Annotated in this window: 28 protein-coding genes and 1 tRNA gene; 18 read left to right on the plus strand and 11 right to left on the minus strand. The window is 72.5% G+C overall.

Annotation, left to right across the window (positions count from 1 at the left end; translation table 11 throughout):
• Positions 1 to 103: 103 nt before the first annotated feature.
• The gene (locus tag ABZX96_RS12260; protein ID WP_355542155.1) at positions 104 to 1,585 is read right to left on the minus strand and encodes a glycosyltransferase 87 family protein; all 1,482 of its coding nucleotides are present in this window, start codon (positions 1,583 to 1,585) and stop codon (positions 104 to 106) included.
• A 155-nt stretch (positions 1,586 to 1,740) separates the two neighbouring features.
• On the opposite strand from ABZX96_RS12260, the gene ABZX96_RS12265 reads away from it, so the two are divergent.
• Positions 1,741 to 1,813 (plus strand) — tRNA-Ala (locus ABZX96_RS12265).
• 413 nt (positions 1,814 to 2,226) lie between these two features.
• Here ABZX96_RS12265 and ABZX96_RS12270 read toward each other — a convergent pair.
• Both ABZX96_RS12270 and ABZX96_RS12275 read right to left on the minus strand, forming a co-directional pair.
• Positions 2,227 to 3,798: an NADH-ubiquinone oxidoreductase-F iron-sulfur binding region domain-containing protein gene (locus ABZX96_RS12270; RefSeq protein WP_355542071.1), complete on the minus strand. Its 1,572-nt coding sequence runs from the start codon at positions 3,796 to 3,798 to the stop codon at positions 2,227 to 2,229.
• Positions 3,795 to 4,889 carry a hypothetical protein gene (locus ABZX96_RS12275; RefSeq protein WP_355542074.1) on the minus strand — a complete coding sequence of 365 codons (1,095 nt, stop codon included), beginning with the start codon at positions 4,887 to 4,889 and terminating at the stop codon, positions 3,795 to 3,797. The genes ABZX96_RS12270 and ABZX96_RS12275 overlap by 4 nt, the downstream gene beginning before the upstream one ends.
• Positions 4,890 to 5,906: 1,017 nt before the next feature.
• On the opposite strand from ABZX96_RS12275, the gene leuS reads away from it, so the two are divergent.
• The 5 genes from leuS to ABZX96_RS12300 all read left to right on the plus strand — a co-directional run bounded on the left by leuS (position 5,907) and on the right by ABZX96_RS12300 (position 15,861).
• Positions 5,907 to 8,774, plus strand: a complete 2,868-nt coding sequence (leuS, locus tag ABZX96_RS12280) for a leucine--tRNA ligase (protein ID WP_355542077.1) — start codon at positions 5,907 to 5,909, stop codon at positions 8,772 to 8,774.
• A 377-nt stretch (positions 8,775 to 9,151) separates the two neighbouring features.
• Positions 9,152 to 9,922, plus strand: coding sequence for a hypothetical protein (locus tag ABZX96_RS12285; protein WP_355542079.1), 771 nt, complete (start codon positions 9,152 to 9,154; stop codon positions 9,920 to 9,922).
• Positions 9,923 to 10,216: 294 nt separating this feature from the next.
• Positions 10,217 to 11,062 carry a DegV family protein gene (locus tag ABZX96_RS12290; protein WP_355542082.1) on the plus strand — a complete coding sequence of 282 codons (846 nt, stop codon included), beginning with the start codon at positions 10,217 to 10,219 and terminating at the stop codon, positions 11,060 to 11,062.
• A 1,278-nt stretch (positions 11,063 to 12,340) separates the two neighbouring features.
• The gene (locus ABZX96_RS12295) at positions 12,341 to 12,997 is read left to right on the plus strand and encodes a ComEA family DNA-binding protein (RefSeq protein WP_355542084.1); all 657 of its coding nucleotides are present in this window, start codon (positions 12,341 to 12,343) and stop codon (positions 12,995 to 12,997) included.
• Positions 12,994 to 15,861 (plus strand): ComEC/Rec2 family competence protein, encoded by a 2,868-nt coding sequence (locus ABZX96_RS12300; protein WP_355542087.1) that lies wholly within the window; start codon positions 12,994 to 12,996, stop codon positions 15,859 to 15,861. Before ABZX96_RS12295 ends, ABZX96_RS12300 begins: the two co-directional genes overlap by 4 nt.
• Here the strand turns inward: ABZX96_RS12300 and ABZX96_RS12305 are convergent.
• Complete coding sequence (locus tag ABZX96_RS12305) at positions 15,764 to 17,314, minus strand: substrate-binding domain-containing protein (protein ID WP_355542090.1); 1,551 nt, start codon at positions 17,312 to 17,314, stop codon at positions 15,764 to 15,766. The genes ABZX96_RS12300 and ABZX96_RS12305 overlap by 98 nt on opposite strands.
• A 403-nt stretch (positions 17,315 to 17,717) precedes the next feature.
• Between ABZX96_RS12305 and ABZX96_RS12310 the strand changes: the two genes are divergently transcribed.
• On the plus strand, positions 17,718 to 18,203 hold the full coding sequence (locus ABZX96_RS12310) for an Rrf2 family transcriptional regulator (RefSeq protein ID WP_355542093.1): 486 nt from the start codon (positions 17,718 to 17,720) through the stop codon (positions 18,201 to 18,203).
• A gap of 326 nt (positions 18,204 to 18,529) precedes the next feature.
• Complete coding sequence (locus tag ABZX96_RS12315; protein ID WP_355542096.1) at positions 18,530 to 19,300, plus strand: arylamine N-acetyltransferase; 771 nt, start codon at positions 18,530 to 18,532, stop codon at positions 19,298 to 19,300.
• A gap of 103 nt (positions 19,301 to 19,403) precedes the next feature.
• On the opposite strand, the gene ABZX96_RS12320 is transcribed toward ABZX96_RS12315, so the two are convergent.
• On the minus strand, positions 19,404 to 19,649 hold the full coding sequence (locus ABZX96_RS12320; RefSeq protein WP_355542099.1) for a hypothetical protein: 246 nt from the start codon (positions 19,647 to 19,649) through the stop codon (positions 19,404 to 19,406).
• Positions 19,650 to 19,701: 52 nt separating this feature from the next.
• Between ABZX96_RS12320 and holA the strand changes: the two genes are divergently transcribed.
• The gene (gene holA / locus ABZX96_RS12325) at positions 19,702 to 20,685 is read left to right on the plus strand and encodes a DNA polymerase III subunit delta (RefSeq protein WP_355542102.1); all 984 of its coding nucleotides are present in this window, start codon (positions 19,702 to 19,704) and stop codon (positions 20,683 to 20,685) included.
• Between the two features lie 528 nt (positions 20,686 to 21,213).
• Here the strand turns inward: holA and rpsT are convergent.
• Positions 21,214 to 21,480 (minus strand): 30S ribosomal protein S20, encoded by a 267-nt coding sequence (gene rpsT, locus ABZX96_RS12330; protein ID WP_355542105.1) that lies wholly within the window; start codon positions 21,478 to 21,480, stop codon positions 21,214 to 21,216.
• A 189-nt stretch (positions 21,481 to 21,669) separates the two neighbouring features.
• Here rpsT and lepA point away from each other — a divergent pair, with 189 nt between their 5' ends.
• Together lepA and ABZX96_RS12340 are read left to right on the plus strand one after the other, a co-directional pair.
• A complete protein-coding gene (gene lepA / locus ABZX96_RS12335; protein ID WP_355542108.1) occupies positions 21,670 to 23,535 on the plus strand; it encodes a translation elongation factor 4 in 1,866 nt (621 codons plus the stop codon).
• Between the two features lie 325 nt (positions 23,536 to 23,860).
• On the plus strand, positions 23,861 to 25,750 hold the full coding sequence (locus ABZX96_RS12340) for a long-chain fatty acid--CoA ligase (protein WP_355542111.1): 1,890 nt from the start codon (positions 23,861 to 23,863) through the stop codon (positions 25,748 to 25,750).
• A 243-nt stretch (positions 25,751 to 25,993) separates the two neighbouring features.
• Here the strand turns inward: ABZX96_RS12340 and ABZX96_RS12345 are convergent, their stop codons facing one another.
• Both ABZX96_RS12345 and ABZX96_RS12350 read right to left on the minus strand, forming a co-directional pair.
• A complete protein-coding gene (locus ABZX96_RS12345; RefSeq protein ID WP_355542114.1) occupies positions 25,994 to 26,587 on the minus strand; it encodes a response regulator in 594 nt (197 codons plus the stop codon).
• A 26-nt stretch (positions 26,588 to 26,613) separates the two neighbouring features.
• The gene (locus ABZX96_RS12350) at positions 26,614 to 30,888 is read right to left on the minus strand and encodes a HAMP domain-containing protein (RefSeq protein ID WP_355542158.1); all 4,275 of its coding nucleotides are present in this window, start codon (positions 30,886 to 30,888) and stop codon (positions 26,614 to 26,616) included.
• A 1,004-nt stretch (positions 30,889 to 31,892) separates the two neighbouring features.
• Here ABZX96_RS12350 and ABZX96_RS12355 point away from each other — a divergent pair.
• The 3 genes from ABZX96_RS12355 to ABZX96_RS12365 all read left to right on the plus strand — a co-directional run bounded on the left by ABZX96_RS12355 (position 31,893) and on the right by ABZX96_RS12365 (position 35,842).
• The gene (locus tag ABZX96_RS12355; protein WP_355542161.1) at positions 31,893 to 33,734 is read left to right on the plus strand and encodes a SpoIIE family protein phosphatase; all 1,842 of its coding nucleotides are present in this window, start codon (positions 31,893 to 31,895) and stop codon (positions 33,732 to 33,734) included.
• Positions 33,735 to 33,913: 179 nt separating this feature from the next.
• Complete coding sequence (gene hemW / locus ABZX96_RS12360) at positions 33,914 to 35,155, plus strand: radical SAM family heme chaperone HemW (RefSeq protein WP_355542117.1); 1,242 nt, start codon at positions 33,914 to 33,916, stop codon at positions 35,153 to 35,155.
• A gap of 111 nt (positions 35,156 to 35,266) precedes the next feature.
• Positions 35,267 to 35,842 (plus strand): Uma2 family endonuclease, encoded by a 576-nt coding sequence (locus ABZX96_RS12365; protein ID WP_355542119.1) that lies wholly within the window; start codon positions 35,267 to 35,269, stop codon positions 35,840 to 35,842.
• A 7-nt stretch (positions 35,843 to 35,849) separates the two neighbouring features.
• Here the strand turns inward: ABZX96_RS12365 and ABZX96_RS12370 are convergent, their stop codons facing one another.
• Together ABZX96_RS12370 and ABZX96_RS12375 are read right to left on the minus strand one after the other, a co-directional pair.
• Entirely contained in the window at positions 35,850 to 36,683 is an 834-nt protein-coding gene (locus tag ABZX96_RS12370; protein WP_355542121.1) for a DUF3097 domain-containing protein, read from the minus strand.
• A gap of 29 nt (positions 36,684 to 36,712) precedes the next feature.
• The gene (locus ABZX96_RS12375; protein ID WP_355542123.1) at positions 36,713 to 37,447 is read right to left on the minus strand and encodes an MBL fold metallo-hydrolase; all 735 of its coding nucleotides are present in this window, start codon (positions 37,445 to 37,447) and stop codon (positions 36,713 to 36,715) included.
• 198 nt (positions 37,448 to 37,645) lie between these two features.
• Here ABZX96_RS12375 and hrcA point away from each other — a divergent pair, with 198 nt between their 5' ends.
• The 4 genes from hrcA (at position 37,646) to ABZX96_RS12395 (ending at position 41,993) form a co-directional block, all read left to right on the plus strand.
• Positions 37,646 to 38,662 (plus strand): heat-inducible transcriptional repressor HrcA, encoded by a 1,017-nt coding sequence (hrcA, locus tag ABZX96_RS12380; protein WP_355542163.1) that lies wholly within the window; start codon positions 37,646 to 37,648, stop codon positions 38,660 to 38,662.
• Positions 38,663 to 39,796 (plus strand): molecular chaperone DnaJ, encoded by a 1,134-nt coding sequence (gene dnaJ, locus ABZX96_RS12385; protein WP_355542125.1) that lies wholly within the window; start codon positions 38,663 to 38,665, stop codon positions 39,794 to 39,796.
• A 305-nt stretch (positions 39,797 to 40,101) separates the two neighbouring features.
• Positions 40,102 to 41,253, plus strand: a complete 1,152-nt coding sequence (locus ABZX96_RS12390; protein ID WP_355542128.1) for a nitronate monooxygenase — start codon at positions 40,102 to 40,104, stop codon at positions 41,251 to 41,253.
• Positions 41,250 to 41,993, plus strand: a complete 744-nt coding sequence (locus ABZX96_RS12395) for a 16S rRNA (uracil(1498)-N(3))-methyltransferase (protein ID WP_355542131.1) — start codon at positions 41,250 to 41,252, stop codon at positions 41,991 to 41,993. Before ABZX96_RS12390 ends, ABZX96_RS12395 begins: the two co-directional genes overlap by 4 nt.
• Before the next feature lie 540 nt (positions 41,994 to 42,533).
• On the opposite strand, the gene ABZX96_RS12400 is transcribed toward ABZX96_RS12395, so the two are convergent.
• Positions 42,534 to 45,095 (minus strand): hypothetical protein, encoded by a 2,562-nt coding sequence (locus ABZX96_RS12400; protein WP_355542134.1) that lies wholly within the window; start codon positions 45,093 to 45,095, stop codon positions 42,534 to 42,536.
• Between the last annotated feature and the right edge of the window lie 167 nt (positions 45,096 to 45,262).

Genomic DNA, 45,262 nt, shown 5'->3' on the forward strand with positions numbered 1-45,262 from the left:
GGTCGCGGGCCTGCGGCTTCCGGGGTGGGCCGGGGCCCCGGCCGGTGGGCGGGTTTTCCGTCCGGGCCGTGGCTCCGGTGGTCCCGGTCGTTCCCCGCGTCGGTCAGGCGCCGGTGCGGGGGGCGGTGGCCGGGGCTTCGTAGGACGTACCGGCCGCCCGCCGCACCTGTAGGGCGGCCAGCGCGAGGAAGGCGAGGCCGGCGATCGGATACACGCCGGACAGCAGCATCTGGCCCGCGTTCTGGGCCAGTTCCTCGCGCTGGTGCCAGCGGTGCGGCACCCACCACAGCGCGTACGAGCAGAACAGGAGGGCGATCCCGGCGGTCAGCGCCCACCAGCGCCGGCCGCCACCGGGTCCGGCGGCGCCCTCGGCGAGGCTGCCGGGCCCGCCGCGCCGCAGCGCCTCGGCCCCGAGCACGATCAGCATCGGCACGCCCCACACCCAGTGGTGCGACCAGGAGATGGGGCTGATCAGCAGGGCGGTGGCCGCGCAGGCGACGACCGCCCAGGCGCGCAGCCCGCGCAGCAGGGCGGCGACCGCGATCGCCATCCCCGCCACCGTGACGACCAGCGCGGCCACCAGCCACGCGGCGCCGGGATCCGGCGCGTGCAGCAGCCGGGCGAGCGCGCCGCGCAGCGACTGGTTGGCGGTGATCCACACGTCACCGACCCGGTCGGCGGCGAAGACGATCTCGGTCCAGAAGCGGCGGGCGTCGTCCGGCAGGGCGAGGGCGGGCAGCAGGGCGGTGGCCAGGAAGGTCACGGTGGCCACGAGGGACTGACGCAGCCAGGGGTTCCAGGCGGCGCGCAGCCGGGCGCGGAGGGGCGGGGTGCCGCCCGGTGCGCGCCCGGCCGTGGCGGCGGGCCTGTGCGGGCTCTCCGGCCCCGCGGCGGGCGTCCCGGCCGTACGGTCCGCCGCCCGCGCCCCGGGACGCGTACGCAGCCGCTGGACGGCCCGTACGAGCCCGGCCACCGCCAGGAAGACGGCGAAGAGCGCCGGAGTGAGCTTGATCCCGGCGGCGATGCCGATGCCGACGCCCGCCCAGCGGTTGGTGTCCTTACGGGTGAGGTCCCACAGCACCAGGACGGCGATGAAGAGGTTGATCTGCCCGTAGCGCAGCGTCGTCCACACCGGCTCGCACCACACCAGGAGCGCGGAGAGCGCGAACGTGGCCGCCCAGTGGGGTATCCGCCGGGGGCGCCCCACCAGGCGCAGGGAGAGGTGGACGACGGCCAGGAGCAGCACCAGGTTGCCGGCGGTGGCGAGCGTGCGCATCAAGGGCACGTCGAACAGCGTCAGCGGCGTGAAGAGGAGGGCCGCGAAGGGCGGGTAGGTGTTGGGCAGGTGCGCCGAGGTGGCGACCATGTCGTACAGCGGTTCGCCGTTGCGCGCGGTCCAGCCCTCGGCCCGGTAGACCATGAGGTCGATCATCGTCACGCCCGCCAGCCGCTGGACGACCCAGAAGGCGGCGAAGGAGACGAGGCAGGCGACGGCCGCGGGCAGGAGCGGGCGCCGCCGCAGAAGGCTTCTCACGCGGGAGACGCCGCGGGGTTCGGCGGACTGTTCCAGCTCCAGCGCGGTCACGGCGTACGGCTCCCAGGACGAATCGGGCACGGCTCGCCGACAGTACCCCGGACCCTCCTTGGAGTCCGCTCCCGGGCGATTTGGCAAAAGCCCGGGGAAGCCGTGTAATGTAGTCGACGTCGCCGCGGGGAACCGGGGCGAAGACAACAGGACACGGGGCTATAGCTCAGTTGGTAGAGCGCCTGCATGGCATGCAGGAGGTCAGGAGTTCAATTCTCCTTAGCTCCACAGAAATCGAAGCGGGTCGTCCAGGCGGACGGCCCGCTTTGTTGTGCTGTTCGGTTGTGCGGGGGCGCCGACCCGTACGCGGGCGGGTGGTTCGTTCGTTCCGCTTCGTGGCTGGGGGACGGGGCGAGGCGGGGGTGTTCCGGGAATTCGCGGTGGCTTTGCCCGGGTTGGCCGGGCCTTTCTTCTCGGTGTTCTCGTGATGTGATCGCTTTGTTCCGGTCCGGGGCCGGGCGGCGTCGTTGTTCCGGGATGGTCCGCGTGTCGATTCCGCTTTGTTGTGACGTACTCCACAAGACGGGTGCGGGATACGGCCGTCGCTTATGCCTTGTGCCTCATGCTGTGCCTCATGCGTAATGCCGCGCGGAGAGCGCTTTTGCCGTTCGCCGTTTCGGCGTGAATGCGCGCGTCGCGGCTCACCGGTCTTCCAGGCGCAGGGCGAGAGCCGGGCAGCGGCGCACGGCGCGCTGGGCGCGGGTCCGCAGCCGTCCGGGGAGCGGGGCGTCCGCGACCACCGGGTAGCCGTCCCCGTCCAGGCGTACGGCCTCGGGCAGCAGCCCGGCGCACAGTCCGTGCCCCTCGCACAGCGTCCAGTCCACCGCCAGCCGCCCGCCCGCGCCCTGGCCGTCCCGTGTGCCGTCCGCTTCCGGGGCGGACAACGGCAGCACCCCGATCGTCTCCCGGCCGCAGCCACCGCCCAGGACGTGCGCGGCCAGGTCGTCGGTGAACGCCGTCAGCGCGGACAGCACGAACCGCGCCGAACCGTCCGGGTGCTTGCACGCGCCGCGCCCGCGTACGCCCTGCGCGGCTTGGCGAACGGCTTCCAGCGCCTCCCGCCCGCCGGCCAGGGTGCCGGCCAGCGCGCCCGCCAGGGAGGGCAGTCCCAGGCGGCACGGTCCGCACTGGCCGGCGGACTCGGCCGCCAGCCAGTGGGCGACCCGCAGCGTCTCCCCCAGGGGACAGGCGTCGGCGGGGAGAGGCAGCACGGCGCCCGCCCCGAGCGCGCCCCCGCGCGCCGCGAGCGCGTCGCGGGTGACCACGGCCTCGTACGCGGAGGCGGCGTCCAGCCAGGCCCCGTGGTACCCGCCGACCAGCACACCCGTAGGGGACGGGTCGGCCGCGCACGACTGGAGGATGTAACCCAGCGGCACCCCGCTCGGCGCCTCGACGACGGTGGGGGAGGGCACCGCGCCGGAGACGGTCAGAAGCAGAGTGCCGGGCTCTTCGGCCGTCCCGGTGGCGGCGTAGTGGCGGGCACCGAGCCGGGCGGCGACGGCGAGTTGGGCGAACGTCTCGGTGTTGGAGACGAGGGTCGGGGCGCCGCCGAGCCCCGCCTCGGCGGCGCGCGTCCGCCGCCCCGGGGGCAGCGGCGGGCCGCCGTCCGCGGCCCGGATCAGCGCGGACGCCTCCCCGGAGACGAACCTCTCGGGGAGGCGGACGAGCCGTGCGCGCAGCGCCCGGCCGCGTCGGCGCTCCTTGAGGCCACGCTCGGCCATCGCGGCCCTTAATGACGCTTCGGCCGTGTCCTTGGTCACGCCGACGACCAGTGTGCGGGCCCCGAGCGCCTCGGCGGCGAGCAGCGCTCCGTCCAGCACCAGGTGCGGAGCACGGCACAGCAGGACGGTGTCCTTGCGGCAGGCGGGTTCGCCCTCGCACCCGTTGACGACCACCGCGGGCGGGGTGCCGGTACGCCGTACCTGCCGCGCGACGGCCTCCAGTTTCCGTACGAAGGGGAAACCGGCGCCGCCCCGGCCGCGCAGGGTGATGTCCTCGGCCAGGGTGGCGAGCCCGCTGTGCGTGAGGGCGGGCAGGGAGCCGTGGGCGAGCAGGTGCGCCGTGCGGCCGAGGCGTTCGGCGTCGTCGAAGCCCGCGGTCAGGCGGGGGAGGCCGAGCGCGCGCACGGGCGGGGTGTCGGGGAGGGAGGTGGCCGGGGCGCCTAGGGGGTGGGGCGGCGCGGGGGCGAGGGTGTCTCGGTGGGGGGTGGTCATGAGGGGGCCTTGGTTCGGCTGGGTGGGGGTGGGGGGTCGAGGAGGTGGGGGGTGGTGTGGAAGGTGGTGGGGGAGTTCTGGGGAGCGGTGTGCGGGGTGAGTGGGGTCCCGTAGGGGATCTGCGGGGTGGGGGGAGAGCCGTAGGGGGCGTGCGGGGTGTCGGGGGCGGGCGAGGTGGGTGGGGGCCCGTAGGGGGTGTCCGGGGTGAGTGGGGGCCCGTGTGGGGTGTGGGGTGTGTGTGGGTCGGCTGGGGAGAAGGCGGGTGGTGGGTCGAGGGCTGTGGGGGGCGGCCCGTACGGGGCGACGGGGGCGGGGTGGAGTTCCTGGGGGTGTGGGGGCGGGGCGGGGTGCGTGGATGGGGGAGGCCCGTAGGGGAGGCGTTCGACGAGGGTCGGGGCGTCCTCCGGTGGGGGTGGAAGGCCGGGAGCGAAGGCCGGCTCGGCCGGACCGCTGACCGGAGGCGCGGCGTCCGGGGCCGGCCGAGCGGTGAGGGCCCGGCGCAGGGCGCGGCGGGCGCGGTACCGAGGAAGCAGGGCACGGACCAGGAGGGCGCCCGCGACGGCCGCCAGACACAAGGCGTAGGCCGCGGTGACCCAGCCCGAAGGGCTGCGGCCGGACCGCAGGCCGTGCAGCACGGCCAGGCACCAGGCCGGATACGCGCAGCCGTGCAGGGCGCGCCAGCGGCCGGCGGCGCGCCCCCGGCCGGCGAACGCGCTGCGCAGCGCGCCGGTGGCCGCCGCCAGCACCAGGAGATGGCCGGCCAGCCCTCCGAGCCCGATCAGCCACGGCGCGCCGCCCGGTGCGAAGGGGAGCACCGCGTCGAGCAGCCGCGCATGGCCCTCGGCGATCTTGACGGTGATGTGCACGAGGAGGAAGCCGAGCGCGGCGGTGGCCAGCGCCCGGTGCACGGCCTGCGCGCAGATCCTGCCGCGCGGTACGAGCAGGCTGCGATCGGAGGCGATCAGACCCCAGACCACCGCGGTGGTGAGGGAGACCAGGGTCAGCACGCCGCCCGCGTAGTCCGAGAAGGCGCGCAGCGGCGAGGCGGCCAGGAAGGGGAGGGCGAGGACCGCCAGGCCCGTGACGAGCACCGCCGGACGCCGCGGGTTCCGGCGGAGGCGTAGGCGTAAGCCGGAGTGGCGGCGTAAGCCCGGGCGGCGCCGGGCACGGGCGCGGCGCGGTCGGGCCGCGCGGCGGCCCCTGCGATGCGGTTGCATGCCGGAAAGCTAGGCGGGGCGGCCCCGGCACGGGACCGGGTTGCCGGAAGCGGGGCGGGGCGGGCGGGGCGCTGCTAGCGTCGGTCCGTTCGAGTCCCGGGCGTGGGCGGTGACGCCGGGATGCGGACGGTGCCGACGGGACGCGGACGACGCCGACGAGGGCGGAGGACCCGGGACCTCGTCCTCGGCCTGGTCTCCCCCGGCCCGGCTCCCAGGCGCGGAAGAGGACGCCGGGGGCGGACGAGGACTTCGGGGGCGGACGGGGACGCAGGGAGCGGGTCGGACGCCTTTAGAAGGGCTGGCGCCACGCCTTCCGGATGCGGACGCCGCCGCCGGAAGGCGGTCCCGAGTGTCACCCCAGGTGTGGACCACGACGCACGCCCTTCCTCGTCCCCGTAAGTGGTCCCCGGCCTGTAAGGGGCCCTCGGCTCCTAAGGGGTCCCCCGGCCCGTAAGGGGGCCCCCGACCCGTGATGGATCACTCGCCCCGTAAGGGACCTCCCGCAAGGCCGTCCGCAGCGATCTTCCATAGGGGCCATCCCGTAAGGGCCCCCATAGGGCCCTCCCCCAAAGCACGCACGCGTCTCATAAAGCCGGGCGGACCCTTCGCCCCGGCCCTCATGGAAAGGAGCCGGAAACCGGCCGAAAACCGGTCGGAACCACCCGTAGGAGAATCCTTTGCGCGGCTCCCGGGGGCCCTGCGGTACCCTGACGCCATGCGTGCCGTACGCCTTCTGCTTAGCGGGCCGCGCTGATCAGTACCGACCGGCGAGAGAATCGGTCGGCATCGGCGCGGCGTCCCCTCCTGTGCGAGGGGTCTTTTTGTTTCCGCATCAATTCGCAGTGTTCGCCGTAGCCGCAGGCAGAGACGATCGATGGAGCTTTGAGGACGATGAGCGAGACGACTTCGGCCGCCGAGGTGGCGGCCCCGCACCGCTATACGGCCGTGCTGGCCGCCGACATCGAGGCACGCTGGCAGGACTTCTGGGAGGCCGAGGGGACGTACGAGGCCCCGAACCCCAGCGGTGAGCTGGCCGGGGACCCGGCGGTGGTCGCACGGCCGAAGAAGTTCATCATGGACATGTTCCCCTACCCCTCGGGCGCGGGCCTGCACGTCGGCCACCCCCTGGGCTTCATCGCCACCGACGTCTACGCCCGCCACCTGCGGATGACCGGGCACAACGTCCTGCACACCCTGGGCTTCGACGCCTTCGGCCTGCCCGCCGAGCAGTACGCGGTGCAGACCGGCACCCACCCCCGGGTCTCCACCGAGGCCAACATCGTGAACATGCGGCGCCAGCTGCGCCGCCTGGGCCTGGGCCACGACAAGCGCCGCTCGATCGAGACGATCGACCCGGCCTACTACAAGTGGACTCAGTGGATCTTCCTGCAGGTCTTCAACTCCTGGTACGACGAGCAGGCGGCGAAGGCGCGGCCGATCGACGAGCTGGTCGCGCAGTTCGAGGCCGGTGAGCGCGAGACTCCCGACGGGCGCCCCTGGGGCGAGCTGAGCGCCGTCGAGCGCGCCGACGTCCTGGGCGAGTACCGCCTGGCGTACGCCTCCGACGCGCCCGTCAACTGGTGCCCCGGTCTGGGCACCGTCCTGGCCAACGAGGAGGTCACCGCCGAGGGCCGCTCCGAGCGCGGGAACTACCCCGTCTTCAAGGCCAAGCTGCGCCAGTGGAACATGCGCATCACGGCCTACGCGGACCGGCTGCTGGCCGACCTGGACGGCCTGGACTGGCCCGAGGCCATCAAGCTGCAGCAGCGCAACTGGATCGGCCGCTCCGAGGGCGCGCGGGTCGACTTCGCGGTCGGCGACGACAAGATCACCGTCTTCACCACCCGTCAGGACACCCTGTTCGGCGCGACCTACATGGTGCTGGCGCCGGAGCACCCCCTGGTCGAGAAGATCACCCCGGAGGCCTGGCCCGAGGGCACCCACGAGGTGTGGACCGGCGGGCACGCCACCCCGGCCGAGGCGGTGGCCGCGTACCGCAAGCAGGCCGCGTCCAAGTCGGACGTCGAGCGGCAGGCCGACGCCAAGGAGAAGACCGGCGTCTTCACAGGTGCGTACGCGACGAACCCGGTCAGCGGCGAGCCGGTCCCGGTCTTCGTCGCCGACTACGTGCTGATGGGCTACGGCACCGGCGCGATCATGGCGGTGCCCGCGCACGACAGCCGCGACTTCGCCTTCGCGCGCGCCTTCGAGCTGCCCCTGCGGTGCGTCGTCCAGCCGTCCGACGACCGTGGCACGGACCCCTCCACCTGGGACGACGCCTTCTCCTCGTACGACGCGCCGCTCGTCAACTCCGCCAGCGAGGCGATCTCCCTGGACGGGCTGACCGTCGCCGACGCCAAGGCCAAGATCACCGAGTGGCTGGCCGCCGAGGGCATCGGCGAGGGCACCGTCAACTACCGGCTGCGCGACTGGCTGTTCAGCCGGCAGCGCTACTGGGGCGAGCCGTTCCCGATCGTGTACGACGAGGACGGCGTCGCGCACGCGCTGCCCGAGTCGATGCTGCCGCTGGAACTGCCCGAGGTCGACGACTACGCGCCGCGCACCTTCGACCCGGACGACGCCGACACCCAGCCGGAGACCCCGCTGTCCCGCAACGAGGACTGGGTCAACGTCGAGCTGGACCTGGGCGACGGCGTCAAGCGCTACCGCCGCGAGACCAACACCATGCCCAACTGGGCCGGCTCCTGCTGGTACGAGCTGCGCTACCTGGACCCGGACAACGGCGACGCGCTGGTCGACCCGGCCATCGAGCAGTACTGGATGGGCCCGCGCGAGGGCCAGCCGACCGGCGGCGTCGACCTGTACGTGGGCGGCCAGGAGCACGCCGTGCTGCACCTGCTGTACGCGCGCTTCTGGTCCAAGGTGCTGCACGACCTGGGGCACATCGCCTCCAGCGAGCCGTTCCACAAGCTGTTCAACCAGGGCATGATCCAGGCGTTCGTCTACCGGGACCAGCGCGGCATCGCCGTCCCGGCCGCCGAGGTCGAGGAGCGCGACGGCGCGTACTACTACCAGGGCGAGAAGGTCAGCCGCGTCCTGGGCAAGATGGGCAAGTCCCTGAAGAACGCCGTCACCCCGGACGAGATCTGCGCCGAGTACGGCGCGGACACGCTGCGCCTGTACGAGATGGCCATGGGTCCGCTGGACGTGTCGCGCCCCTGGGACACCCGGGCCGTCATCGGCCAGTACCGCCTGCTGCAGCGGCTGTGGCGCAACATCGTGGACGAGTCCACCGGTGAGGTCACGGTCTCCGACGAGGCCGAGCCGGACGAGGAGATGCTGCGCGCGCTGCACAAGGCGATCGACGGCGTCAACCAGGACATGGCCGGTCTGCGGTTCAACACCGCCATCGCCAAGGTGACGGAGCTGAACAACCACCTGACCAAGGTGGGCGGCCCGCTGCCGCGCTCGGTGGCCGAGTCGCTGGTCCTGCTGTTCGCGCCGCTGGCGCCGCACATCGCCGAGGAGCTGTGGCGCAAGCTGGGGCACACCGACTCGGTCGTCCACCAGGACTTCCCGGTCGCCGATCCCGCGTACGTGGTGGACGAGACCGTGACCTGCGTCGTCCAGATCAAGGGCAAGGTCAAGGCCCGTCTGGAGGTTCCGCCGGCCATCTCGGACGCGGACCTGGAGGCGACGGCGCTGGCCGACCCGGCCGTGGTCGCCGCCCTGGGCGGCGCGGGCATCCGCAAGGTGATCGTGCGGGCGCCGAAGCTGGTCAACATCGTCCCGGCGTGACGGGCGCGGTCCGAGAGACGGACGCACTCTGAGAAGCCGGCGCGGCGGGCATGGCCCTGAGGTATCGGCGTGACGGACCCGGCCTGAGGTGCCGACGTGAAGGGAGCGTCGGCATGACGGCGGGATCGGCTCGGCCGGTTTGACCTGAGGGACGGCCGGAGCCGGTCAGCGGCCGGGTGTGTGCGGCGTTCCGGTGTGGACGTCGTTCCGGTGCCGGTCCGCTCCATCGGCTTGGGGGTCATCCCTGGCGGCTAGGGGATATCCACTACGGGCAGGTTGGGGGTTCAAATGAACCCACCGACCTGCCCGTGCCGTTTACCGTGGAGGGGCGGGGGCGAACGACGTTGCCCGCGTCGTCGACACTTTGAGGAGAGTCCATGGAAGCCGTGATCGCGATCCTCGGGCTTCTGTTCGTGCTGTTCGTGGTCGCGGGCGTCCTTTTGACGGTCAAAGCCGTCAAAGCGGCCAAGCGGGGGGTCGACCGCACGGTCGCACAGGCCCGCAGGACGGTCGAGGACACCACTCTCAGGGCGCGGCAGTTCGCCCAGCCTGGCGTGCCGGCCGAGCTGGCCCAGCTCCGGCTGTCCCTGCGGACGTCCATGCGGGCCACGCAGGAGGCACTGCGCGCCGGAGCGGCCGAAGACCCGTCCCTCCAGGAGGCGCTGGCCCTGTTCGAACGCCTCAGCGCGCACGGCCACGAGCTGGACGACCAGCTCAAGCGCCTGGAGCGGGAGCCCGACAAGGTGAGTGTGGCGGCCCGGCTGCCGGAGCTGCGGGAGCGTACGGAGCGGATCACCGAGTCCGCGGAGTCGCTGCGCTGGGCGGCGCGGGACCGGGCGCGCAAGTTCGCGGACGACGACCTGACGACGCTGCGCGAACAGATCGACGTCGAGGCGGGGGCGCTCCGCCACTGGGTCGACGACCCGTTGGCGGGGTCGGGCAAGGGAGCGCCGGGGAGCGCGGCGCCGTCCGCCGGGGCAGGCGCGGCCCCGGGTTCCGCCACCGGTGCTTCCGGGACCTCGCCGGGTGCTGGGGCGATGAGGGACTGGGCCGCGGACGAACCGCCGGCCATCACCGCGAAGGACCCGCGCAGCCGCATCGCGTACCCCTGGGAGGAGAAGGCACGCCGCACGGAGGGGACGGCGTAAGGAAGGCACGGGGGCGGGTGGGGCCCGGCCTGTCCTGGCTTGTGGGCGGGTCGGCTCTGAGCGCGCGGACAAGGGGGCGGTTGGCTTCGTTCCAGCGTGAACCGGGGCGTGGTCGGCTTTGGGTTTGGCTTTGGGGCTGACCTCGGCTTGCGCTTCGGCTTGCGCTTCGGCTTTCGCCGAGGGGCCGGGACGCCCGGACACCTGTCTCATAGCCCTGCGCGGCAGGAGCCGGTGGATCTTCCAGAGGGTGCCCGCACTGTCGGGCACCGGCATCGCCCGGATAACCTCCCAGTCATGTCCCGCCATGTCGCGATCGTCACCGATTCAACGGCCTACCTGCCGCGGCCGGCACTGGAGCGCCACAGCATCACGGCGGTGCCGCTGACCGTCGTCCTGGGGGACGAGGCCCTGGAAGAGGGCACGGAGGTCTCCGCGCGGTCGGTGGCCCAGGCGCTGCAGAAACGGCGACCGGTGACGACATCCCGGCCGAGCCCGGAGACCTTCGCCGCCGCCTATCGGGCGGTCGCCGCCACGGGCGCCGAGGGCATCGTCTCCCTGCACCTGTCGTCCGAGTTCTCCGGCACCTACGACGCGGCGGTGCTGGCGGCCAAGGACGCGCCGGTACCCGTACGGGTCGTGGACACCGGCATGGTCGCCATGGCGCTGGGTTTCTGCGCGCTGGCCGCCGCGGAGACCACCGAAGGCGGCGGGGACATCGACGACGCGGTGGCCGCGGCCGAGAAGCGCGCCGAGCAGACCTCCGCCTACTTCTACGTCGACACACTGGACTACCTGCGCCGGGGCGGACGGATCGGAGCGGCGCAGGCGCTGCTCGGCTCCGCGCTGGCCGTCAAGCCGCTCCTGCAACTCGCGGACGGGCGGATCGAACTCCTCGAAAAGGTGCGGACGGCCTCGCGGGCCATCGCACGCCTGGAGGAGATCGTCGCCGAGCGGGCGGGCGAGGCGCGGGTGGACATCGCGGTGCATCACCTGGCGGCGGCCGAGCGGGCGGACACGCTGGCGCAGCGGCTGCGCGAGCGGTTGCCGGCACTGGCCGAGCTGCACGTGAGTGAGGTGGGAGCGGTGATCGGTGCCCACACGGGACCGGGGCTGCTGGGCGTGGTGGTGTCGCCGCGCTGACGTCGGCCGGCGAATGAGCTGATCGGTGAGTTGATCGGTGAGGTAGCCGGTTGGGTGGAGCCGTCGCTTGCGGACCGTGTTCGCCGTGGGTGTGCGAGACACGGTGGAAGTTCACGTTCCGGTGACGGGGTTATGCACAACCAGCCGGTAATCCAGGGTATTTGACGGTGGTCGACGCGATGTCCGTGCGAGGGTCTAGCGTCGGTCGACATGACGCAGACATCACTCTCCGTGAGTACGACTTCCGGCGCCGAGACCACCGCGACATCCCGACACCACCGGTCGAGCCGCACGCACCCGCGCAATGGCCTTCGTCTCGGCTCCGGGTTCCTCCGGGGGACGCGGGGATGGGCGCGGGGGCCGGGTGGCCGCAGAGCGGAGGCCGCCGCCGCCACCCGGGCACGGGCGGAGGCGATGTTCGCGGCGCCGGGTGAGCGGGCGTCCCCGGGGGCGGATGGCTTGGGCTTCACGGATACGGGCGGGCTGGTGGGGGTGCGTTCGCCGGACCCGGATCGGATGGCCGCGGTTGGCTCGGGTGGTCGTACAGAGCGTCCGGGGTCGCACCGAAACCAGCCGCTGCACCGGGACGGGCGGGCGGAAACCGGCTCGGGGAAGGGCGCGAGGGGCCCGCTGGCAGACGGCGATCTGCCGGTGGAGGGCGACGCGCGGGACGGGGACGGGGACACGGACGGGGATGGCCCGACAGGTCACGGCGGTTGGACGGACGGGGCTGACCTGCCGGGGTGGGACGACCCGAGAAGGGCGGACGAACCACCGGGCGGGAACAGCCCGCTGGATGGGGACGATCCGCCAGAGGGGCGCGGTTTCCGGCGTGGGGACGACCTGTCGGACAGGCGCGACTTCCGGGGCGGGAACGACCCGCAGGACGGGCGCGGTCCCCGGGATAAGGCCGACCCGCAGGACAGGCGCGGTTCCCGCGACGGGGACGGCCCGCCGGGCGGGGATGGCCCATCAGGCAGGGACGGCCCACCCGATCAAGGTCGTGGGCCGGACGGGAACGAGGTAGCCCGTAGCCGGTTCGAACCCGTGGGCAGGGCTGATCCGCCGGTCGGGCGGTTCGCTGCTCCTCAGGTGGCCGCGCGGACGGACAGGGCTGTGCCCTCCAAGGGATCCGGCTCCGGCACCGGCGCCGCGCACAGGCCCGGAGCGCCATCGCAGGTCGGTGATGCCGAGCCGGTTTCGCAAGGAGAGCGGTCCCTGACGAGGCGGAGCCGAGCGCGGCTGGCGGTGCGGGAGCGACTGCCCTTGTGGGTGCAGGTGAGGTGCGGGATCGAGTCCAAGACGCTCGCCGCCCTCGGCCTGGTGCTCGTGGTGGCGGTGATCCTCGCCGTTCAGCACTTCTGGGCCGCAGGGCCGCGCCCCGTGCGGGCACCGGCCGCCATCCCGGTCTCGGCATCTCCCGTGCCCCCGGGCGCGCCCACCTCCGCGAGGGTGAGCGCACCGCAGAGCTCCGCCGCGCGCCAACTGGTCGTGGACGTCGCGGGGAAGGTCCACCGCCCGGGTATCCACCGGCTGCCGGCCGGTTCGAGGGTCGCCGACGCGCTCCAGGCGGCGGGCGGCGCGCTGCGGGGCGTCAGTTTGCGCGGGGTGAATCGGGCGCGCCTCCTGACTGACGGCGAACAGGTCCTCGTCGGCATGACGGGCGCGGGTCCGGACCCGGGCGTCGGCGCGGAGGGCACGGGGGGCACTGCCGGTACGGCGGGCCAGGGAGGACCCGCCGGTAGGCCCGTCAGCCTGAACACGGCGACGGTGGAGCAGCTGGACGGCCTACCGGGAGTCGGGCCGGTCCTGGCCCAGCACATCATCGACTTCCGCAGCCGGCACGGCGGCTTCCTCTCCGTGGATCAGCTCAGGGAAGTGAACGGCATCGGTGACCGCCGCTTCGCCGACCTGCGGGCCCTGGTGCAGCCGTGACGTCCGTGTCGGGCAGGGCGGACGCGGCGGTGCCGTCACCGGCAGACGGCAACCGGCCGAAGGCGAGCCAACCGGCCGACCTGCGCCTCGTCGGGCCCGCCCTCGCCGCCTGGGGCGCGGCGGCGCTCGCCCTGGACGCCACGGGCACGGTGGTGGCGGTGGCCTGCGCGGTGGCCTCGGCTCTCGCGGCCGTTGCCCTCTTCCTCGCCGCGCGGCAGGCAGCCGTCCATCGGTCGCGCCCACGAGGTGCCACCCCCATGGGGGACGGCCCCACGAGGAACGCGCCTACGGGGGACGGCCCCACGAGGAACGCGCCTACGGGGGACGGCCCCACGGGGACCGTCCCCACGGGAACCGCGCCCACCCCGGGCGCGACGCTCGGTCCCCCCGCCGCAGCAGCTACCGCATGGGCGACCACCCTTGCCGGAGTGCTCCTGTGCGCGGTCGCCGGGGCGGCGTCCGCCGGTCTGCACGCCGCCGACCTGCGCCGCGGGCCGCTGCCGGCGCTGGCGGGCCGGTATGCCCAGGTGTCCGCCGATGTGAAGGTCACAGGTGATCCGCATCCGACCCGTCCGAAGGTGCGCGGATCTCAACGGGCGCCCGAAGCCGTCGTCTTCACCGCGGACGTCACCCATGTCACCGCGCCCGACGGCACGGTCACCGCCACCCGCACCCCGGTCCTGGTCGTCGTCCAACAGCGGCCCCGGCAACAAGAAGACGCACGAGGGCCGGAAACCGGACCGGCCAAGGCAGCCGCCCGGCCGCTGGCGAAGTGGCGGGAGTTGCTGCCGTCGACCCACATTCGGGTGCGGGCCCGGCCGGCGCCACCGCTTCCACCGTCCGGACCGATCGCCGCCGTCCTCCGGGTGACGGCCGACACCGGCCCCCACCGCCTCACGGGGCCCACCGTCCTGCAACGCGTGGCCGGAGACCTCCGGGCCGGGCTCCGTCGGGCGACCGACGGTCTGGACGCGGACGCCCGTGCCCTGCTGCCCGGGCTGGTCGTCGGCGACACCTCCCGCGTCCCGTCCGACCTGCAGGACGCTTTCGACGCCACCGACCTGACGCATCTGCTCGCCGTCTCCGGCAGCAATCTGATGATCATGCTCGCGCTGCTGATCGGTCCGCCGCACCTCGCCCTTCGGGCCGAACGCCGTGGCCTCGCGCCGCGCTTGGGGCTGTCACTGCGCCACACCGCGCTCATGGGTGGGGCGGTCACCCTGGCCTTCGTCATCGTCTGCCGTCCGGACCCGAGCGTGCTGCGTGCCGCCGCCTGCGGGGTGATCGTGCTGCTCGCCATCGGCACCGGCCGGCGCCGCGGCCTCCTTCCCGCCCTCGCCGCGGCCGTGCTGCTCCTGGTGCTCTACGACCCGTGGCTGGCGCGCAGTTACGGGTTCCTGCTCTCCGTCCTGGCGACCGGAGCGTTGCTCACCATCGCCCCGCGGTGGAGCGCGGCGCTCCGACGGCGCCGGGTACCGCCCCGCCTCGCCGAGGCGCTCGCCGCGTCGGCGGCGGCCCAGGTGGTGTGCGCACCGGTCGGCGCCGTCCTCGCCGCACGGGTGGGACTGGTCGGCGTGCCGTGCAACCTGCTCGCCGAGCCGGCCGTGGCCGCCGCGACCGTCCTCGGGTTCCTCGCCCTCGCCACCGCCCCGGTCATCCCGGTCCTCGCGCACCTGTTGGCCTGGTGCGCGGGGTGGCCCGCCCTGTGGATCGCCGGTCTGGCCCGTACGGGGGCGAGTTTGCCGGGTGCGGAGCTGGACTGGCCGGGCGGGTGGCCGGGTGGGCTGCTGCTGGGGGCCGTGATCGCGATCCTGCTGCCGTTCGGGCGCCGGGCCCTGCGCCGCCCCTGGCTGTGCGTACTCTGCGCGCTGCTGCTGCTCCTGGTCGTCTGCCGCCCCGTGCCGCTGGTCCGGGTGCTCACCGGCTGGCCGCCTCCCGACTGGCGCGCGGTGGCGTGTGACGTGGGCCAAGGAGACGGGTTGGTGCTGGCCGCCGGCGACGGCACGGCGGTGGTCGTGGACACCGGTCCGGAGCCGCGGGCCATCGACCGCTGCCTGTCCGACCTGGGCGTGCGGCGCGTCGCCCTCCTCGTCCTGACCCACTTCCACGCTGATCATGTGGACGGGCTGTCCGGCGTACTGCGGGGGCGCGCGGTCGGGGCCATCCAGACGACCCCTGTCGAAGAACCACCGGGTCAGGCGGCTTTCGTACGGCGCCAGGCCGCCGCCGCACACGTGCCGGTGATCCACGCCAGGGCGGGGGAGCGCCGCCGGCTCGGTCCGCTGTCCTGGACGGTCCTGTGGCCGATCACCCCCACGCCACCGGACACGTCCCCGACGGCCACGAGCCCGTACGAAGGGACGCCCCCACCACCGGACACCGCCGGAAGCGTCCCCCTGGAGCCCAACGACGCCAGCGTCACCCTCCTCGTCCGCTCGGCGGGACTGTCCCTGCTCCTCCTCGGCGATCTTGAACCGCACGCCCAGCAGGCCCTGTTGGCGGCGTACCCGGACCTGGGTCCCGTCGATGTCCTGAAGGTGGCGCACCACGGCTCCGGTTACCAGGACCCGGACCTCATACGCCGGCTGGCGCCGCGCCTGGCCCTGGTCTCCGTAGGCGCCGGCAACCCGTACGGGCATCCGGCGCCCCGCACCCTCGGCGCCCTGCGTTCCCACGGAACGACGGTGCTGCGCACGGACGCCGACGGCGCGGTCGCGGTGCTGGGGACCGCGCACCGGCCGAGCGCCGTGGTGCGGGGCCGGGGCTTCAGGAGGCGCAGACGGCCCCCGACGCGGTGGTGCGGTCGGCGCAGGGCACGTGCTTGTACATCCGCAGGACGTTCTTCGCGGTGTCGCTGCTCATGAAGGCGAGGAACTTCGCGGCCAGGGAATCCTGGGCCGGCAGCTCGTACGTGTAGAGGTACTCCACCGTCCAGAAGGGATAGTCGCGTTGTCTGCCCCACTCGATGTCGGGTTCGTGCCCGTCCAGCCGCACGGTGACGAGGTGCGGACGCTTGGCCGCGGCATAGACCTCGGAGTAACCGATCGCGCCCGGAACCCTGCTGATCGCGTCCAGGACGCCGCTGGTGCTCTCCGCCTCGCACCGGGTGATCCGCGCCTTCCGGTCGCGGTCCTTGCTGCTGCAGTCGTACGACGACACCACCGCCGGTTCGGGACCCTTCAGCACGGACGACTCGAACGCCACCCGGCTGCCGGAACTGGAGCCGCGGCTGACGAGGTGGATCGGCAGGTCGTTGCCGCCCACCTGGTTCCAGTTGGTGTAGGTGCCGTCGTAGATCTTGCGGACCTGGTCGGACGTGAGGTTGGTGACGCCGGTCTTCCCGTTCACGACCAGGCTGAGCAGGACCACCCCCACCCGTACGCCGCGCAGCCGCGTGTAGAGGGACGGCGCGGGGACGTCGGACGTGGCGAGGAAGCCCGGCGCGTCGGAGGTCGCGGCCTTCCCGCTCCGGTTCAGGTTCGCCAGTCCGGACAGGCTCCCGTTCCCCGACACCGTGATGTCGGCCCCCGGGCAGCGGGACTCGTACTGCTTCGCGATCTCCCGTACGGGCGGGGCGAAGGCCGTCGAGCCGTCGATGGTCAGCCGTCCGGTGCCGCACATGCTGAGGGCGGAGCTGCCGGTGCCGTTGAGCAGCAGGCCGCCCAGCAGCCCGATCAGGACGATGAAGGTTCCGCCCAGGGCGAGGTTGAGCTTGCGCGGCCCCCAGCGCTGCGCGTTGCGGCGGATCCGACCGCCGCTGATGAATCCGCCGACGACCACGTCACCCCGGCGTCCGACGCCATTGCCCTGGGCGCCGGAGCCGACCGGCTCGTCCTCCCCGCCGCCGATCTCGCTCCTCGACAACAGGACCAGCAGCTTGAAGTGATCGCGCTTGTTCAGCGGCACCTTGGGGACGAGCAGGCGGTTGCCGGTGTGCCGCAGTCCGCCGCCGTTGCGGGTCAGCATGCCCACCAGGTCCGGTGGGTTGGCGTCCGGCACCTCGACGCCGATGACCGTCCGGCCGCGGAACTCGACGGTCAGCGGTTCCTGGTAGTCCTGCCGCACGATGTCCTTGCCGCCGTCGTTCTCGAAGCGCACCAGGACCAGCGTCGCGTCGCGGATCTCCTGGTTCTGCCGGAGCAGGCGCAGTTGTACGAGGTTGTGGGCGTCACGGGGGTTCATGCCGATCGCGGCGTCCATCTGGACGCGATAGCCGATCCTCTTGCGGCCCGGGAGGAAGCGTTCCACGGCCCACAGGACGGCTGTCACCAGCAGACCGGCCACGGCCAGGATCGTCTCGGTGTCCGGAAGGGCCACGGCAACCTCGCACACATGATCGGGAGGGGAGTTGCCTGCAATGTAGGGACCGATGGGCGGTTCGGAGCGTGGTTCGGCATTCCGTCACCAGAGGTTCATCCTCTGTCGTCCGATGGCCAGGTGGGCGCCTCGTCCGGAGAGCCGGTGGACGGCGGGACGGGAGCGCGCGGGCCGGTCCGAAGCCCGGCTCCGAGGCGCGCCCTGGCCACCCGAAGGCCCGTTCCCGGTGGTGCCCCGGTCATGCGGAGACCCGGCCCGGGCAGAGCGCCCTCGCGTGGCCCCGGAGCCCGGCCCCCAGCTCCGAGGGCGGGCCCTGGCCACCCGGATACCCCGCCGGACGGCCGCCCCAGGGCACCTCCCGCAGCAGAACCGGACCGCAATCCGGACCGGTAAGCTCCAGAATATGAGGATGAGCGAGGGCGTCGAATGGGGCCTGCACTGCTGCGTGATCCTGGTCTGGCTCGGTGATGACCGGCCGGTTCCGACGGCCAAGCTGGCGGCGTCCTTCGACCTGCCTCCGGCCTACCTGAACAAGCGGCTCCAGGCCCTCGTCCGAGCGGGCATCCTGCACTCGACCCCCGGCGCCCGCGGCGGCTTCCAGCTCGCCCGGCCGCCGGAGAAGATCTCGCTCATGGACGTGGTCGCGGCGATCGAGGGCCCGGAGGAGGCGTTCCGGTGCGCGGAGATCCGCCGCCAAGGAGCCGGCGCGGAGGCCCCGGCCAGCACCTACCGGGCCCCGTGCGGGATCGCCACGGCCATGCGCAGGGCGGAGCTGGCCTGGCGCCGCGAGCTGGCGAAGCAGACGGTCGCCGGGATCGCGGCGAACACGCCGGAATCCGTGGTGGAGCGCACCCGGCGCTGGTTCGCCACCGAGAGGACGAGCCACTGATGAGCTCCCAGGCAGAGGAGACCCCGACGGTGATCGAGGCCGCGACGGTGATCGAGACCGCGACGGAAGCCACCGGCGAGGACCGGTCCGCCGCCTCCGGCACGCGGCCGGCGGCCGGGGAAGGAACACCGCCGCTCGCAGGCGACGGTGCGCCCGCAGGCGACGAGGCACCCGCAGATCACGGATCATCAGCACGGCCTTCCCACACTGCGTCACGGACCCCTTCCCCCACCACGCCACCGGCAAAGGCCCACCCCTCCTCGGACTCGTCACCGACAGGGACACCGCCCTCACCGGACTCGTCATCGGCGGAGGATGACGGCGCCATGGACCCCGAGCGCGTCGAGGCCTACCTGCGCCGCATCGGAGCCGATCGCCCCGCCGCCCCCGGTGCGGGAGAGCTGCGTGACCTCCAGCTGCGCCACCTGCGGACCGTCCCCTTCGAAAACCTCGCGATCCACCGAGGCGAGGACATCGTGCTGCGGGAAACGGCGCTGGTCGACAAGGTCCTGAGCGGCGGGCGCGGTGGCTTCTGCTACGAACTGAACGGTGCCTTCGCGGCGCTCCTCCGCGCCCTCGGCTACGACGTCGAACTCCTCGCCGCACGGGTGCACGGCCCGGACGGCGTCGGCATCCCGTACGACCACCTCGCGCTGCGGGTCCACACCCCCACGGGGCCGTGGCTCGCGGATGTCGGCTTCGGAAAGTTCAGCCACCACCCGTTGCGCCTGGACAGCCGTACGGACCAGCCCGACCCCGGCGGCGTCTTCCGGATCGAGGAGACACCGGACGGAGATCTGGACGTCCTCCAGGACGGCACGCCGCAGTACCGGCTCGAACAGCGTCCGCGCCGGCTGCGCGACTTCGAGGTGGGCTGCTGGTGGCACCGCACGTCGCCGAAGTCCCACTTCACCCGGTCGCTGGTCTGCTCGCGCCTGACGGAGACCGGCCGGATCACGCTGTCCGGCCGAACGCTCGTGATCACGGACTCCGACGGCGGACGAGAGCAGCACGAACTGTCGGACGCCGAGACGCTGCGTGCCTATCGGACGCACTTCGGCATCGCGCTGCAGAGCCTGCCGACCGTGCGCGGGTGAGGAGGGAGCGGGCGGGGGTGAGGAGGGAGCGGGCGCGGGGCCTGCGGGGCCGCCGTGCCCAGGGTTCCGGGCGACGGGCTCCCGCACCGATCCCCGGTGACCTCTACTCCCTCTCCAGCCACCCCTCGTAGCCGTCGGCCAGCTCGTCCAGCCGCACCGGATCGTGGCGGTTGTCGGGGTCCTCGACCACCACCAGCCACTGCGCGTCCTCCGCGTCGTCCTCGCCGGCCAGGGCGTCCCGTATGAGCTGGGGCTCCTCGGCCAGGTCGAACCGCTCGGTCAGGATCGTCGCCACCTCCTCGGCGGCGTCGCGGTCGGGCAGTACGAGTACATGTCGAACATCGCTCACTCGAACATTGTCCGACACGTGCTGTCAGTGGGCCGTGGGATGCTGGACCACGATGGCCAGGAAGACAGCAAACGACGACCCGCTCGCCCCCGTCACGCTCGCCGTGGGCCAGGAGGACCTGCTCCTCGACCGCGCCGTGCAGCAGGTGGTGGCAGCCGCCCGCGCCGCCGACGCGGACACCGACGTGCGCGACCTCACCCCGGATCAGCTCCAGCCCGGCACCCTCGCGCAGCTGACCAGCCCCTCGCTCTTCTCCGAGCGCAAGGTCGTGGTGGTCCGCAACGCACAGGACCTGTCCGCCGACACGATCAAGGACGTCAAGGGGTACCTCGGCGCGCCCGCCGAAGAGATCACCCTCGTCCTGCTGCATGCGGGTGGCGCGAAGGGCAAGGGGCTGCTGGACGCGGCCCGCAAGGCGGGAGCCCGCGAGGTCGCCTGCCCCAAGATGACCAAGCCCGCCGACCGGCTCTCGTTCGTCCGCTCGGAGTTCCGCACCGCGGGGCGTTCCGCGACGCCGGAGGCGTGCCAGGCGCTGGTGGACGCCATCGGCAGTGATCTGCGCGAGCTGGCCTCCGCCTGTTCGCAGCTCGCCGCCGATGTCGAGGGCACCATCGACGAGGCGGTGGTGGCCCGGTACTACACCGGCCGGGCCGAGGCGTCGAGCTTCACGGTCGCGGACCGGGCGGTGGAGGGGCGCGCCGCCGAGGCGCTGGAGGCGCTGCGGTGGGCCATGGCCACGGGCGTCGCCCCCGTCATGATCACGAGCGCGCTCGCCCAGGGGGTCCGGGCCATCGGCAAGCTGGCCTCCGCCCCGCGCGGCGCCCGTCCCGGCGATCTCGCCCGCGATCTGGGGATGCCGCCGTGGAAGATAGACCGGGTGCGGCAGCAGATGCGCGGCTGGTCGGCGGACGGCGTGGCGACGGCGTTGCGCGCCGTGGCCGAGGCCGACGCGGGGGTGAAGGGCGGCGGTGACGATCCCGAGTACGCGCTGGAAAAGGCCGTCGTCGCGATTGCCCGGGCGGCCCGTTCCCGCTGATGAGGCCGCCGTGCCGATCGCCCGGGCGGCCCGCCTCTCGCTGAGGCCGTCATCGCTTGAGGCTGCCGTCGCGATCGCCCGCGCTGCCCGTTCCCGCTGAGACCGCCGTCTCCATCGCCCGCGCCGCCCGCTCCCACCGAGGCCGCCGCGCCCGCGCAGCCCCCACGCCCACTGATCGACGCATGGGCGACGCATGGGCGACGCGCGGCCGGCACGGGTCAGGCGGCACGCCTCCACGCACCGCGCCCCCCGCACACCCCCCAACGCACCACACCCCCGGAGGCTGAGCCTCCGGGGGTGTTACGCAGTGCTGTGGCGAACAACACGGTATGTGTCGGCGTTCCCGTGGGGCGGGAAATGTGCCGATCTGTGGTGCTGCCGGGCGTGAGCCGCGGCGGCTGCCGTGAGGAGCGGAGAGAGGGGCCGCTGGTTCCTCGACGGCGAGGTGGTGCGGGGTCCTCAGCCCGCGGGCTGAGGCGCCGGAAGCCGGCGGACGGGCCGACGGGTCCCGGCGGGGACCGTCAGAGGTCAGGCCTTGAGGGCGTCGACCTTCTTGGCCAGCGCCGACTTCTTGTTGGCGGCGGCGTTCTTGTGGATGACGCCCTTGCTGACGGCCTTGTCGAGCTTCTTGCTCGCCTCGGCGACGGCGACGGTGGCCTTCTGCAGGTCACCGGCCTCGACGGCCTCACGGGTACGACGGATCGCGGTCTTCAGAGCGGACTTGACAGCCTTGTTGCGCTGACGAGCCTTCTCGTTCGTCTTGATCCGCTTCATCTGGGACTTGATGTTCGCCACGAAAAGAGCCTTTTCAGGTTCGTTGGAATTCGAGTCGCGCCTCGCACGTGAGAGGGCACAAAGCGCAGTTGACCAGGTTAGCAGCAGCCCCGGCACCCTCCCAAACCGGACGGCGCCCGCCGCTCATGGGACCATGGGGGAGACGTACAACCGAGTCCCGCCTACCCGCGTTCACTGAATGGACCCTGCGTGCCCGCGACCCCTACGAACGTGCCGGAGCCGAGCCGTACCGACCCGGCTCTCCTCCGTAACTTTTGCATCATCGCGCACATCGACCACGGCAAGTCCACGCTCGCCGACCGGATGCTCCAGCTGACCGGCGTCGTTGAGCAGCGGCAGATGCGCGCGCAGTATCTCGACCGGATGGACATCGAGCGCGAGCGCGGCATCACGATCAAGTCCCAGGCGGTCCGGCTGCCCTGGGCGCCGAGCCAGGACAGTGGGTCCACCCACATCCTGAACATGATCGACACGCCCGGCCACGTCGACTTCACCTATGAGGTCTCCCGCTCCCTCGCCGCGTGCGAGGGCTGCATCCTCCTGGTCGACGCCGCCCAGGGCATCGAGGCCCAGACCCTCGCCAACCTCTACCTGGCGATGGAGAACGACCTCACGATCATCCCGGTGCTGAACAAGATCGACCTGCCGGCCGCGCAGCCCGAGAAGTTCGCCGCCGAGCTGGCCAACCTGGTCGGCTGCGAGCCGGAGGACGTGCTGCGCGTCTCCGCCAAGACCGGCGTGGGCGTGCCCGAGCTGCTGGACCGGGTCGTCCGCGACGTGCCGCCGCCGGTCGGCGTCAAGGACGCGCCCGCCCGCGCGATGATCTTCGACTCGGTGTACGACGCCTACCGTGGCGTGGTCACGTACGTGAAGGTCGTCGACGGAACGCTCAGCAAGCGCGAGCGGATCAAGATGATGTCCACCGGCGCCGCCCACGAGCTGCTGGAGATCGGCACCAACTCGCCCGAGATGACCCCGGCCGACGGCCTGTCCGTCGGTGAGGTGGGCTACCTGATCACGGGTGTGAAGGACGTCCGCCAGTCCAAGGTCGGCGACACGATCACCCAGCTCAGCCACGGTGCCACCGAGGCCCTGGGCGGCTACAAGGACCCGAAGCCGATGGTCTTCTCGGGTCTGTATCCGCTGGACGGCTCGGACTACCCCGAGCTGCGCGAGGCGCTGGACAAGCTCCAGCTCAACGACGCCGCGCTGGTCTACGAGCCGGAGACCTCCGCGGCCCTCGGCTTCGGCTTCCGCGTCGGCTTCCTGGGCCTGCTGCACCTGGAGGTCATCCGCGAGCGCCTGGAGCGCGAATTCGGTCTCGACCTGATCGCCACCGCGCCCAACGTGGTCTACCGGGTGCTGATGGAGGACGGAACCGAGCACCAGGTGACGAACCCGAGCGAGTTCCCGACCGGGAAGATCGCCGAGGTGCACGAGCCGGTGGTCCGGGCCACGATCCTGGCCCCCAGCGAGTTCATCGGCGCGATCATGGAGCTGTGCCAGACCCGGCGCGGCAACCTGCTCGGCATGGACTACCTTTCTGAGGACCGCGTCGAGATCCGCTACACCCTCCCGCTCGCCGAGGTCGTCTTCGACTTCTTCGACCAGCTCAAGTCCAAGACCCGCGGCTACGCCTCGCTGGACTACGAGCCCACCGGCGAGCAGGAGTCGGACCTCGTCAAGGTCGACATCCTGCTCCACGGCGACAAGGTCGACGCGTTCTCCGCGATCACCCACAAGGACAAGGCGTACGCGTACGGCGTGCGGCTGGTCGCCAAGCTGCGCGAGCTGATCCCGCGGCAGAACTTCGAGGTGCCGATCCAGGCCGCCATCGGCAGCCGGGTCATCGCCCGTGAGACGGTGCGCGCGATCCGTAAGGACGTGCTCGCGAAGTGCTACGGCGGTGACATCTCCCGTAAGCGGAAGCTCCTGGAGAAGCAGAAGGAAGGCAAGAAGCGGATGAAGATGGTCGGCAACGTGGAGGTCCCGCAGGAGGCCTTCATCGCGGTGCTGTCCTCGGACTCCGACGGGGACTCCAAGGCGAAGAAGTGAGGTAACCGGCCGCCGCGCCGGGAAGCCCCGCATGGGCGCCCGTTCCTCTGGGACGGGCGCCCATTCGCGTATTCACACGGGCGTCCATCCGTGTATCCGCACGGGCCCCATCCGCGTATCCGCGCGGGCGTCCATCCGTGTATCCGCGCGGGCCCCATGCGCTTCCCCAGATGGGTGCCCAACCGCGTACTCACCGCCCATCCGGTCACGACGCGAAGGACTTCGGTCGCATCCTCTTACGTGTCAGCCGAAGGCGCCCTAGTCTGATCACTGCTTGAGGTTACTCGCGAGTCAACAACAGCGGAGCGGGCCCCCGGAGGATGCCGTGACGGATACCCAGACGTTGATCGAGAACCGGCCGCCTTCGGTGGCGACCCTCTTTCTGGAGCGCGTGGCGGCGACCCCCGATCTGGCGGCGTACCGCTACCCCGTGCCCTCCGCGTCCGGACACGGGCCCGACGACTGGCGGACGCTGAGCTGGTCCGAGGCCGCGCGGCGGGTGTACGCCATGGCCGCGGGGCTGATCGAGCTCGGTGTCCGGCCCGAGGAGCGGGTGGCCCTGGCCTCCGCCACCCGCGTCGAGTGGATCCTCGCCGACCTGGGGGTGCTGTGCTGCGGCGCGGCCACCACGACCGTCTACCCGAGCACCAACGCGGAGGAGACCGCCTACATCCTCGCCGACTCGGGCAGCCGCGTACTGATCGCCGAGAACGCCGAGCAGCTCGCCAAGGCCCGTGAGCGCCGCGCCGACCTGCCCGAGCTGGCACACGTCGTCGTCATCGACGAGGCCGACGCGCGGCCCGAGGACGGCGACCCGGCGGACTGGGTGCTCTCCCTGGCCGAGCTGGAGCGGCGGGGCGCCGCCTACCTGGAGAAGAACCCGGAGTGCGTCAAGGAACGCGTCCACGACCTGCGCGCCGACCAGCTCGCGACGCTGATCTACACCTCCGGCACCACCGGCCGTCCCAAGGGCGTGCGGCTGCCGCACGACTGCTGGGCGTACATGGCGCGGGCCATCCAGGCGACGGACATGCTGCTGCCGGACGACGTGCAGTACCTGTGGCTGCCGCTGGCACACGTCTTCGGCAAGGTGCTGACCGCCGGGCAGATCGCGCTCGGGCACGAGATAGCGGTCGACGGCCGGGTGGACAAGATCGTCGAGAATCTGCCGGTCGTGCGGCCGACCTACATGGCGGCCGTCCCCCGCGTCTTCGAGAAGGTCTACAACGGCGTCGCGGCCCGGGCCCGGGAGGGTGGCGCGGCCAAGTACAAGATCTTCCAATGGGCGGCCGAGGTCGCCCGCGAGTACGGCAAGGTCTCCCAGGAGAACTTCCGGCGGACGGGGAACCGCTCGGTGCCGTTCGCCCTGGCTGCCAGGCACAAGGTCGCCGACGCGCTGGTCTACAGCAAGATCCGGGAGGCGTTCGGCGGGAGGCTGCGGGCGGCGATCTCCGGTTCCGCGGCGCTGGCGCCCGAGATCGGCTACTTCTTCTCCGGCGCCGGGATCAACATCCTGGAGGGGTACGGGCTCACCGAGACCAGCGCCGCCAGCTTCGTGAACCCGGGCGAGGCGTACCGCACCGGCACGGTCGGCAAGCCGCTGCCCGGCACGGAGGTCAGGATCGCCGAGGACAGCGAGATCCTGCTCCGCGGCCCCGGCATCATGCAGGGCTACCACGGCCTGCCCGAGAAGACCGCCGAGGTGCTGGAGCCGGACGGCTGGTTCCACACCGGTGACATCGGTGAGCTGTCCCCCGACGGCTATCTGAAGATCACCGACCGCAAGAAGGACCTGATCAAGACCTCGGGCGGGAAGTACATCGCGCCGGCCGAGGTCGAGACCCGGTTCAAGGCGGCCTGTCCGTACGTCTCCAACGTCCTGGTCCACGGGGCCAACCGGAACTTCTGTACCGCCCTGATCGCCTTCGACGAGCCGACGATCATGGCGTGGGCCAAGGAACACGGCCTGGAAGGGATGTCGTACGCCGAGGTGGCGGCGTCCGCGCAGGCCACGGAGCTGATCGAGGGCTACGTGGTGCGGGTGAACGAAGGGCTTCAGCGCTGGCAGCAGATCCGCAAGTTCCGGCTGCTGCCGCGCGACCTGGACATCGAGCACGGGGAGATCACCCCGAGCCTGAAGGTGAAGCGCCCGGTGGTGGAGCGGACGTTCAAGGACCTGCTGGACGAGATGTACGCGGGCACCCGGGAGGCGTGAGCGGCGGGCGCCGCGTTCTTGGGAGGAGGCGGGAGCGCGCCGCCTCACTCCTCCTGGGGGGTGTCCGGGGCCGTGCCGCACGCGGCGGTGGGGGAGATCAGTCCCCAGACCGGTCCCGGGCACGCGGCGGTGGGGGAGACCAGTCCCCGGGACCGGGCCCCCGGCCGCGGGCGGCCGGGCCGGATGCCCCGGGACCGGCCCCGTCCGGCTGTCGGCCCTGGTCCCCGCCGGGACGGGAGGCGCTCACCCCCGCCTCCCCCGCAGCGCCCGCACCTCCTCCTCCATCCGGGCCACGCTCTCGCACAGGGCGCGGGCGTCGGCGTGCTCGCTCTGCGCGAGCTGCCGCTCGACCTCGGCGATACGATCCGCCAGCCGGCCGATGCAGGCGTGCTCCTGCGCGACGAGCCGTCGCAGCTGGCGGTTCTTGCGGTGCAGGTCGAGGAAGACGTTCACCTTCGCCCGCAGCACCCACGGGTCGAAGGGCTTGGTGAGGTAGTCGGCCGCGCCGGTGGAGTAGCCGCGGAAGGCGAAGCCGGAATCGCTGTCCGTCCCGGTCAGGAAGATGATCGGGACGTCCTTGGTCTGGTCGAGGCGCTTGATGTTGGAGGCGGTCTCGAAGCCGTCCATGCCGGGCATGAGGATGTCCAGCAGGACGACGGCGAACTCCTGCCGCAGCAGCGCCTTCATCGCCTCCTCGCCGGAGCGGGCCCGGACGAGCGGTTCGCCGAGCGAGCCGAGAACCGCTTCCAGCGCGGCGAGGTTGTCCTCCATGTCGTCGACGAGGAGGATCCCCGCCTGGTCGTCAGCGTCGGTGCCGGTGCCGTTTCCATGAGTCATGTTCGTGCCTCTGGGCCTCGGGACCTCTAGGAGGTCGCTTCGGTGTCGAGAGTCGTCGGAGCGGGCTCGGGGTCGGGACGGGTGGGGGGAACGGGCCCGGGCGCGTCCCCGGGGTCGCGGCAGTCGTCGGAGACGGGGCAGGGGGCGGCCTCGCTCCCCTTGCCGGTGGCGTCCGCCCCTCCGGCAGCCCCGCCGGACGGGGCCTCCGCCATGTCCGGCGGGGCTGCCCCCCCGGCACCGGAACCGACCCGGCCGGCGCCCGAGGATGCTCCGTCCGCCTCCGGTGAAGCACCCCCGGCCGTCAAGGAGGCCCCGGCCCCCGGTTCCGTACCCGTCCCCCGCCGGGTCAGCAGCCGGACGGCCACGGACAGCAGCCGGTCGATGTCCACCGGCTTGGGCACGTACTCGTTGGCGCCGCTGCGCAGGGACGCCTCGCGGTCCCCTGGCATCGCCTTGGCGGTCAGGACGATGACGGGCAGGTTGGCGAACCGCGGGGTGCGGCGGATGGCGCGGATGGTCTCGTATCCGTCCATCTCCGGCATCATGACGTCCATCAGTACCAGGTCGATCCCGGTGTTGCGGCCCAGCATCTCTATGGCCTCGCGGCCGTGTTCGGCGTACAGGACGCGCATGCCGACCCGGCTGAGGATGTTCGTCAGCGCGAAGACGTTGCGGATGTCGTCGTCGACGACCAGCACCTGGCGGCCGGAGAGCAGCCGGCCCGACGGGCCGGTCTGCCACTCCTCCAGCCGGGAGGTCGTCGGCCAGGGAGGCGCCTCTTCCCGAAGTTCCCGGGATTCCCGGAGTTCCCGGGGGGTGGCGGAGGTGGTGTGCGGCTTGAGGAACGTGGTGCCGGTCGGCGGGCGGGGTGTGCCCGGGCGCGGTACGGAGTCGGCGGGGATGGTCGCCGGGCAGTCCGCCGGGACGTACAGCGTGAAGACGCTGCCGACGCCGGGGCGGCTGGAGGCGGTGATCCGGCCGCCGAGCAGGCCCGCGATCTCCCGGCTGATGGACAGGCCGAGGCCGGTGCCGCCGTATTTGCGGTTGGTCGTGCCGTCCGCCTGCTGGAACGCCTCGAAGATGGCGGGCAGTTTGTCCGGAGCGATGCCGATGCCGGTGTCCGTGACGCTGAAGGCGAGGAAGCCGTCCGGGGCGAGGTCCACCCGCAGGTCGATCTTCCCGGCGGAGGTGAATTTGACGGCGTTGGAGAGCAGGTTGCGCAGCACCTGCTGGAGGCGCTGTTCGTCGGAGAACAGCTCCTTGGGGACGGTGTCGTCCACCCCCACCTCGAAGGCCAGCCCGCGGTCCAGGGTCATGGGCCGGAAGGTGTCGTGCACGTAGTTGAGCAGCTTGGCCAGCGGCAGGCGCTTGGGCCGGACGTCCATCCGGCCGGCCTCGATCTTGGACAGGTCCAGGATGTCGTTGATCAGCTGGAGCAGGTCGGACCCCGAGCGGTGGATCGTGATCGCGAACTGCACCTCCTGCTCGGTCAGGTTCCCGTCGGGGTTGTCGGCGAGCAACTGCGCCAGAATGAGCAGCGAGTTGAGCGGATTACGCAACTCATGCGACATGTTCGCCAGGAACTCGGACTTGTACTGCGAGGAACTGGCCAGCAACGCCGCCTTCTCCTCCAGTTCGGCGTTGGAACGCTGGAGTTCGGCCTGCCGGCGCTGGAGCTCGTCCGTGCGCTCCTGGAGCTGGCGCGCCAGCCGCTGTGACTCGCCCAGCAGGGATTCCGTGCGGGCGTTGGCGACGATGGTGTTGATGGCGACCCCGATGGTGTTCACGAACTGGTCGAAGAACGCCAGGTGGACGTCGGAGAAGCGGGAGAAGGAGGCAAGTTCGATCACGCCCAGCGTCCGGTCCTCGAAGAGGATCGGGATGATCACGACCGTCGCCGGGTCCGCCTCGCCCAGGCCAGAGTTGATCTTGATGTAGTCGGTCGGCGCGTTCTCCACCAGGATGCGCTTCTTCTCCAGGGCGGCCTGCCGGACGAGGCCGTGCCCCACGGAACCCGGCGTGTCCACGGTGGTGTCCTGGGCGGATCCGTAACCGGCGATGAAGGCGAGCCGCAGGTCGCCCGGCTCCGTGTCGGCCAGGAAGAACGCGCCGTACTGGGCGTTCACCAGCGGCGTCAGCTCGCGCAGGATCAGGTCGGCGACCTCGACGAGATCCCGGTGGCCGCGCATCAGACCGGCCAGCCGGGCCAGATTCGACTCCAGCCAGTCCTTGGCGCGGGTGGTCTCGCGGAGGTTGGAGACCATCAGGTTGATGTTGTCCTTGAGCTCGGCCACCTCGCCCTGCGTCGCCACGGTGATGGTGCGGGTCATGTCGCCCGCGGCCACCGCGGAGGCGACCTCCGCGATGGCGCGCACCTGCGTCGTCAGGTTGGAGGCCAGCTCGTTGACGTTCGTCGTCAGCCGTTTCCACGTGCCGTAGACGCCCTCCACCCGCGCCTGGCCGCCGAGCCGCCCCTCGCTGCCCACCTCGCGCGCCACCCGCGTCACCTCGGAGGCGAAGGAGGAGAGGGTGTCGACCATCGTGTTGAGCGTGGTCTTCAGCTCCAGGATCTCGCCGCGCGCGTCCACGTCGATCTTCTTGGACAGGTCGCCGCGCGCCACGGCCGTGGCCACCAGCGCGATGTTGCGGACCTGCGCCGTCAGGTTGGAGGCCATGAAGTTGACGTTGTCGGTGAGGTCTTTCCAGACGCCGGAGGCGCCGCGGACCTGGGCCCGGCCGCCGAGGTTGCCTTCGGTGCCGACTTCGCGGGCCACGCGTGTGACTTCGTCGGCGAACGCGCGCAACTGCTCCACCATGCCGTTGACGGTGTCCTTCAGCTCCAGGATCTCGCCGCGCGCGTCCACCGTGATCTTCTTCGACAGGTCGCCGTCCGCGACGGCGGTGGTGACCTGGGCGATGTTGCGGACCTGGCTGGTGAGGTTGGAGGCCATGAAGTTGACGTTGTCGGTGAGGTCTTTCCAGACGCCGGAGGCGCCGCGGACCTGGGCCTGACCGCCGAGGTTGCCTTCGGTGCCGACTTCGCGGGCCACGCGTGTGACTTCGTCGGCGAACGCGGAGAGCTGGTCGACCATCGTGTTGATCGTCGTCTTCAGCTCCAGGATCTCGCCCTTCGCCTCGACCGTGATCTTCTTGCCGAGGTCGCCCTCCGCGACCGCGGTGGCCACCAGGGCGATGTTGCGGACCTGGCTCGTCAGGTTGTCCGCCATGAAGTTGACGTTGTCGGTGAGGTCTTTCCAGACCCCCGACACGCCCCTGACCTGGGCCCGTCCGCCCAGCCGCCCTTCGGTGCCGACTTCGCGGGCCACGCGGGTGACCTCGTCGGCGAAGGCGGAGAGCTGGTCGACCATCGTGTTGACCGTCAGCTTGAGCTGGAGGATCTCGCCGCGCGCGTCGACGGTGATCTTCTGGCTGAGGTCGCCGTTGGCCACCGCCGTGGTGACCTGGGCGATGTTGCGGACCTGGCTGGTGAGGTTGGAGGCCATGAAGTTGACGTTGTCGGTGAGGTCTTTCCAGACGCCCGACACGCCCCTGACCTGGGCCCGTCCGCCCAACTGCCCTTCGGTGCCGACTTCGCGGGCCACGCGGGTGACCTCGTCGGCGAAGGCGGAGAGCTGGTCGACCATCGTGTTGACCGTCAGCTTCAGCTCCAGCAGCTCGCCCGCCGCCTCGACCGTCACCTGACGGGTCAGGTCGCCGCGCGCGACGGCCGTGGTGACCAGCGCGATGTCCCGCACCTGCGCCGTCAGCCGCGCCGCCATGGTGTTGACGGCGTCCGTGACATCCCGCCAACTCCCCGAAAGCCCCGCGACCTTGGCCCGCCCGCCCAGCCGCCCCTCCGTCCCGGACTCGCGGGCGACCCGGGTGACCTCGCCGGTGAACAGCGAGAGCTGGTCCACCATGCGGTTCACCGCCCGGCCCAGCCGCCGCCGGTCCCCGCGCAGCGGGCGGTTGCCGTCGTGCAGGTCCACCCGCTGGGTGAGGTCGCCCTCCACCACCGCGTCCAGCACCTGCGTGGCCTGGGCCGCCGGGACGACCAGGGCGTCGATGACGGCGTTGGTGGCCTGCACGCAGGTGGCCCAGGTGCCGGGCCCGGCACCGGGCGACATCCGCTCGTCCAGCCGCCCCCGCCGCACCACGTCCGTGCGCAGCCGGGACAGCTCGTCGGCCAGGTGCTGGTTGCGGGCCGCGATCTGGTTGTAGGCCGCCGCCAGGTCCGCGAGCATGCCGTCGCGCGGCAGGGGCAGCCGCGCACGGAAGTCCCCCGCCGCCAGGGACGTCAACGCCGTCAGCAAAGGCCGCAGGTCGGCGGCACGCACCCGGTCGCCGTCGGAGGAGCCGTCGGATGAGCGGCCGGAGGATTGGCCGGAAGAGTGATCAGAGGCGTGAGAAGCACGAGGAACCGCCGAATCGACCGCCATGACTGCTCACTTCAGTAACTCGTCGCTTATGGGCGCGCTCAGTCTGTCACTCTGTCGGTGGCGCGTTCGGCGCTATTGCGGAACTGCTCGGGAGTCGCTCGATGAGCTCGATGAGGACGACAATGTCAGCGCGAGGGGACGCCGCGCGGCCGAGCCCGGCGGGGCCCGGCCGGCCGGACGGCACCGGCGGACCGGAGCCGGTGCCGATGCCGGAGTACGGCGTCGCCGGGCAGGGCGTCGACGGGGCGGCCGGGGGCGCGGGTGCGCCGGACGGGGCGGCGGGTGAGGGGCCGGCCGGTGTCCGGGACGGTGACGGCGCCGGGTGGCCGGGCGGGGATGAGGCGTCCGGCGGGGGCGTGGTCGCGCGGCGGGGTGCCGGTGCGGTGGATCCGGGCGGTGACGTTGCCGGGCCGGCTGGTGACGGCAGCGGGTCGGCTGGTGATCTCCCGGAGTCGGTTGGTGATCTCCCGGAGTCGGCTGATGACGAGATCAGGCCGGACGGTGACGAGTTCAGGCCGGACGGTGGCGTCGTCGGACCGTCCGATGGCGTGACCGGAACGGCCGGCGGCGGCACCGAACCGTCCGATGGCGCGCCCGGCCCGGCGGAGGGCATCCGCGCGATCCGCACTTCGCCCGTGGCGGAGGAAGCGGGCGCCGGTGCGGTGCACGCGGGCCCGACCGCCGTACCGCAGGGACCCGATGTACCGCCTGGATCGGCCGTACCGCACGGGCCGGACGGAAACGCCCCACCCGACGCGCTACCGGCAACCCTTTCCCCGGCCCCGGCCCCGGCCCCGGCGCCGTCGGTCGCCCCGGAGCCGCGCCCTGCCACCGCCCCCGCCGACCGCAGCGTCCGCCGCGCCAGCCTGCCCGGGAACCCGCGTGCCGCTGCCGCCGCCCGCCAGTTCCTGCGGGCCACGCTCGCCGACTGGACCTCCCGGGGGCTGCCGGGCGCCGACGGCCTGACCGACCGCCTCGCCGACGAGGCGGTCCTGCTGGTGAGCGAACTGGTCACCAACGCCGTCGTGCACGCGGGCACCGCCGTGGAGCTGCTCAGCCGCCTGGAGACGGACGGCCCGTGGCCCGCCGTCGTCGTCGAGGTGTCCGACCACCACCCCGCCCGCGCCGTACGGGGCCGCCACGAGCCCACGCCGACGGGCGGCGGCCACGGCCTGCAACTGGTCGGCGCGGTCGCCGAGGCGTGGGGGATCTCCTACCGCCGCGGCATGAAGACCGTGTGGTTCCGCCTGCCGACCGGCGAACCGGACCCCGCCTACGACCCGGAGGCGGGCGTGCCGCGCACGGACCGGGCGCTGCGGCGCGGCCTGCGGGCCGCCGAACTCCTGGCCCCGGCGCCGCAGCGGGCGGAACTGCGCCGCTCCGACACCGACTGGATGCGGCACGGCGCCCTGTCCTTCCTCGCCGAGGCGTCCGACCTGCTGTCCGGGCAGCTGGACCCGGACCGGGTGGCGTCCATCACGGCCCAGCTCATGGTCCCGAGGCTGGCCGACTGGTGCGCCGTATGGCTCGACGACGGCACCGGCGGGCCCGGGCAGGCGCCCCGGCTCTCCCGGGTCTGGCATTCCAACGAGGCCCGGATCGACGCCCTGCGGATGGTCCTGGAGAAGGACCCGCCGGTCATCGCCGACCGGAACCCGGCCGGCGGCGCCCGCACGGCCGTCCCCTGGCCCTGGCCGCACGAGCCGAGCGGATACGGGCCGGGCGGCGCGGCGCTGGCCTGCCCCTTGGCGGCAGGCGGTCGCCGGCACGGGACGATACTGATCGGGCGGGCCGGCCTGATGCGCTTCCCGGACGAGGTCGTGGCCCTGATCGAGGACCTCGCCCGCCGGGCCGCGCAGGCGATCGGCACCGCCCGCGCGTACGCCCGCCAGGAACGCATCAGCAAGGTGCTCCAGAGCAGGCTGCTGCCCGCGGGACTGCCGCGGGTGCCCGGCATCGAGTCCGCGGTGGTCTACGAACCGCGCGAGGGCGCGTGGGCGGGCGGCGACTTCTGGGACCTCTTCCGGGCCGGGGACGGGCGCTGGTGCTTCGCCCTCGGCGACGTGTGCGGCAGCGGGCCGGAGGCCGCCGCGGTGACCGGCCTGGCCCGTCCGGTGCTCCGGCTGCTGGCCCGCGAGGGGTTCTCCGTCGCGGACGTCCTGGACCGGCTCAACAAGACGCTGGCCCGCGAGGCCGCGGACGCGGTGGCGGCCGTCACGGTGGCGGTGGCCGAGGCCGGGAACGGCGTGGCCCCGTCCGCCGAACGGGAGGAGGACGAGCAGACGCGTTTCCTGTCCCTCCTCTACGGCGAGCTGGTGCCGCACGCGGACGGGCACGGCGTCCGCTGCACCCTCGCCAGCGCCGGCCACCCGCTGCCCCTCGTCCTGGGCACGGACGGCACCGTGCGGCCCGTCGCGGTGCCGCAAGTGCTGCTGGGCGTCCTGGAAGAGGCGGCGTACGAGAACGAGTCCTTCGACCTGCGGCCCGGCGAGACGCTGCTGTGCGTCACGGACGGGGTGACGGAGCGCAGGTGGGGGCGGCGGCAGTTCGACGACCGGGACGGGCTCGCGGCCACCCTGGCGGCCTGCGCCGGCCTCCGCGCCCCCGGCATCGCCGAACACATCCGCGGCGCGGTGCACGCCTTCGCCCCCACTCCGCCTGACGACGATCTGGCCCTGCTGGTCCTTCAGGCGACGTTGCCGGAGTAACCATGACGGTGGCGTGGGGTGGTCCCGCGCCTTCGCCACGGTCCGGGCGGGCGTCGCGGCAGCCCGCGGCCGGCGGGCACATCGCGGGTCGCCTGTCGGGGCGCCGCCTGCTCCGCCGGGCTCGCGGCCGTCCGGCCCCCGGCCCCGGCCCGCCCCGTTCACCCGCCGGATACCGGACAATGGTTCCCATGCCTTCCGCACTGCCTGATGGTGAGCCCATGCCCGAGGACGGGGCGCTGCCCGGTTCCGCCCTGGAGGGGGCGGGGGACCGGCCGCTCGGGTTCTACCTGCACGTCCCGTACTGCGCCACGCGCTGCGGCTACTGCGACTTCAACACCTATACGGCCACCGAGCTGCGCGGCTCCGGCGGCGCGCTCGCCTCGCGGGAGAACTACGCGGACACCCTGATCGAGGAGATCCGGCTCGCCCGCAAGGTGCTGGGCGACGATCCCCGCCCGGTGGAGACCGTCTTCGTCGGCGGCGGTACGCCCACCCTGCTTCCCGCCGCCGACCTCGGCCGGATGCTCGCCGCCATCCGTGACGAGTTCGGGCTCGCGGAGGGCGCGGAGATCACCACGGAGGCCAACCCGGAATCCGTCGATCCGCGCTACCTCGCCGACCTGCGCGCCGCCGGGTACAACCGGATCTCCTTCGGGATGCAGAGCGCGCGGCAGCACGTCCTGAAGATCCTCGACCGCACGCACACCCCGGGACGGCCCGAGGCCTGCGTGGCCGAGGCGCGCGCGGCCGGGTTCGCGCACGTGAACCTGGACCTGATCTACGGGACCCCGGGCGAGAGCGACGCGGACTGGCGCGCCTCCCTGGACGCCGCGATCGGCGCCGCCCCCGACCACGTCTCGGCGTACGCCCTGATCGTCGAGGAGGGCACCCAGCTCGCCCGCCGCATCCGCCGCGGCGAGGTCCCGATGACCGACGACGACGTGCACGCCGACCGCTACCTGATCGCCGAGGAGACGCTCACCGCCGCCGGCTTCCGCTGGTACGAGGTGTCCAACTGGGCCACCACGGACGCCGGCCGCTGCCGCCACAACGAGCTGTACTGGACCGGCGCCGACTGGTGGGGCGCCGGCCCCGGCGCGCACAGCCACGTCGGCGGCGTCCGCTGGTGGAACGTCAAGCACCCCGGCGCCTACGCCCAGGCCCTGTCCGAGGGCCGTTCCCCCGGCGCCGGCCGCGAACTCCTCTCCGACGAGGACCGCCGCGTCGAACGCGTCCTCCTGGAACTCCGCCTCGCCGCCGGTTGCCCCCTGGACATCCTCGCCCCGGCGGGCCGCCGCGCCGCGGACCGCGCCCTCGCGGACGGCCTTCTGGAGCAGGCCCCGTTCGAGGCCGGCCGCGCCGTCCTGACCCTGCGCGGACGCCTGCTCGCGGACGCGGTGGTACGGGACTTGGTGGACTGATCGGGGGCGATCACCCGCAGGAGTGAAGTCGGCCGGTTACCCTGGGTTTCCCCCTATCGCCGTCCATAGTCTGCCGTCAATTGCAAGCGGCGGGATATGGAGGCCACGGAGATGACCGCTGTGGACGACCGGCCGATCACTGAGTCGATCACTGAGTACTTCGAGGACCTTCAGGTTCCCGAGGGGTACAAGTGTGAACTTCTGCGGGGGGACATCGTGATGATGGCGGGGCCCAGCTGGGTCCACAACATGATCGTGCTGACCATTCAGCGGCAGATCTTTCCCGAGGAACGCTGGAATCCGGTGACGACCCAGGACATCGCCATTCCGGGGGAAGCGAGCCGCCCGCAGCCGGATCTCGTGGTGGTGGAAAGCGGGGCATACGAAGGCGCGGGGCATTTCGTGCCCGCCCCGGCTGTGACTCTGGTCCTCGAAGTCGTGTCCAAGAACAGCGCCGACCGCGATTACCGGATCAAGCGCTCGATCTACGCCGCCGGGGGCATTCCCACCTATCTGATCGTCGACCCCTTCACGGCGTGCTCCACGCTCCTGACCGAGCCCGCGGGTGCCGGGGAGGAAGCCGACTACGTGTCGCGACGCGTGTTCAAGTTCGGGGACTCGGTCCCGCTCGACGACCTCGGCGTTCTTCTGCGGACCGACGACTTCCAGACCCTCCCCTCCCACTGACCGCCCGCTAATCCGCCCCCGCCCCCGTCACGAAGTCGATCAGCTCCTCCACCCGTCCCAGCAGCGCCGGTTCCAGGTCCCGGTAGGAGTGGACGCGGGAGAGGATGTGCTGCCAGGCGGCGCCGGTGTTCTCGGGCCAGCCCAGGGCGCGGCAGACGCCCGTCTTCCAGTCCTGGCCGCGCGGGACCGACGGCCAGGCGGGGATGCCGACGGAGGACGGCTTCACGGCCTCCCAGATGTCGATGTACGGGTGGCCGACGACGAGGACGTCCTCGCCCGTGACCTCGGCCGCGATCCGGGACTCCTTGGAGCCGGGGACGAGGTGGTCGACCAGGACGCCGAGCCGGGCGCCGGGGCCGGGGGAGAAGGCGCGGACGAGGGCGGGCAGGTCGTCGACGCCCTCCAGGTACTCCACGACGACGCCTTCTATGCGCAGATCGTCGCCCCACACCCGCTCCACCAGCTCGGCGTCGTGTCGGCCCTCCACGTAGATGCGCCCGGCGCGCGCGACCCGGGCGCGCGCCCCGGGGACCGCCAGGGAGCCGGAGGCCGTACGGGCCGGACCGCTCGGGACGGGGCGCTCCTGGGGGCGGACGAGGGTGACCACCTGGCCCTCCAGGAGGAAGCCGCGCGGCTCCATGGGGAAGACGCGCCGCTTGCCGAAGCGGTCCTCCAGGGTGACCGTCGGCCCCTGGGCCGTCTTCTCGCAGCGGATCACCGCGCCGCAGAAGCCGGTGCCGACCTCCTCGACCACGAGATCGGGATCGGCCGGGACCTCGGGGGCGGGCCGCTGCCGCTTCCAGGGCGGAGTCAGATCGGGACCGTACTGTCTGCTGCGCATCCGACCGACGATAGGGAGGGAACCCCTGGTCAGGAACGCGACACGCCGAAGCGGCGGGCCAGCTCGGCGCGCTGTTCCCGGACGAACCGTGCGTCCACCACGGCGCCGTGCCCCGGGACGTACACCGCGTCCTCCCCTCCGAGGGCCAGCAGACGGTCCAGCGCGGCGGGCCACTGGGCGGGGACCGCGTCCGGCCCGGCCTGCGGTTCGCCGGACTCCTCGACCAGATCGCCGCAGAAGACGATCGGCGGCTCGCCCGCTTCCCCCGGGACCAGCACCGCCAGGTCGTGGGCCGTGTGGGCGGGGCCGACGGCGGCCAGCACGACCCGCCGGTCCCCGAGGTCGAGCGTCGTCTCGCCGCGGACCGGGTGGCGGGGGCGGACGAGCAGGTCGGCGGCCTCGGCCGCCGCGTCCGGATCGGCTCCGTGGCGTACCGCGTCCTCGCGCATCTCGTCCTTCTGCCGAGCGAGCAGGACGTCCATACCGGCCACGCCGTAGACCCGGACGCCCGCGAACGCCGCGGTGCCCAGTACGTGGTCGAAATGGGGGTGGGTGAGCGCGACGTGCGTCACGTCGCGCCCGAGCACGCCGCGGATGCTCCGGCGCAGGGCGGCGCCCTCCCTCAAGTCGGCACCGGTGTCCACGATCAGCACCCCCGACGACCCCGCCACGACACCGACGGTGGCGTCCCAGCCGGGCAGGCGCCGCCGTGCGACCCCTGCCCCGAGCCGTTCCCATCCCGCCTCTTCCCAAGTCCCGCGCATACCGAGACGCTAGCCGTATCGCGGTAGCGTTGCCCGCCGGTCCGGCGGTGCCGCCGCTCGGCCGGGAGGACGTTCGTGATGACGGCCCTTGCCCTGCCCGTGTGACCCGGCCGTACACTGGCACAGGGTCTGGCACTCGGCCGCTGTGAGTGCCAGGCGAGAAAGACCAGAATGACGGCCGGACTGGAGGTGCGCGCGATGCTCAGTGAACGCAGGCTCGAAGTGTTGCGCGCCATCGTCCAGGACTACGTCGGGACCGAGGAGCCGGTCGGGTCCAAGGCGCTCACCGAGCGGCACAAGCTCGGTGTCTCCCCGGCCACGGTCCGCAACGACATGGCGGTGCTCGAAGAGGAGGGCTTCATCGCCCAGCCCCACACGAGCGCGGGGCGCATCCCCACCGACAAGGGCTACCGCCTCTTCGTCGACAAACTGGCGGGCGTCAAGCCCCTGTCCTCGCCGGAGCGGCGGGCCATCCAGAACTTCCTGGACGGCGCCGTCGACCTGGACGACGTGGTGGGGCGCACGGTCCGGCTGCTGGCGCAGCTGACCCGGCAGGTCGCGGTGGTGCAGTATCCGTCGCTGACCCGCTCCACGGTGCGGCACGTGGAGCTGCTGGCGCTGGCTCCGGCCCGGCTGATGCTCGTACTGATCACGGACACCGGGCGGGTCGAGCAGCGGCTGCTGGACTGCCCGGCGCCGTTCGGCGAAACGTCTCTGGCGGACCTGCGCGCGCGGCTGAACAGCCGTGTCGTGGGCCGCCGGTTCACGGACGTCCCGCAGCTCGTGCAGGACCTGCCCGAGTCCTTCGAGCAGGAGGACCGGGGCACGGTCGCCACCGTCCTGTCGGTGCTGCTGGAGACGCTCGCGGAGGAGACCGAGGAGCGGTTGATGATCGGCGGTACCGCCAATCTGACCCGCTTCGGGCATGATTTCCCCCGGACCATCCGGCCGGTGCTGGAAGCCCTGGAAGAGCAGGTCGTCCTGCTCAAACTGCTGGGAGAGGCCAAAGACTCCGGCATGACCGTACGAATCGGGCACGAGAACGCCCACGAGGGTCTGACGTCCACATCGGTCGTCGCGGTCGGCTACGGTTCGGGCGACGAGGCCGTCGCCAAACTCGGCGTGGTCGGACCGACCCGCATGGACTACCCCGGAACGATGGGAGCGGTACGCGCAGTGGCACGTTACGTCGGACAGATCCTGGCGGAGTCGTAAGTGGCCACGGACTATTACGCGGTCCTGGGCGTACGGCGCGATGCTTCGCAGGACGAGATCAAGAAAGCCTTCCGGCGGCTGGCGCGCGAGCTGCACCCGGATGTGAACCCCGACCCGAAGACCCAAGAGCGGTTCAAGGAGATCAACGCCGCTTACGAGGTGCTGTCGGACCCGCAGAAGAAGCAGGTCTACGACCTCGGTGGCGACCCGCTGTCCCAGTCGGGCGGAGCGGGCGCGGGCGGCTTCGGCGCCGGCTTCGGCAACTTCTCCGACATCATGGACGCCTTCTTCGGCCAGGCCTCGCAGCGCGGACCGCGCTCGCGCACCCGGCGCGGGCAGGACGCCATGATCCGGCTCGACGTCGAGCTGGACGAGGCCGCCTTCGGCACGACCAAGGAGATCCAGGTCGACACCGCCGTCGTCTGCACCACGTGCAGCGGCGAGGGCGCGGCCCCCGGCACCTCGGCCCAGACCTGTGACATGTGTCGCGGTCGGGGTGAGGTCTCGCAGGTCACCCGGTCCTTCCTGGGCCAGGTCATGACCTCCCGTCCCTGCCCGCAGTGCCAGGGCTTCGGCACGATCGTGCCGACCCCGTGCCCGGAGTGCGCCGGCGACGGACGGGTCCGGGCCCACCGGACGCTGACCGTCAAGATCCCGGCCGGTGTCGACAACGGCACCCGCATCCAGCTCGCCGGCGAGGGCGAGGTCGGCCCCGGTGGCGGCCCGGCCGGCGACCTGTACGTGGAGATCCACGAACTGCCGCACCCGGTCTTCCAGCGGCGCGGCGACGACCTGCACTGCACGGTCACCATCCCCATGACCGCCGCGGCCCTGGGCACGAAGTGCCCGCTGGAGACGCTGGACGGCACCGAAGAGGTCGATGTCCGGCCCGGCACCCAGTCCGGCCAGTCGATCCCGCTGCACCAGCGCGGCGTCACGCACCTGCGGGGCGGCGGGCGCGGCGACCTCATCGTGCACGTCGAGGTCCAGACGCCCACCAAGCTCGACACCGAGCAGGAGGAACTGCTGCGGCGGCTGGCCAAGCTGCGCGGCGAGGAGCGGCCCATGGGGCAGTTCCAGCCGGGGCAGCAGGGGCTGTTCTCGCGGCTCAAGGACGCGTTCAACGGGCGGTAGGCGCTACCGTCCTTCGGCGTGGCGGCCGGGGCCCGTGGAGACGGGGTCCGGCCGCTTTTCCGTGGGGTGTGCGCGGGGTCGTGGGCGGCGGTGGCGTTGGGCTCGCTTTGCGTGTTCGTGGAGCCGTGGGTCTGCGTGTTCGTGGGGCCGCGTGGCCGCGTGGCCGTGGGTCCGCGTTCTTGGGTCCGTGGGTCTGCGTGGCCGTGGGGCCGGGACGGGTGGGTCGCCGGGTGCCGGTCTGCGGCACGCCGGGGAGAGCTCGGGGTCGTTTCGGTGCGTGGTCTGGGGCGTGACACGATGAAGTCATGTCCACCGCGCTGACCGATCTCTGTCGTCACCCGATCGTGCAGGCTCCCATGGCGGGCGGTGCGGCTCGTCCCGAGCTGGTCGCGGCCGTCGGAGAGGCCGGTGGGCTTGGCTTCCTCGCCGCCGGTTACAAGACCGCCGACGGCATGCATGAGGAGATCAAGCGGCTTCGCGGGATGACGACCGACCGGCCCTTCGGTGTGAACCTCTTCATGCCCCAGCCGCCGCTCGTCGACCGCGCCGCCGTCGAGGCCTACCGCGAGCGGTTGGCGGGCGAGTCGGCCTCGTACGGGAGCCCGCTGGGTGAGGTCTCCTACGGGAGCCCGCTGGATGGGGTCTCCTACGGGAGCCCGTCGGCTGCGGTGGACCCGTACGGCGGTGCCGACGACGGTTACGAGGCCAAACTCGCCGTGCTGCGCGAGGATCCGGTGCCGGTCGTCTCCTTTCACTTCGGCTGCCCGTCTCGTGCCGTGTTCGACGCGCTCGCCGAGGTCGGGACGTACACGGTCGTGACGGCCACCACCGTGGCGGAGGCGCAGGCCGCCGAGGCGGCCGGTGCGGACGCCGTCTGCGTCCAGGGTGTGGAGGCCGGTGGCCACCAGGGCACCCACCGGGACGATCCGCAAGCGGACGGCACGGGCGCCGGGTTGGGACTGCTCGCGTTGCTCGGGCAGGTGCGCGAGGCCGTCCGGGTCCCTCTCATCGCGGCCGGGGGACTGATGCGGGGCTCGCAGATCGCCGCCGTGCTGGCGGCGGGCGCGTCGATGGCGCAGCTCGGTACGGCGTTCCTGGCCACCCCGGAATCCGGCGCCCACCCCCTGCACAAGCAGGCGCTCACCAGCCCCCTGTTCACCCACACCGAACTGACCCGCGCCTTCTCCGGCCGCCCGGCCCGCGGCCTGGTCAACCGCTTCATCAAGGAACACGGCCACCACGCCCCGGCCGCCTACCCCGCCGTCCATCACCTCACCTCCGGCCTGCGCAAGGCCGCCGCGGCGGCGGGCGACGCCCAGGGCATGGCGCTGTGGGCCGGACAAGGACACCGGATGGCGCGTGAACTGCCCGCGGCCCGACTGGTGGACGTGCTGATGGCCGAATTGCAGAGCGCGCGGACGGCGTTGTCCGGCGGTACCGAAGGGAGCGCGTCATGACCGCGCCGGTTTTCGTGACGGACTCGCTGACGGGCGTACGGCCCGGGGACACCGTGACGCTGGACGGGCCGGAGGGCCGGCACGCCGTGTCCGTACGGAGGCTGCGGCCGGGCGAGGAGATCGTGCTGACGGACGGCGCGGGCACCGGCGCCTTCGGCACCATCGCGGCCGTGGAGGGCAAGGACCGGCTGGACGTCGCGGTGACGGACGTACGGACCGAGGAACCGGCCCGGCCGCGGATCACCGTCGTCCAGGCGCTGCCCAAGGGCGACCGCGGCGAGCTGGCCGTGGAGACCATGACGGAGACCGGCGTGGACGCCATCGTGCCGTGGCAGGCCGCACGCTGCGTCACGCAGTGGAAGGGCGAGCGGGCCGCCAAGTCGCTCACGAAGTGGCGCAACACCGCGCGTGAGGCGGGCAAGCAGTCCCGCCGCCTGACCTTCCCCGAGGTCGCCGAGGCGGTGACCGGCAAGCAGGTGGCCCGTCTGCTGGAGGGAGCGGCGTTCGCCGCCGTCCTGCACGAGGAGGGCAGCGCGCCGCTGGCGAGCGCGCCGCTGCCGGAGGAGGGGGACATCGTGCTGGTGGTCGGGCCTGAAGGGGGCGTTTCGCCCGAGGAGTTGGATCTGTTCGCCGGGGCGGGGGCCAAGCCGTATCGGCTGGGGTCCAGTGTGTTGCGTACCTCGACTGCTGGTACGGCTGCGGTGGCGTTGCTGTTGGGGCGGACGGGGCGGTGGGGGTGATCTCTGCCCCGCTTGTGTGAGCCGTGGGGTGCGGCTGTGCTGGGTTTGCCGCCTTCGGCGGGGTGGGGGTGTTTCGCCTTCGGCGGGAGGGGGTTTGTGGGGCCGGACGCTTCGTTGTTTCCGGGGTCGGGGCCGCCCCGGGGTACCTCCTCGCGGCAGTTGCGCCTCCCCGACGCGATGTAGGTCACCGGCCGCCGCGCCCCAGTCCGCTGCGGGGGCACCCCGGGACGTCCCCTTCCGTCGGTTGCGCGTCCGCCGTCCGCCCCTTGTGGGGGGTGGGAAAGACCTACGGGTCGGCCCATGGCGGGTACGAACGTCATGTGGGCCGCCCGGAAAACTTTGAACGGGTTGTTGTGGTTCGGTGGCGGGGTCGGTCCCGGGTCCCGTGGGGTGGCCCCGCCACGGGATTGGGCCCGGTCCGTTGCCGGGACGCCCCGGTAGGGGCCCTGTGCGCCCCGTATGCGCTCTGTGCAGTTGTCAAGGTGCTGGTGGAGCTGTCGGGGGAGGCGTGAGGGGCGCGCCTCCCAGTGGGCGGGGGAGTTACGCCTCCCAGTGGGCCACCGCGCCGACCGTCGATATCAGTTCGGCCAGGGAACCGGTGAAGGTTGGCAGGAGCTGGAGGGCGATCGCCCAGGCTTCGACGTTGTTTCCCAGGTGCTCCCGGATCAGTGCGTCGGTCTCCGCGCGTGCCGGGGCCCAGTCCGCGGGGCTTACCCAGTCGCCCTCCTGGGTCCGGAGCAGGACGGAGAGCGCCCATTCGGCGGGGCGGGCGTGGTGCAGGAGGTCGGTGGGGCTCAGTGTGCCGTGGCGCAGGGCGGAGCGCAGCCAGTCGGGGTACTTGTCGCGTCCGCTCCGGTCGTTGGGGTCGAGGCGCTGGAGCAGACGGAGCAGCAGGTCGCGCGGGCAGTCCGGGAGGGAGGCGAGTTCCGGGACGAGTCTGTCGGGGAGGGTTCCCTCGGCGTGTGCCGTCAGCAGGGCGGGCCAGGGGAGCGGCACCCCGTCACCGGTCAGCTTGTGCAGTTTCTCGTCGGCGTTCCAGTTTTCCTTGCACAGGTACGCGAGCAGTTTGGCGGGGTCTTCCGCGGCGGCCAGGTGCTCCTTGAGGTGTGCCAGGCCGTCCGGGGCGTCGAGGGCCTTTTTGGTCAGGCGCTGCAAGGTGACCGGAAGCCGGTGCCGGCTGTGGTCGAGGAGCGTCCGGACGGCCTCCGGGCCGCCGCGTTCCCACACGGTGACCAGCAGGCGCAGCCGTCCTGCCGGGGTGTGGAACCTGAGCCGGTTGACGAGGACGCGGGCCACCCCCAGGTCCCCGGAAGCCAGTCCGGCGGTGAGCCAGCGGCGGTAGTGGCCGAGGTTGGCCTCTTCCAGGACGCGCAGCAGCTCACCGGGGACCGTGCGGGTGCCCCCGCCCCGCAGCCGGCCGTCGAGCATCCGGACGCGCTCGTGCTGGGAGATGCCGCAGTAGAAGAAGAGGTTGGCGTCCACGGCGGGCTCGTCGAGGTCCAGCAGTGCCTCGATCTCGTGGGCGGGGAGCGCGCCGGTGGTGGCGTGGACGGCGTGGGCCGTCACGCCGTGGGCGGCCACCACCGCGGCCCGTACGGCGTCCGAAGGGGAGCCGTACACCAGGAGGTGCTGGACGGCGCGTTCGTCGAAGTGCGGGACCACGGAGATCTGGGCTTCCTCCGTCGCGCACTGGAAGAGTGAGAGGAAGGTGGCGCGGGAGGCTTCGGGCGCGGTAGCCGGGAAGGAGGCAGGTAGTGGGCGGGGCCACGTCGTGTTGCGCTTGCCACGGCCGGCCGGGGCGGCGACCTCGGCGATCAGTGCGGTGGCCGACCCTTCGGCGCGGGCCAGCCGGGAGTAGAACGTCAGCCAGTTGACCGGGTCCGTGCCCAGGGGCGCGAGGAGGTCGCCGACGGCCTTGCGGGTGGGCTCGTGGTCGTACGGGAGCGCCGCCAGGACCCGGCCGGCGGGGGCGGCCTCGGACAGCAGCCGGTCCACCGGCACCGCGCCCGTGCGCACCGCGCGAGCGACGGCGTCGGCGAAGTCGAACCGCTCCTCTTTGGCCTCGGGCCCGACGAAGAATGCGAAGGGCAGCCGGGCCGCGCGGGCGGCGGTGGCGCGAGGGGAGGCCAGGAAGCTCTCCCGGACCAGATCCTCCGGGCATTCCGGCCAAGAGGTCAGGGTGGCGAGTGCCGGGCCGGAGAACGGCCTGCGGGCGTGCTCGCGCCGTACGAGCCCCCAGTCGAGAGCGACCTCGGTGAGCGAGGCGTCGGTGTGGCCCCCGCGCCGCACCGACAGGATCGCGCGCACCTGGGCGGGATCGGACCACTCGCCGTCCGGACGGTGCTCCCGGAGGACGGCGACCGGGTCGGGAGCGGCGGCGGCCCGCCGCAACAGCGCCACCAGGCCGGGGTGGGCCGGGCCGGGTGAAGTGTCCTGTTCGTCTCCCCGGGGCGCGCTCCGTCGATGCGCCGCATCCGGCGCCGCATCGGCCGCCGGGCGCTCGGACTTCTCGAAGGCGTCGGCCAGTTCGGTGAGCGCGGGGACGCCCACGCGGTCGAAGAGGGCGATACATACATCGAGCAGGGCCAGCAGTGGCAGGTCCGGCGCCAGCGTGACCAGGGCCCGGGCCGCGACCTCGGGGAACGGGGCCCACAGCGCCACTTCCATGACCCGGGACGGCGGGCGCTTCAGCAGGAGGTCCACCAGACCGTTCTGGGCGTACCAGTCCTGATCGTCCGGATCGGCGGCGGCCAGGATGGCCGTCAGGATGCTCTGGGTGTTCTGCTCCCAGGCCCCCTCGCCGTAATAACCGGCGTTCTCGTAGAGCCGCTTGCCGGTCTCCGGGTCGCCCAGCGCGGCGGCCCGCCGGCGCAGGGCGGTGCCGTACGCGCCTTTCCTGGGATCCCGCTCGCACAAGGCCTCCCGCAGCGCCGCCCCGTCCGGACCGAGCAACTGCTGCAGCGCCCGCTCCGGGACGCCGTACCGACCGGGCAAATGGGACAGCACCTGTGACCGCAGACGCAGGGCCAGCGCGGTGCCGGTCTCCGGGTCGGCGTACCGGAACGCCGTGCGCAGAGCGTCTGCTGATGGGATGTCATTCACGGGTCGAACGTCCTCTGCTCGCAGGTGTCATGTCGCTACGCATCGTGACATGAGGCACTGACAAACGCGCTGAGCAGGGAAAACGTGAAGGTGGATGCGGATGCGGAAGTGGAAGCGGATGCGGACGCAGATCCGGCCGGGTCCTCCGGCGAGTCGCTGTTTGCGTA

This window comes from Streptomyces sp. NPDC003077 (genome assembly GCF_040611095.1).
Taxonomy (GTDB): domain Bacteria; phylum Actinomycetota; class Actinomycetes; order Streptomycetales; family Streptomycetaceae; genus Streptomyces.

Excerpts from the sequence above, each read along its gene's own strand:
- ABZX96_RS12270 (WP_355542071.1), bottom strand. The coding sequence starts at position 3,798 with ATGACCACCCCCCACCGAGACACCCTCGCCCCCGCGCCGCCCCACCCC.
- leuS (WP_355542077.1), top strand. The coding sequence starts at position 5,907 with ATGAGCGAGACGACTTCGGCCGCCGAGGTGGCGGCCCCGCACCGCTAT.
- ABZX96_RS12285 (WP_355542079.1), top strand. The coding sequence starts at position 9,152 with ATGGAAGCCGTGATCGCGATCCTCGGGCTTCTGTTCGTGCTGTTCGTG.
- ABZX96_RS12290 (WP_355542082.1), top strand. The coding sequence starts at position 10,217 with ATGTCCCGCCATGTCGCGATCGTCACCGATTCAACGGCCTACCTGCCG.
- ABZX96_RS12310 (WP_355542093.1), top strand. The coding sequence starts at position 17,718 with ATGAGGATGAGCGAGGGCGTCGAATGGGGCCTGCACTGCTGCGTGATC.
- ABZX96_RS12315 (WP_355542096.1), top strand. The coding sequence starts at position 18,530 with ATGGACCCCGAGCGCGTCGAGGCCTACCTGCGCCGCATCGGAGCCGAT.
- holA (WP_355542102.1), top strand. The coding sequence starts at position 19,702 with ATGGCCAGGAAGACAGCAAACGACGACCCGCTCGCCCCCGTCACGCTC.
- ABZX96_RS12345 (WP_355542114.1), bottom strand. The coding sequence starts at position 26,587 with ATGACTCATGGAAACGGCACCGGCACCGACGCTGACGACCAGGCGGGG.
- hemW (WP_355542117.1), top strand. The coding sequence starts at position 33,914 with ATGGTTCCCATGCCTTCCGCACTGCCTGATGGTGAGCCCATGCCCGAG.
- ABZX96_RS12365 (WP_355542119.1), top strand. The coding sequence starts at position 35,267 with ATGACCGCTGTGGACGACCGGCCGATCACTGAGTCGATCACTGAGTAC.
- ABZX96_RS12370 (WP_355542121.1), bottom strand. The coding sequence starts at position 36,683 with ATGCGCAGCAGACAGTACGGTCCCGATCTGACTCCGCCCTGGAAGCGG.
- ABZX96_RS12375 (WP_355542123.1), bottom strand. The coding sequence starts at position 37,447 with ATGCGCGGGACTTGGGAAGAGGCGGGATGGGAACGGCTCGGGGCAGGG.
- hrcA (WP_355542163.1), top strand. The coding sequence starts at position 37,646 with ATGCTCAGTGAACGCAGGCTCGAAGTGTTGCGCGCCATCGTCCAGGAC.
- ABZX96_RS12390 (WP_355542128.1), top strand. The coding sequence starts at position 40,102 with ATGTCCACCGCGCTGACCGATCTCTGTCGTCACCCGATCGTGCAGGCT.
- ABZX96_RS12395 (WP_355542131.1), top strand. The coding sequence starts at position 41,250 with ATGACCGCGCCGGTTTTCGTGACGGACTCGCTGACGGGCGTACGGCCC.